At 52.2% G+C, this 57,671-nt stretch carries 56 protein-coding genes; 14 read left to right on the top strand and 42 right to left on the bottom strand.

The annotated features are described in order from the left end of the window. Positions 1-233 precede the first annotated feature (233 nt). The 3 genes from IPG22_13650 to IPG22_13640 all read left to right on the top strand — a co-directional run bounded on the left by IPG22_13650 (position 234) and on the right by IPG22_13640 (position 3,328). Positions 234-1,748: a hypothetical protein gene (locus IPG22_13650; GenBank protein MBK6589331.1), complete on the top strand. Its 1,515-nt coding sequence runs from the start codon at positions 234-236 to the stop codon at positions 1,746-1,748. Between the two features lie 171 nt (positions 1,749-1,919). Continuing rightward, positions 1,920-2,867, top strand: coding sequence for a hypothetical protein (locus tag IPG22_13645; GenBank protein MBK6589330.1), 948 nt, complete (start codon positions 1,920-1,922; stop codon positions 2,865-2,867). Positions 2,868-3,043: 176 nt separating this feature from the next. Further along, on the top strand, positions 3,044-3,328 hold the full coding sequence (locus IPG22_13640) for a hypothetical protein (GenBank protein ID MBK6589329.1): 285 nt from the start codon (positions 3,044-3,046) through the stop codon (positions 3,326-3,328). Between the two features lie 65 nt (positions 3,329-3,393). On the opposite strand, the gene IPG22_13635 is transcribed toward IPG22_13640, so the two are convergent. Beyond that, positions 3,394-3,987 (bottom strand): cytochrome c3 family protein, encoded by a 594-nt coding sequence (locus tag IPG22_13635; protein MBK6589328.1) that lies wholly within the window; start codon positions 3,985-3,987, stop codon positions 3,394-3,396. Positions 3,988-4,127: 140 nt separating this feature from the next. Then, the gene (locus tag IPG22_13630; GenBank protein MBK6589327.1) at positions 4,128-4,940 is read right to left on the bottom strand and encodes a transglycosylase domain-containing protein; all 813 of its coding nucleotides are present in this window, start codon (positions 4,938-4,940) and stop codon (positions 4,128-4,130) included. A 167-nt stretch (positions 4,941-5,107) separates the two neighbouring features. On the opposite strand from IPG22_13630, the gene IPG22_13625 reads away from it, so the two are divergent. After that, positions 5,108-6,406 (top strand): glucose-1-phosphate adenylyltransferase, encoded by a 1,299-nt coding sequence (locus tag IPG22_13625; protein ID MBK6589326.1) that lies wholly within the window; start codon positions 5,108-5,110, stop codon positions 6,404-6,406. 26 nt (positions 6,407-6,432) lie between these two features. Here IPG22_13625 and IPG22_13620 read toward each other — a convergent pair whose 3' ends face one another. From IPG22_13620 to IPG22_13600, 5 genes are all read right to left on the bottom strand, one after another. Beyond that, the gene (locus tag IPG22_13620) at positions 6,433-7,587 is read right to left on the bottom strand and encodes a VWA domain-containing protein (GenBank protein ID MBK6589325.1); all 1,155 of its coding nucleotides are present in this window, start codon (positions 7,585-7,587) and stop codon (positions 6,433-6,435) included. Between the two features lie 119 nt (positions 7,588-7,706). Further along, positions 7,707-8,906 carry a VWA domain-containing protein gene (locus IPG22_13615; protein ID MBK6589324.1) on the bottom strand — a complete coding sequence of 400 codons (1,200 nt, stop codon included), beginning with the start codon at positions 8,904-8,906 and terminating at the stop codon, positions 7,707-7,709. Between the two features lie 75 nt (positions 8,907-8,981). Continuing rightward, the gene (locus IPG22_13610; GenBank protein MBK6589323.1) at positions 8,982-9,377 is read right to left on the bottom strand and encodes a serine hydrolase; all 396 of its coding nucleotides are present in this window, start codon (positions 9,375-9,377) and stop codon (positions 8,982-8,984) included. After that, entirely contained in the window at positions 9,302-9,862 is a 561-nt protein-coding gene (locus tag IPG22_13605; GenBank protein ID MBK6589322.1) for a beta-lactamase family protein, read from the bottom strand. Before IPG22_13605 ends, IPG22_13610 begins: the two co-directional genes overlap by 76 nt. Next, positions 9,840-10,061, bottom strand: a complete 222-nt coding sequence (locus IPG22_13600; protein MBK6589321.1) for a hypothetical protein — start codon at positions 10,059-10,061, stop codon at positions 9,840-9,842. The genes IPG22_13605 and IPG22_13600 overlap by 23 nt, the downstream gene beginning before the upstream one ends. Before the next feature lie 96 nt (positions 10,062-10,157). On the opposite strand from IPG22_13600, the gene IPG22_13595 reads away from it, so the two are divergent. After that, positions 10,158-10,592 (top strand): hypothetical protein, encoded by a 435-nt coding sequence (locus IPG22_13595; GenBank protein ID MBK6589320.1) that lies wholly within the window; start codon positions 10,158-10,160, stop codon positions 10,590-10,592. 163 nt (positions 10,593-10,755) lie between these two features. Here the strand turns inward: IPG22_13595 and IPG22_13590 are convergent, their stop codons facing one another. Further along, the gene (locus tag IPG22_13590; GenBank protein MBK6589319.1) at positions 10,756-11,739 is read right to left on the bottom strand and encodes a Gfo/Idh/MocA family oxidoreductase; all 984 of its coding nucleotides are present in this window, start codon (positions 11,737-11,739) and stop codon (positions 10,756-10,758) included. 46 nt (positions 11,740-11,785) lie between these two features. On the opposite strand from IPG22_13590, the gene IPG22_13585 reads away from it, so the two are divergent. Then, on the top strand, positions 11,786-13,363 hold the full coding sequence (locus IPG22_13585; GenBank protein MBK6589318.1) for a glycosyltransferase family 39 protein: 1,578 nt from the start codon (positions 11,786-11,788) through the stop codon (positions 13,361-13,363). Positions 13,364-13,379: 16 nt separating this feature from the next. Here the strand turns inward: IPG22_13585 and IPG22_13580 are convergent, their stop codons facing one another. Together IPG22_13580 and IPG22_13575 are read right to left on the bottom strand one after the other, a co-directional pair. After that, positions 13,380-14,348, bottom strand: a complete 969-nt coding sequence (locus IPG22_13580) for a threonylcarbamoyl-AMP synthase (GenBank protein MBK6589317.1) — start codon at positions 14,346-14,348, stop codon at positions 13,380-13,382. Between the two features lie 43 nt (positions 14,349-14,391). Beyond that, positions 14,392-14,865, bottom strand: a complete 474-nt coding sequence (locus IPG22_13575; GenBank protein ID MBK6589316.1) for a hypothetical protein — start codon at positions 14,863-14,865, stop codon at positions 14,392-14,394. 122 nt (positions 14,866-14,987) lie between these two features. Here IPG22_13575 and uvrC point away from each other — a divergent pair, with 122 nt between their 5' ends. Then, positions 14,988-16,832: an excinuclease ABC subunit UvrC gene (gene uvrC, locus IPG22_13570; protein ID MBK6589315.1), complete on the top strand. Its 1,845-nt coding sequence runs from the start codon at positions 14,988-14,990 to the stop codon at positions 16,830-16,832. 106 nt (positions 16,833-16,938) lie between these two features. Here uvrC and IPG22_13565 read toward each other — a convergent pair whose 3' ends face one another. Then, positions 16,939-17,952, bottom strand: coding sequence for a hypothetical protein (locus IPG22_13565; GenBank protein MBK6589314.1), 1,014 nt, complete (start codon positions 17,950-17,952; stop codon positions 16,939-16,941). A gap of 226 nt (positions 17,953-18,178) precedes the next feature. Between IPG22_13565 and bla the strand changes: the two genes are divergently transcribed. After that, on the top strand, positions 18,179-19,045 hold the full coding sequence (gene bla, locus IPG22_13560) for a subclass B3 metallo-beta-lactamase (protein MBK6589313.1): 867 nt from the start codon (positions 18,179-18,181) through the stop codon (positions 19,043-19,045). 75 nt (positions 19,046-19,120) lie between these two features. Beyond that, positions 19,121-19,774, top strand: coding sequence for a hypothetical protein (locus IPG22_13555; GenBank protein ID MBK6589312.1), 654 nt, complete (start codon positions 19,121-19,123; stop codon positions 19,772-19,774). Between the two features lie 299 nt (positions 19,775-20,073). Here IPG22_13555 and IPG22_13550 read toward each other — a convergent pair whose 3' ends face one another. From IPG22_13550 to IPG22_13505, 10 genes are all read right to left on the bottom strand, one after another. After that, positions 20,074-20,694: a thymidine kinase gene (locus IPG22_13550; GenBank protein MBK6589311.1), complete on the bottom strand. Its 621-nt coding sequence runs from the start codon at positions 20,692-20,694 to the stop codon at positions 20,074-20,076. Between the two features lie 126 nt (positions 20,695-20,820). Beyond that, positions 20,821-22,365 (bottom strand): 2,3-bisphosphoglycerate-independent phosphoglycerate mutase, encoded by a 1,545-nt coding sequence (locus IPG22_13545; protein MBK6589310.1) that lies wholly within the window; start codon positions 22,363-22,365, stop codon positions 20,821-20,823. A gap of 138 nt (positions 22,366-22,503) precedes the next feature. After that, a complete protein-coding gene (locus IPG22_13540; protein MBK6589309.1) occupies positions 22,504-22,935 on the bottom strand; it encodes a GNAT family N-acetyltransferase in 432 nt (143 codons plus the stop codon). Further along, on the bottom strand, positions 22,916-23,446 hold the full coding sequence (locus IPG22_13535; GenBank protein ID MBK6589308.1) for a DNA topology modulation protein: 531 nt from the start codon (positions 23,444-23,446) through the stop codon (positions 22,916-22,918). The genes IPG22_13540 and IPG22_13535 overlap by 20 nt, the downstream gene beginning before the upstream one ends. A 113-nt stretch (positions 23,447-23,559) precedes the next feature. Further along, positions 23,560-24,846 carry a phosphopyruvate hydratase gene (eno, locus tag IPG22_13530; protein MBK6589307.1) on the bottom strand — a complete coding sequence of 429 codons (1,287 nt, stop codon included), beginning with the start codon at positions 24,844-24,846 and terminating at the stop codon, positions 23,560-23,562. Positions 24,847-24,883: 37 nt separating this feature from the next. After that, the gene (locus tag IPG22_13525; GenBank protein ID MBK6589306.1) at positions 24,884-25,312 is read right to left on the bottom strand and encodes a hypothetical protein; all 429 of its coding nucleotides are present in this window, start codon (positions 25,310-25,312) and stop codon (positions 24,884-24,886) included. Further along, positions 25,312-27,066 (bottom strand): hypothetical protein, encoded by a 1,755-nt coding sequence (locus tag IPG22_13520; GenBank protein ID MBK6589305.1) that lies wholly within the window; start codon positions 27,064-27,066, stop codon positions 25,312-25,314. Before IPG22_13520 ends, IPG22_13525 begins: the two co-directional genes overlap by 1 nt. A 12-nt stretch (positions 27,067-27,078) precedes the next feature. Next, positions 27,079-28,086: a hypothetical protein gene (locus tag IPG22_13515; protein ID MBK6589304.1), complete on the bottom strand. Its 1,008-nt coding sequence runs from the start codon at positions 28,084-28,086 to the stop codon at positions 27,079-27,081. A gap of 26 nt (positions 28,087-28,112) precedes the next feature. Beyond that, complete coding sequence (locus tag IPG22_13510; GenBank protein MBK6589303.1) at positions 28,113-29,525, bottom strand: HlyC/CorC family transporter; 1,413 nt, start codon at positions 29,523-29,525, stop codon at positions 28,113-28,115. Positions 29,526-29,645: 120 nt separating this feature from the next. Then, positions 29,646-30,182, bottom strand: a complete 537-nt coding sequence (locus tag IPG22_13505) for a (2Fe-2S)-binding protein (protein MBK6589302.1) — start codon at positions 30,180-30,182, stop codon at positions 29,646-29,648. Between the two features lie 128 nt (positions 30,183-30,310). On the opposite strand from IPG22_13505, the gene IPG22_13500 reads away from it, so the two are divergent. The 3 genes from IPG22_13500 to pyk all read left to right on the top strand — a co-directional run bounded on the left by IPG22_13500 (position 30,311) and on the right by pyk (position 34,358). Next, positions 30,311-30,883: a TlpA family protein disulfide reductase gene (locus tag IPG22_13500; GenBank protein MBK6589301.1), complete on the top strand. Its 573-nt coding sequence runs from the start codon at positions 30,311-30,313 to the stop codon at positions 30,881-30,883. 10 nt (positions 30,884-30,893) lie between these two features. Then, positions 30,894-32,846: a glycoside hydrolase family 15 protein gene (locus IPG22_13495; GenBank protein MBK6589300.1), complete on the top strand. Its 1,953-nt coding sequence runs from the start codon at positions 30,894-30,896 to the stop codon at positions 32,844-32,846. 63 nt (positions 32,847-32,909) lie between these two features. Continuing rightward, the gene (gene pyk, locus IPG22_13490; GenBank protein ID MBK6589299.1) at positions 32,910-34,358 is read left to right on the top strand and encodes a pyruvate kinase; all 1,449 of its coding nucleotides are present in this window, start codon (positions 32,910-32,912) and stop codon (positions 34,356-34,358) included. Between the two features lie 5 nt (positions 34,359-34,363). On the opposite strand, the gene IPG22_13485 is transcribed toward pyk, so the two are convergent. The 21 genes from IPG22_13485 to IPG22_13385 all read right to left on the bottom strand — a co-directional run bounded on the left by IPG22_13485 (position 34,364) and on the right by IPG22_13385 (position 55,180). Further along, positions 34,364-35,053: a VIT family protein gene (locus tag IPG22_13485; GenBank protein ID MBK6589298.1), complete on the bottom strand. Its 690-nt coding sequence runs from the start codon at positions 35,051-35,053 to the stop codon at positions 34,364-34,366. A gap of 29 nt (positions 35,054-35,082) precedes the next feature. Beyond that, on the bottom strand, positions 35,083-35,664 hold the full coding sequence (locus IPG22_13480; GenBank protein ID MBK6589297.1) for an NAD(P)H-dependent oxidoreductase: 582 nt from the start codon (positions 35,662-35,664) through the stop codon (positions 35,083-35,085). A 24-nt stretch (positions 35,665-35,688) separates the two neighbouring features. Further along, positions 35,689-36,057, bottom strand: coding sequence for a nuclear transport factor 2 family protein (locus IPG22_13475; GenBank protein MBK6589296.1), 369 nt, complete (start codon positions 36,055-36,057; stop codon positions 35,689-35,691). Positions 36,058-36,398: 341 nt separating this feature from the next. Continuing rightward, the gene (locus tag IPG22_13470) at positions 36,399-37,424 is read right to left on the bottom strand and encodes a radical SAM protein (GenBank protein ID MBK6589295.1); all 1,026 of its coding nucleotides are present in this window, start codon (positions 37,422-37,424) and stop codon (positions 36,399-36,401) included. 34 nt (positions 37,425-37,458) lie between these two features. After that, positions 37,459-38,001, bottom strand: a complete 543-nt coding sequence (locus IPG22_13465; GenBank protein ID MBK6589294.1) for an outer-membrane lipoprotein carrier protein LolA — start codon at positions 37,999-38,001, stop codon at positions 37,459-37,461. Positions 38,002-38,184: 183 nt separating this feature from the next. Continuing rightward, the gene (locus IPG22_13460) at positions 38,185-38,361 is read right to left on the bottom strand and encodes a hypothetical protein (GenBank protein MBK6589293.1); all 177 of its coding nucleotides are present in this window, start codon (positions 38,359-38,361) and stop codon (positions 38,185-38,187) included. Between the two features lie 113 nt (positions 38,362-38,474). Further along, positions 38,475-39,146: an ABC transporter ATP-binding protein gene (locus IPG22_13455; GenBank protein ID MBK6589292.1), complete on the bottom strand. Its 672-nt coding sequence runs from the start codon at positions 39,144-39,146 to the stop codon at positions 38,475-38,477. Between the two features lie 10 nt (positions 39,147-39,156). Continuing rightward, on the bottom strand, positions 39,157-40,155 hold the full coding sequence (locus IPG22_13450; GenBank protein ID MBK6589291.1) for a hypothetical protein: 999 nt from the start codon (positions 40,153-40,155) through the stop codon (positions 39,157-39,159). A gap of 263 nt (positions 40,156-40,418) precedes the next feature. Then, the gene (locus IPG22_13445; protein MBK6589290.1) at positions 40,419-40,745 is read right to left on the bottom strand and encodes a cytochrome C oxidase subunit IV family protein; all 327 of its coding nucleotides are present in this window, start codon (positions 40,743-40,745) and stop codon (positions 40,419-40,421) included. 21 nt (positions 40,746-40,766) lie between these two features. Then, entirely contained in the window at positions 40,767-41,477 is a 711-nt protein-coding gene (locus IPG22_13440; protein ID MBK6589289.1) for a cytochrome c oxidase subunit 3, read from the bottom strand. A gap of 250 nt (positions 41,478-41,727) precedes the next feature. Beyond that, a complete protein-coding gene (locus IPG22_13435; protein ID MBK6589288.1) occupies positions 41,728-43,401 on the bottom strand; it encodes a cbb3-type cytochrome c oxidase subunit I in 1,674 nt (557 codons plus the stop codon). Between the two features lie 13 nt (positions 43,402-43,414). Further along, positions 43,415-44,473 (bottom strand): cytochrome c oxidase subunit II, encoded by a 1,059-nt coding sequence (gene coxB, locus IPG22_13430; protein MBK6589287.1) that lies wholly within the window; start codon positions 44,471-44,473, stop codon positions 43,415-43,417. 66 nt (positions 44,474-44,539) lie between these two features. Continuing rightward, positions 44,540-45,439 (bottom strand): SCO family protein, encoded by a 900-nt coding sequence (locus IPG22_13425; protein MBK6589286.1) that lies wholly within the window; start codon positions 45,437-45,439, stop codon positions 44,540-44,542. Positions 45,440-45,455: 16 nt separating this feature from the next. After that, positions 45,456-45,992, bottom strand: coding sequence for a hypothetical protein (locus IPG22_13420; GenBank protein MBK6589285.1), 537 nt, complete (start codon positions 45,990-45,992; stop codon positions 45,456-45,458). A gap of 9 nt (positions 45,993-46,001) precedes the next feature. Beyond that, positions 46,002-47,222 (bottom strand): hypothetical protein, encoded by a 1,221-nt coding sequence (locus IPG22_13415; protein ID MBK6589284.1) that lies wholly within the window; start codon positions 47,220-47,222, stop codon positions 46,002-46,004. Beyond that, the gene (locus IPG22_13410) at positions 47,223-47,921 is read right to left on the bottom strand and encodes a cytochrome c (protein MBK6589283.1); all 699 of its coding nucleotides are present in this window, start codon (positions 47,919-47,921) and stop codon (positions 47,223-47,225) included. It lies immediately after the preceding gene. Next, positions 47,908-48,441, bottom strand: coding sequence for a DUF3341 domain-containing protein (locus IPG22_13405; protein ID MBK6589282.1), 534 nt, complete (start codon positions 48,439-48,441; stop codon positions 47,908-47,910). The genes IPG22_13410 and IPG22_13405 overlap by 14 nt, the downstream gene beginning before the upstream one ends. 23 nt (positions 48,442-48,464) lie before the next feature. Continuing rightward, positions 48,465-49,913, bottom strand: a complete 1,449-nt coding sequence (nrfD, locus tag IPG22_13400; protein MBK6589281.1) for a polysulfide reductase NrfD — start codon at positions 49,911-49,913, stop codon at positions 48,465-48,467. A 72-nt stretch (positions 49,914-49,985) separates the two neighbouring features. Continuing rightward, entirely contained in the window at positions 49,986-53,297 is a 3,312-nt protein-coding gene (locus IPG22_13395) for a TAT-variant-translocated molybdopterin oxidoreductase (GenBank protein ID MBK6589280.1), read from the bottom strand. A gap of 30 nt (positions 53,298-53,327) precedes the next feature. Continuing rightward, on the bottom strand, positions 53,328-53,987 hold the full coding sequence (locus IPG22_13390; GenBank protein MBK6589279.1) for a cytochrome c3 family protein: 660 nt from the start codon (positions 53,985-53,987) through the stop codon (positions 53,328-53,330). Positions 53,988-54,250: 263 nt separating this feature from the next. Continuing rightward, positions 54,251-55,180, bottom strand: a complete 930-nt coding sequence (locus tag IPG22_13385) for an ROK family protein (GenBank protein MBK6589278.1) — start codon at positions 55,178-55,180, stop codon at positions 54,251-54,253. Positions 55,181-55,368: 188 nt separating this feature from the next. Here IPG22_13385 and IPG22_13380 point away from each other — a divergent pair, with 188 nt between their 5' ends. Beyond that, positions 55,369-56,154, top strand: a complete 786-nt coding sequence (locus IPG22_13380; protein ID MBK6589277.1) for a DedA family protein — start codon at positions 55,369-55,371, stop codon at positions 56,152-56,154. Positions 56,155-56,253: 99 nt separating this feature from the next. Then, the gene (locus IPG22_13375; GenBank protein ID MBK6589276.1) at positions 56,254-57,261 is read left to right on the top strand and encodes a hypothetical protein; all 1,008 of its coding nucleotides are present in this window, start codon (positions 56,254-56,256) and stop codon (positions 57,259-57,261) included. Positions 57,262-57,671: the final 410 nt, after the last annotated feature.

The following is a 57,671-nucleotide window of genomic DNA, read 5'->3' as shown; positions in this document are numbered from 1 at the left end:
GGTTGATCTCGAGACTAAAAAATAGTTTCCAACCACGGTCGCGCAATTTGATCTTAAGCCGTGAGTAATTACACACCTATTTTTCCCCCTGAGTATACGTACGCGTGAATAGCCCGTATTTGCGGGCTTTCTTTGTGGTTTGTGAACGGACTGTTTGGCACGGCGTTCGCGTGGTTAAGTGCGGAAAGCGTTATTTGACAACCTATACCCGAATAGCGTGGGAGGTTACTATTATGAAGAACTTGCTACTGATCTCTGGAATCCTTATTTCCATGATCTTATTACCAAATCCGACCCGCGGAGATGTATCGCTCCTAGTCTTAGAGGCCGTCGGCGTTGCCGGCGAATACACAGGCTCTGGTCATACCGCGATCTATCTTTCTAACATCTGTGCAGAGACCCCAGTCAAACTCAGGCCCTGTCGGCAAGGCGAAGCTGGCGTAGTGATCAGCAGCTATCCATCATTTAGCGATGGCAAGTCGTACGAATGGATAGCTATACCGCTCAACCCGTTTCTCTATGGAGTTGAGGACGAGGCCGATATTCCGCTTTACGCTAACGGCGAGATCCGGAATTTCATGCGTGAGAATTACCGGCAAAATCATCTTCGTGATCTAGTGCCCGATAGTCCGGACGGCTCGATGCCAAAGGGTGATTGGAAGATAATGCTGACAGCTGTCTTCAACCGCGACGTATACAGTCTGACTGTCCAAACAACCCCTGAAGAGGATGCGAAATTCCTCGAGAAATTTAACAGCCGGCCGAACGATGGAAACTTCAACACCCTCACAAATAACTGTGCCGACTTTGCTCGAAGCACACTAAACACATATTTTCCGGGTGCAACACGCCGAGACTGGATCAACGATATTGGCATCACGACCCCAAAAGCCGTAGCGAGATCGTTCACCCGGTACGCAAAAAAACGGCCAGAGCGGCTTTTCTACATTACCCGATACCCGCAGACCCAAGGCACGATCTGGAGAAGTTTCGATAACCGCAACTTCACGGAAATGGCCTTTAAGTCAAAGAAATACCTGATCCCGTCGCTGATCTTTGAACCCTCGCTGGTGCCGATCTTTTCGATCGTCTACTATGTGACGGGCAGATTCGATCTGCATAAGGCATATCTTGAATCCCCAAGTCCCGCGATCGCCAAGCTCAACCGCTCCAAAAAGGTCTTGAACGATCCTCGCATCATGTATTTCAACGCCAGCACCCGAACTGAAGATGTTGCGAAGGCGCTAGAACGCGAACGATTTACGGTCTTTGGCAGTAAAGAATCCTGGAAGGCTCACAAGACCGAATTTGTAGCAATGCTGAACAAGGCGATCCAGCAAAAGGTTTTTCAGGACATCGGCGAAGTCAATTCGTTTTTCAGGGATCTCGAATTTATGGGCGAACCAGCACTCGACCCGAATGGCCATCTCATTCTCAAGGTAAATTACTACGGCCAGATGCGCCAGGTCGGCCTGACGAGGGAGAATCTGCTCGATCCGAATTCGGACCGCGAACTTGCCCTGAAATTGGTAATGGCGAAAATAAACGTCGACCTGAACGCCAGTGAAAAGAATCGACGATTGTACCCTGATTTCTGGTTTGATTGGCAGTTAATGAATCAAATAATGGGCGAGCAGACGCCTGTTTTCGCAGGAATCGATAAGAATCGTGGGCGTTTCGTTAAGAATCCGCCGAAGATAAACGTCAAACGTGAGATCGAGAAGCTGATGATCGCTATAACGCATTAATGCTGTGAGTTTTCACGGCCGGCCGCGAGTAAATTCACATTACTCGCGGCCGTCTTTGGATTCCCTCGTGTAATCGAACCCATATTAGGCCCTTTTACGGGTCCGGTCTTGGCACGACACTCGCGTATAGATTAAGCGGGAAGCGATATTTGAAAACCCGGGAGGTCCATCATGAGAGTAGTAATATTCACATTGGCCGTCTTATTAAATTGCAATTTGGCACTGACGCAGGAAAGAGAATTTAAGATCAATCTTCCCGTCCGCGACCCGATCAACCAGAATCTGAATACTAACCAGGCTGAAAAGCTTACATCCGTTGCATTCGTTCCCAAACGGCGGATCGATACAGAAAAAGCCGCTACGTTTCGCCCAGTGGATCTCCGATCCACCTTCGTTGCAAACCAACCTGCTCAGCGAAACGCAAAGACCTCCGACTTCGACAAAGCGCTTGAGAACACTGCAAAAGATCCAATAGCCGTTCAGGAAAATGTCGATTTCGAGTTCCACTGGCGGTCCGCGATGATCCAATCCGGATTGTTCCTCGGTATGCAGCATGCGTTTCGCATGACCGAAAAAAAGACCCGCGACGAACTCGACGGACCTTTCTTTCGAGATTGGAAAGAGTCTGTCCAGAACCTTCACGGCTGGGATGACGGCGGTAAAACGTTTACCAGCTACGTTGCCCACCCGATGCAGGGAGCGTTGACGGCTCGCATTTTCGTTAACAACAGCGGCCGCGCAAAACGAGCGGAATTTGGGTTGACAAAGGAGTACTGGCAGAGCCGTGCGAAAGCGGTTGTCTGGGCGGCTGTCTGGAGCACCCAATTTGAGATAGGCCCACTCAGCGAGGCATCTCTCGGCAATGTCGGGCAGAAACTATACAAGGGTCATCACAGCAAGATGACATACGGTGATCTCGTCGTCACCCCAGTTGTCGGCGTCATGTGGAGCGTCGGCGAAGATGTTATCGACAAATACATCCTGACAAAATGGATCGAGAAGAAAGTCGAGAATCGTCTGCTGATGAAGATCTTTCGAAGCGTTCTTACGCCGACAACGAGCTTTGCGAATATTATTCGCGGCCGCGCCCCCTGGCGACGAGATTTTAGACGAAATTAACACCCCGCCAACTTTCCGCAATGCACACAACCACCCACCAAAGGCCTCGCACCCAGCGAGGCCTTGTTCTGGTTCAAAAAGGTCAATACTACGACTCGCAAGAAACGGACATTAACCTCGTTCAATAACTACAAGCACGGCCGTTCTTGCAAATTAAACAATACACGGAGAAAACTATGAGGAAAATAATCTTTGCCCTTGGGCTTGTCTCGCTTTTTGGCATTAACGGCCTCGCGTCGGTCTATATCAAGTATTACAACAAAGACTCGCAGGTTTGGACGTTCAAGGTAAGAATGGACGGACAGAACAAAGAAGTCACGTTTAACGGCTCAACCACGAGCGCAACAACCATACAGGGCAGCGGCATAAAAGCCATCGTCGAAACCAAATGCGGGAATGTCGAAGTCGCCAACGATTCCAAGATCGAGATCAAAGACGGCTGCATCAAGTTTGTAAATTAAACTACATCCTAAAATAAAAAAGGCTTTGCCGCCCAGCAAAGCCTTTTGTTTCGTCTATCTAGAAGCTACGCAGTTTTTTTATGACACGTCGTGCACTGCATATTCGTTGGGCCCTTGGTCAGTTTGTTTGTTTTCGCGATCTCGGTGTGGCAGCCGGCGCAATTCCTGTGAAGTGCCTGCTGATTCGTCAGCGAGATGATCGCCGTGCTTGACTCGTGCTTTATTTCAGGGATGGTGGCGAGGAGTTTTGGCTTCTCGCCGGCACGTGCATGACAGTCGCGGCAGGCCGCAACGCCCGTAAGGGCAGCACCTTTTGCAAACAGATCGGCAGTAAGTGTTGTCGTCCGGTCGGTCGGCCAAGCTGTTTTCAGCGGTGGATGCTTAAGAAGTTCCGCCGCTGGTTGGGCGGTGTGGTGACATTCCACGCAGCCGATCGGCCCGGTTCCGTCAATGCTGTAAGCTCCGCCGTTATGCTTAACATGATTGAAAGTGACCTGGCCAAGCTTTGAATCCTTGCCAAGAACTATCACCTCGGGCATCTTGACGTCATCGGGTGGTTTAACCTGAGCGAGTCCATGATTCGTGGAAAAAGTGACCATAAACGCTACTGCACCAAAGACCACAAGCGCCGCTATACCGAATAGAATTTTCTTTTTCATCGATAGATTCCTCCTCTGTTATGTTGTTGACACTAAAAAATCATCTTAACACTGTTCGGGAGGAAAGGATGTGATGCAACGCACAAAGAAAGCCCGGCAGATCTTGCTCTCCGCCGGGCCGCACATTGTCATCTGTCGCGTTATTTGTCGGAGTAATCGAGTTTGATCGAGTTCATCCCACGCAGGATGACCTTTTGCCGGCGCACCACACGCTTCCGATTCTTTGCCGGGTTAAAGACATTTAGCGGTGACGGGATCATCGCGGAAAGGAACGCGGCTTCTTCTCGCGTCAGGTCCGAGGCGGATTTTTTGAAATAGGTGCGGGCGGCGGCTTCGGCGCCGTAAACGCCGTCGCCCCATTCGATCACATTGAGATAGATCTCGAGAATGCGTTTTTTGGTCAATTCGCGTTCGAGGAAATAGGTGTAAACGGCCTCGCGGCCCTTCCTGAGGAAATTACGATCCTCGGAAAGAAACAGATTTTTTGATAACTGCTGGGTGACAGTGGACGCACCACGTTTGAAACTAGGCATCGGCGGTATCCAGTCGTCATCACTCGGCTTGCAGTCTTTCTTGGGGTTCCCGGCCGCTTTCGCTTCTTCCTCACACTCTTCGCGGGCTTCCTTTTCGCCTTCCTTGACCGCTTCATCCCAAGCAGCCTGGATCGCGTCCCAGTCGAAGCCGTTGTGTTGAAAAAAGCGCGAATCCTCTCCCGCCAACACAGCCCGCTGCAGGTGTGGAGAGATCTGCTCCATCGGCATCCAGATCATGAATTTCTTCGGTTCCCGGCCTTCTGCCCTTGCCTCAGAAAGACGAAATTCGATCATAGAAGATGTCGTGGGATTCTCAGTCCGCAGCCGTGAAATAGCCGGAAATGTGATAAGTTCGTATGCCAGCCATACAGCTATAGCTCCGATAAAAATTAAGGTTAGAACTTTGATCCAGTACCACATTTGTTACCTAGGAATTATCAAATAGGAATAACGTTTTGTAAATCGGAACTGTTCGGTATTTGTTTGGTTTACGGAATCGCAGAGAAAGCTTCCAATGCTTGAAATGTCGTCACAGTTACGGCTATCCTGTTATCTAAGTATAAACCTGACTAATATTGCGAGGGAACATGATGGGACAGCACGATAACGTTGTGGCGGTAATACTCGGTGGCGGTGCAGGTTCGCGGCTCTTTCCGCTGACCGGCGAACGTTCAAAACCTGCGGTTCCACTTGGCGGAACCTATCGTCTCATCGACGTTCCAGTCTCGAATTGCATCAATTCCGAGATCACACAGATCTTTGTTCTAACGCAGTACAACTCGGCTTCACTCAATCGGCACATCTCACGGACATACCGATTCTCTAATTTCTCATCGGGCTTTGTCGAAGTTTTGGCCGCGGAACAGACGAAAGATAACCCTCAATGGTTCCAGGGAACGGCCGACGCGGTCCGCCAAATGCTGCCGCACCTTCGCGATTGGCGTGTCGATACGCTTTTGATCCTGTCGGGTGACCATCTCTACCGGATGGATTACCGCAAGTTCCTCGACCGCCATTTCTCAACGGGCGCGGATCTGACCGTTTCCGTTGTTCCCTGCCGCCCTGACGAAGCTCCGGAATTTGGCCTGCTTAAAGCAGATCCGGATGGCCGTATCGTTGAATTCAAGGAAAAACCGAAGGGTGCAGATCTCGAATCGATGCGTGTTGACACGACGAGTTTTGGGCTGACGGCGGATGAGTCAGCGGGCCGGCCCTTTCTGGCATCGATGGGTATTTACGTTTTTAATTACAACAAGCTCGTTGAGCTCTTAAAAACAGACAACTCCTGGGTCGATTTCGGCCGCGAGATCATCCCTGCCGCGATCGAGAAATATACCGTCCAGGCTCATCTATTCAAGGATTATTGGGAGGATATCGGAACGATTCGAGCATTCTATGAAGCGAATCTGGACCTCGCGGCTCCGCTGCCGAAATTTAACTTCTTCGATGCTTCAGCACCCATCTACACCCGCAGCCGGTATCTGCCGCCGTCAAAGCTGATCGGCTGTGATATCGATAATTCAATGGTCTCCGAGGGCTGCATCCTAAACGGCGTCCGCATTCGAAAATCGATCATAGGCCTTCGAAGCCGTATCGACAGCGGTGCGAACATCGAAGAATCGATCATCATGGGCTCGGACATTTTTGAATCTATCAGTGAGATCCGTTCCAACATTGACAGCAATAAGCCGCACATCGGCATCGGCGAAAACACGGTTATTCGCCGCTGCATCGTCGATAAGAATGTCCGTATCGGAAACAACGTAAAACTGTTGAATCTAAATAATATTGAGTTCTACGATGCTCCGGACAAGTCTGTATATATCCGCGAGGGTATTATCATCGTTCCCAAGAATGCGACGATCCCTGATGGAACGGAGTTATAGCTGGAGGCTGGGCGTTTTGTCTTTCGTCAGTGAATTTGTGGTTTTTTTCTGCTGGTGTAGGTTTCGCGGGCTCGGACGACGACGCCATCCTTATCGACCTTGACCTTGACGCTGCTCGATTTCCCGGGCATGCGATCCTCGCTCGGATAATAGGCAACACTATAGAATTCACGCAGCTCGCTGGCGATCTTCGAATAGGCATCCGCGAGATTGCCGAGTGATGTCGCATCATATCGGCGGCCGCCCGTGCGAATGGCCAACTGATCCAGGTACTCGGCGGCCTTTTCATATTCTGCTGCGGTGGTTCCCTGCGAACTCGGTGTCATTATCGTTGGAAGCATATTCGGCAGCGGGTTGCCGCCCTGGGTTGGGATCGATATCTTCGGCTGCTGAACGATCGGCCCGTTCTTCATGTTCTGAACATCAGCGAACGTATCGTATCTGATGGTATAGATCAGCGAATCAAGCTCCATCGCATCATGAAGGTTATTGAGGTCATTGGAACGCCGGCTCGTCGTATCCACGCCATCCGTGAACAGAATTATTGCCTTGCGGCCGTCTATCTGCCGAAGCCTGTTGTTCATGACCAGGTCAACAGCCTCGTACAAGCTGGTTCCCGTAGCGATGGCCGTCGATTTGATCGCCCGATAGATCTCCTTTCGTTCATTGGTGGCTTCACAGAGCATATGAACTTCACCGTCAAATGAAACGACCATCACCCTATCATTTGGCCTGAGCTGATCGATGAATGCGATCGCGGCAGATTGGATCTCCGCCAACTTGAACTTGGTCGAGTAACTCATATCAAGCACCAAAGCGACCGTGAACGGCTCATTCTCGTTTGAAAAAAGGGCGATCTCCTGCTCCTTGCCGTTCTCAAAAACCTTGAAGTCTTCCTTCCCGAGCCCACCTATAAATCGCCCCTTGCGGTCCATCACCCGAACAGGGATCGAAACTAGTTGCGTGTTCACCTTGATGATCTCGCCATCATCCGCCGTCAGGTCGCTTGCGGGCACAAGCGTTTTGGGCGTCGCTAGTGGTGTCGGACTCGGTGTTGGTTCCGTGGAACGTTGATTCTTCTTTCCATCAGTCTTCGTATCAGTCCGTCCCGATTGAGCGAAGGCCATCGAGGCAAACGCCGCAAAGCACACTAACAGGATCGCTGAGTATCTGAGTTTCATTCGGTCACCAAGTTCCAGCATCTACGATGCTTGTTAGCTCTATTAAAGATGCAAAACAGAAAAAAAGGAAGTCATTATTTCTGACCTCCTTTATTTTATTTATATCCTTGACGACGGTCTTAGCGGCCGGCGACATTCCGGTCGGACTTGCCAACGACATAACTATTTTTTGCCCTGACGACAACATTCGGCCGCATGACACGTATCTTGATCTGCTTCCGGTCGCCGACTTTACCTACAGCTTCGGGATAGTAGCCGAGAGAATACTGACGGCGAAGCTCTTCTGCGATCCCGGCAAAAGCTGCATCGACATTGTAAATTGACTGTGCCTCGAACTGCCGGCCGCCGCTGTTGAGCGCGAGCGTTTCCAGATACTTGCGTCCTTTTTCGTATTCGGCAGAATTGGCGCCGCCGCGGCCGCGGCCGCCCGAGCCAACGCTGACGTTTCCGCCGGTCAAGATCGCACCGAGAATGTCAGCCATAGTAACGCGTCCGCCCCGGCCTGTACGCGGCGTTGGATTATTGTTTCCGCCATACATATCTGTCGAGGTATCGTACCGAATGGTATAAAACAGGGCGTCAACTTCCTCGGTATCCTTTAATGTGCTGTCATAGCTTGCCCGGCGCGAGGTCGTATCGACCCCGTCCGAGAAAAGCACAACCGCTTTTCTCCCCTGGATCGTACGCAGCTGCTGCTGAATGACGTAATCCACTGCCTCATAAAGACTCGTGCCGTCACCGAACTGTGCCTGCTGAATAGCTCCGCGAAGAACGCGCCGGTCATTGGTTGCCGGACACATCACCTGAACGTGCTGATCGAATGCTACGACCATGACTTTGTCAGCCGGACGGAGCTGGTCGACAAATGTGATCGCCGCATTCTGGATCTCATCGATCCGGAATTGTGTCGAAGGGCTGACGTCGATGAGCAGAATAACCGTGAATGGCTGCTCGACCGATTGAAAATAATCCAGCTTTTGCTCGACGCCGTCCTCAAATATCTTAAAATCCTTTTGCTGCAGGCCCGATATGAATCGTCCGTCACGATCGAGCACCGAAACCGGCATCGTTACCAAATTTGTTTCGACCCGAATTACCTCATCATCCTCAGGCGGCGTCGCGGTGGGGTTGGCAGTTGGTTTGTTGCCGTTGATAAGAACCGGCGGGCCCGCATCCTCAGTCGTAACCGGTGGCGCATTAAGGATACGCGGCGGGGCCGCTGTCGGAGCGACACGCGGACGCGTCGAGGTATTCCCCTGCCCAAACGCTCCAAACACAAGCGTCCCCATCGTGATCAAAAGAACTGCTAGCTTTTTCATCGAATCATATACTCCGCACCGATCAGTTACTTTGGGGAAAGCGACGTTTTGATTAGGTTTGGCACCTTTTCGTTGCTATGAAATTTTATCAAGATATTCGTTTCCCAGATCATGAAATCGACGCCGGACCGCATTTATATTTTCGAATGGCAACTCCCGGTTGTGCGTGCGGTTCGTCAGCAAAATAAAAACCCGATCCTTGACCGGATCGATCCATAAACTCGTCCCCGTAAACCCAAGATGCCCAAAGCTCGTCCTAGACATTTTCGTTCCCGCAGTCGATTCCGGCGTCGTTGCAAGCTGGAACGCGAACGAGCGATGTTCGTTCATTCCCGACGTAAAATTATGAGAAAATCTACCGCAATCCTCTCGGTATAAAAGCGACGTGTGGTTTTCTAAGAACTGAAGTGCGATCGCAAGCACCTCAGTCGCAGTCGAAAACAGTCCGGCGTGGCCCGCAACTCCGCCCATAAAATGAGCATTTCCATCGTGGACCTCGCCCCAGATCGTCTCTGTTCGAAAACGATTTTCCGAAGTTCGACCGCAAATCCAAGGTCTTCGCAAGTCTGTCGCTCAAATCCGTTCCCATGTTCGCAAGCCGCGATCCGAGGCCGCAGTTCCGCCGCGGGGTGAAAGCCCGTATCCCATAAACCGAGTTGGTCGGCGATCTCGTCTTCCACGACGCGATCGAGCGGCAGCGAATACAATTTCTCGATGATCCGGCCAAGCAGGATGAAGTTCGCATCGCTGTAAACCACGCGGCTGCCGGTCCGGTAATCGAGCGGCGTCGCCGCAATGTTCGCCACGATCTCGTTTGGCTGATCTACAAGCAAATAGAACGGCTTCCACGCCGCTAAACCCGAAGTGTGTGACAGCAAATGCTTCACCGTGACGCCATCTTTACCCGCTCCGTCGAATTCCGGCAGGTATTTCTTAATCGGCTGCTCGATATCCAGTTCGCCTGAACCCGCCGGTCAGGCTTGCCAGATCGTATATCGTTTCCTTTGTCGCGGGGATCAGTTCAGGTTCGACCACAGCGTTCCCGAGAGCCTCGTGCATCACGATCTGACCGCCTTCGGCGACGAGATAGACCGCCGACGGAAAATCACCAGCGTCGATGCGTGTCGATAGAAATCGTGAGATCTGATCTGGCATTATGTAAGTATGAACTCTGCTTTCGACGCGATTGACAACCGCTACGCCTAAAAAATAGACTTAAGCTCTAAATTTTACAACGAGGTAAACAAATACATGAGCAAAGTAGAATCTGCTGACCTAATTCTAAAACTTTATGATCTGAGACGCGAAGAGATGATGAGAAAGGCGAGAAACTGGTTTTTCACTTTTAACCCGACGAGCGCCGAAGACTACATTAAAACCATGATGGACCCGGAAGTCGGCGGCTACCTGAGAATGGTTGTATCGTATTGGGACATGGCGGCGGCCCTCGTCAATCACGGTGCGATCGACGCCGATATGTTCAACGAAACCGCTGGCGAGCACGTGATCGTCTTCGCCAAGGTCCAACCGCTCCTCGCGGAACTGAGAGAAATGTGGCAAAACCCGACCGCATTGCAGCACCTCGAAAAGGTCGTGACCGGGACGCCCGAAGGTGCCGAGAGACTCGCAAAAACTCAGGAATGGCTCATATCAATGGCCGAAAGAGCCGGTGGAGCAGCAGCATAGGTCATTTGGTCCGCATGAATTGCCTCCAGCTTCAGCTGGAGGTGTGATTCTCTTTAATAAAAGGGCTTTAGCCGAAAGATTTATTCGGCTAAAGCCTCTTCATTTTGGCCGCCCACCTCCAGCTAAAGCTGGAGGCAATACATAAGAAAAGTACATTGGGGCTCTAATTTTGCTGCCTTAACCGATTGATATGCTCCTCGATCTTCTCTAAAACCCCGACCGCCAAAGCCAACGCCCGACGCCCGTCCTCCCCGGTGACCGGAGGTTGGGCATCATGCTCGACCGAATCCAAAAACGCCGTGATCTCAGCCCGTAAAGGTTCGACATCATTGATCTCAAGCCTATTGATCGAGATACCAAGCAGCGGATGTGCGGCCTCGGGGTTGAGCGAGGTGACCGATGCAAACTTTGTACCGTAATCAAGAACCACATACGACCCTGTCTGATAAAACCGTGTCTTTCGGATCTTGTCAGTACCGATCCGCGAAGCGGTGATGTTAGCAACGGCTCCGTTTTCAAATTCGATGCGGGCATTCGCGGCATCAACCTTGTCGGAAATGACCGGAATCCCAACCGCGCGGATCTCCGAAACTTTCACATTCTCGCCAACGAGCCATTGGATGGCATCGAGGTCGTGGATCATCACGTCGAGCACCACATCGACGTCTAGCGAGCGGTTAGGGAACGGCGACACGCGGTGGATCTCAAAATACAGCGGTTTCGTGATATGGGGCCGCAGAGCGACCATCGCGGGGTTGAACCGCTCGAGTTGCCCGACCATCAGCTTCGCACCCGACTTTTCAGCCGCCGCGATCATTTTATCGGCCTCGTCGAGCGTCAGAGCGATCGGCTTTTCGACAAGGACGTGAACACCAGATTCGAGAAACGCACATGCGATCTCACAATGCGTTTCCGTCGGCGTCGCGACCGAAACTACATCGACTTTGCCGAGCAGATCGCGCCAATTCGTAAAGCTGTCACATTTATTATCCGCAGCTATCGTCGCAGCGGTTTCGGCGTTAACATCACAAACGCCGAACATCTCGACGCGGCCTTCGGCGGCCAATTCGGCATAGTTTCGCCCATGATGCCGCCCGAGGCTGCCGACACCGATCGCGGCAACGCGTAATTTACGATTTTCGCCCATAATTTGATAACAAACCGCTTTTCAGCAATACTTTACATTCTCGATTATGACACCGGAAATTACAAAGACCGAGTCTACCGCCGTGCCGACATATATGTGGGTGCTGCTGGCCGTTTTGATCGTCTTTGTTTACATGTTCGGCCTCAACCTTCCGCTGCTCGGCCCGGACGAACCGCGTTACGCCCAGGTCGCCCACGAGATGTTCGAGCGCGGCGATTGGGTCACGCCAACCCTTGGCGGTTTTCACTGGTTCGAAAAACCGGCGTTGCTCTATTGGCTGCAGATCACGTTCTACCACTTTTTTGGCGTTAGTGAATTTGCTGCTCGTTTTGGATCGGCGTTGTTCGGTTTGGGCATGATCGCGGCTCTTTGGGTTCTTGGCAGGAAGATGGCCACAGAGGCCACAGAGAAAAATCAAAAATCGCGTACGAGTGAAAAAACTGTCACCCCGACCTCTGTGTCCTCTGTGTCCTCTGTGGCAAATTTCCCAAATTACCTCGCCCTGGTCGCCGCTACGTCGTTAGGGATTCTCGTCTTTTCGCGCGGGGCGAGCTTCGACATTATCGTCACATTTCCAATGACCGCCGCGATGGTCAGCTTTTTTATTTTCGACCGGGCGTCCGACAATACCTGGCGAAAAAAATATTTACCTCTTTTTCTTTTTTACGTTTTTATCGGCGTTTCGCTGATAGCCAAAGGGCTGATCGGCATTCTGTTCCCGTTTGCAATCGTCGCGTTTTATAACGTGCTCGAGTGGCGTCTACCGAGCCGTGCATTCCTAGCGAGCCTGCTCTGGGGAACACTAGTGGCAACGGCGGTTGCCGCTATCTGGTATCTGCCAATGTATCAGCGAAACGGCTGGGAATTCATCGATGAATTCATTATCCAGCACCATTTTCAGCGTTACAGCTCGAATAAATATCAGCACCCGCAGCCTTTCATCTTTTTCTTTTGGGTGCTGCCGTTGATGACTTTCCCGTGGGTCCCGTTTTTCTTCCGTGGTTTTTGGAATTCGGTCAAAGCAGTCTTTGATTGGCGGGCGGATCAGATTCAGCCCACTTCGTCGCTGCTTCGCTTCTCCTTCGCCTGGCTGCTGGTTCCGGTTGTCTTCTTTTCAATGTCAGGTTCGAAACTGCCGGGCTATATCCTGCCTGCGGTTCCGGCGGCGATAATATTAACAGCACTGTTTATTTTCGGGTTGGTCCAGAAAAGCGTGAAATGGCAAAAGATAGTGATGACCACCGCCATGACCACACTTATCAGCATCGTCGCATTATTGATCTTCGTCGTACCGAAATTTGCTGAGGCCGATTCCGTCAGGTCACTGATTGCGGATGCAAATACTCGCGGATTCTCTGAGCAGCGGGTTTTCATGGTGTACACGCTTTCGCACAATGCCGAATTCTATGCACCCGGCCGCCTTCTACGTGACGAAACCGGCAAACAACGAACGTTCTACCACGTCGACGACCTGCTGCCATATCTCGCCCGGGAAAACGGTAAATCGGCGTTAGTTCTTGTTCCCATCGAACACCTTGCGGTTCTCACAAAAGACAGCCGCATCACAACTCGAGTGCTAAAAGACAACACCGAACTCGCCATTGTCGAGATCGCGGTCAATTGATCTTTGTCTTAAGACTTTAGTCTTTGGACTCATGACGCTCACCCTCCGCCGCCCGTCGCAACCGATCCATCAGAGCCGCTCCGATGCCGGACTCAGGGACGATCTCACAATAGATCGTATCGACCGATTCCCGATCGCATTCGCGAAAGAATTCGAAAACAACATGAGCGTAGATCTCCACTGAGGAGCACAGCAAAGCCTTTTTGAATTCGCATTTGGGCCGTCTGAGTCCGAGGTATGCAGAATTTTCAGATCTCAAATTTGGGGACTCAGATCCATGATCGATAAGCACGACCTTTGCCCGCGGAGAATAATGCCTGTGCATTAACCCCGGGCTCCGAACTGCGCGGCCATTGACGACCTTATTCTCAACAGTCTCAGCAACGACTGCTTGTAATTCTGCGAGCGAAACCGCACCTTGCCGCAGCAAAACCGGAACTCCTAATGAGCAATCGACAACCGTCGATTCCAGCCCGATCTCGGTCGCCTCGCCCTGCAAAATGCAGTTGATGCGGCCATCGAGATCTTCGAGAACAGCCTGCCACGTTGTCGGGCTTGGTCGTCCTGATAGGTTTGCTGAAGGAGCAACGACCGGAACGCCACAGGCTTCGAGAAATCGTTGCGCGAGTTCGTGACGCGGCATCCGCACGCCGATAGTATCAAGCCCGGCGGTCGCGATGAGCGGGACTCGGTCGGATTTTGGCAGAACTAACGTAAGTGGGCCGGGAAACAGAGCATCGATAAAATTCCGGGCGTTTTCCTTAACTTCGGACGCAAGTTCACGGATTTGAGCAAGGTTCGCAACGTGCGCGATCAGCGGGTTGTCAGCCGGGCGGCGTTTCGCTTCAAAAATCTTCGCGACCGCTTCAGCGTCAAAGACGTTCGCACCGAGGCCATAGACCGTCTCCGTCGGAAATGCGACAGTGCCGACGTTTTTGATGAATGCCGCGGCTTCGAGCGGGGAATTTGTTACGATGGTCTTCACGTACTGAAAGTTTTACGCGAAAGGCCGTGAGAACGCAAAGCCGCTATTTCGCTTCGTAAATTAAGGTGCGTTTCTTTCTGGGGATCAATGCCCCGGCGAGAGCTCCTAAACCGGCACCAACGGCGATGAAGGGAGCGATCACGCCGCCCGTGTCGTCGCTACCGCCGGTTGCGGCCAGCACTCCGCCGCCGATCGCTGCACCAACTCCTGCCCCGGCGGCCGCTCCTATGGCAATTCCCGGCCCCCGCGAACCGTTTTTGACCTGATGGACCTTTTTGACGTCCGTGAAAGCAACTTCTTCAGTTTTGCCTTTTGAGGAAACACCGATCGTGCTATCCGAAACGGCTTCGATAGTGCCGTCGATCTTCTTACCCGCCTTGGTCTCGACACGAACTTCCGTGCCCCCGGCGAGGGCCTTCACGCTGCGCCAATCATTCGAAGCCTGGGCCAAAAGCACAAATGGCTGAGTAAGGAACGCAAAAATAGTGATGCTAACGACGATCCAACGCATGGTCATAGTGATTAAACCTCTCTTTTGGTTAAGCAACGATAGCGAGTTTTATAACACTGCTTCTCTCCAAACACCAACCCAGGTTCTCCCAGTGGTGAAATCTCGTTGCATCAAGCTAAAATATGAGTGTGACGATCGCCGAAAAACTCAAAACCTTACCAACGGATGCCGGCATTTACATTCATAAGAATGCGGCCGGAAAGATCATCTACGTCGGCAAGGCAAAGAATCTGAAGAACCGCGTGCGGTCTTACTTTCAATCGAGCCGCAATCACGACCCGAAAACTCGCCAGCTCGTAAAAAACATCACGGATTTTGAGTTTATCGTCGTCGATAATGAGGTCGAGGCATTGGTCCTGGAATCGAACCTGATCAAAAAGCACAAGCCGCGATTCAACGTTTTTCTAAAGGACGATAAATCATATCCACATCTCAAGCTCACGAACGAACCATTCCCAAAGGTCGTCGTCACGCGAAAGATCGTGCGTGACGGCTCCAGCTATTACGGCCCTTTTTTGCCTGCGACGATGGCTCGCAACACGCTGAACCTGGTCAATCGTGCCTTTCAGCTCCGAACCTGCGAGATCGAGATCGACGGCAAACTCGCCCGCCCGTGTCTCGAATACCACCTAAAACGCTGCCTCGGCCCGTGTGTCAAAGGGCTTTGTACAAAAAAGGAATATGAGGAAGCCGCCGCCGATGTAAAGATCCTGCTCGAGGGCAAAAACAAGGAACTCGCCAAAACCCTCGAGGCCCGCATGTGGCACTATTCCGAGAACGGCCAATACGAACTCGCCGCCAAATACCGCGACCTCAGCAAGACGGTCTTGGCCCTCAGCGAGCAGCAAAAGATGGCGACGACGGCCGATCTCGACATCGATATCATAGGATTTTATCGCGAAAATCAACGCCTCGCCCTGCAGCTCTTCACCATGCGCGAAGGCCGCATCGTCGGGCGGCGTGAGTTCTTTTGGGAAGATCTCGTTGAGGACGATACGTTCAACCCGGCGGAATTTCTAAGCGTGGTTTTGGCTCAGTATTACTCGACCGATTACGTGCCTTTAGAAATTCACGTTCCGCAGGATTTCGACGACCGCGAGGTGCTGGAGAAAGCCCTGACCGAACGCCGCGGCCGCCGTGTGAAGATCCTCGACCCCAAACGCGGCACCAAACGGAGCCTCGTCGAGCTCGTCGAAACCAACGCCAAGATCGCCTTCGAACAGCGTTTCCGAGTGCTCAAACCCGATTCGCAAAAGGTACTCGAAGAACTTCAGGAACTGCTCGAACTCTCATATTTTCCTGAACGGATCGAGTCGTTCGACATCTCGAATATCTCGGGAGCGGAGAACGTCGCAGGAATCGTCGTCTTTGAGAACGGCAAACCGGCGAAAGGACATTATCGCCGATTCATCATCAAATCGGTCGAGGGTGCGAACGATTTCGCGTCGATGCACGAAGCGGTTTTTCGCCGCTACAAACGCCTGCTGGCCGAGGAAAAGCCTTTGCCCGAGCTGATCTTCATCGACGGCGGCAAAGGCCAGCTTTCGGCCGCTGCTGCCGCGATGCAAGCTCTCGATCTCGAACAAATAATGCTCGTCGGCCTCGTCAAGCCGCAAAAACAGCACAACCAGATCTCGCACCTGCTGATCTACGGCCGCGAGGACCAACCGATCCCATTCGACCGCCACTCGCTCGCCTTCCGCCTGATCCTCCAGATCCGCGAAGAAACGCATAAAACGGCCATCGAATTCCACCGCAAGCGGCGTGAGAAACGAGATTTCTCGTCCGAACTGTCCGAAATTCCTGGCATCGGCGAGAAACGTAAACTGAAACTGTTGAAGAATCTCGGATCGATCGAGCGAATTGCAAAAGCGTCGATCGAGGAACTTCGGCCGTTTATCGGTCAAAAAGCCGCAGGCGAGATCGTCGAACATTTCGCTAATCAAAGAAGCCTCGGCGCGCGCGAACAGTAGGATCGAACCCCAACAGATCAGGCCCGAATTTCCTGTCTGCAAAACAGCGACGTAAATTGCAGACAGGAATTTCGGGCCTGATATTTAGGCCTGAATGACCTAAATTCTAATTACCTTTTCGAACGTATGTCTTGTGAACGACGACCTTCGACTTCTCGTCGACGGCTTCGACCATGACGTTGTATTTGTCTTCGCGGGTGATGACGCGGCCAGTTGGGCCGGCGGAGCGTTCTTTTGAACGGGCTTTTTCGGAATCGTCCATAAAACCCTTGATCGCGTCGGCCTTGACCGGCTCGGCGAGGCGGATGCCACGGGCTTCTGAGACAGCTTCGGTCGCGGTGGCCTTGAGGTTCTTGAGCCAGAGCTTTTTGAACAGTGCGTTTGAGACGTAAATGTCCGCACTGTTGATCTGGCCATTGATGGCAAATGCGTAGCCGATCACATCCGATCTGCCGTCGGCTATCGAGCTGAGATTTCTTATATATTCGTCTATATTCGCGACCACCTTCTTATTCTCGAGGCTGAGCTGCAGGCTTGAACGCGACACGTCGTCCGTCACCGCTCCGCCGACGTTTTTGCTGAGCTTTTCCTGAGCCTTACTGACCTGATTCCAGACCTCCTGCTGCGAACGCGTGGCGTTTGCCGCGATCTTCAGGTCCTTTGAAACAATACGGTCGTTCGAACTTGTAAATTTCGTTGATTCTTCACCGCCGCGTTTTTCCCAGCGGCCTGATTCGACGCAAAAAGCGTCTATCTTCACCCGGCCCGAACGTGCGGGAATTATGATGCTCACCGCCAGCACACGGTCCTGTTTTCCGCCCTTCACAATATCGCCCGACTGGATGAAAACGTCCTGTGTCTTCGACAGATTTTCGACCTCAAGCTCGTTCACCTCAGATGTTTCGTACACGACCAACAGCTTTCGCTCCATGGCTTCCTGCAGTGTCATGACGTTGCCCTTGGTGTTCTGGTCTTTGCCGTGAATCAGGAAGATAGTGAGATTTTTGTGCGTGTAGGGCGACGATATGCGGTATCCATCAGTCTGTGCAAGGGCCGAAAAGGCGGCGGTCAACGTAAATACAGCGACGGCGATCAGCCCTGTGATTCTCTGGTTTTTCATAATTACAAACTCCTTTTGATCTTTTCCATAATGTGGAGAGCGTCGCTGTATATTTTCGGAACGCAGTCTCGCTCGTTTTCTTGCAGAAAAAATGCTGAAAGCCCGCGCGTGAGCAAGGGCGGATCACACAATTGGACATTTTGGGTTGGGCATAAAACTCATTCAAATAGCTTGCGCTGACTGATCCGCCCTTGCTTACGCGTGGGCTTGTGCATATTCTTTCGATATGAAATTCCTTGTATCGCTTTTCTTCCTCGCTCTTTCATTTGTGAGCATCTTCGCCCAAAAGTCCGAAGACGACCGCCGGTCTAATATGCCGGTCGAGCCGTTTCGGATCATTGGGAACGTATATTATGTTGGAGCGTCTGAGGTCACTTCGTTTTTGATCGTAACGCCAAAGGGCCACATTCTGGTTGACGCCGGTTTTCCACAAACTGCTCCGCAGATCATCAAAAATATCCGCACGCTCGGTTTCAAACCCGAGGAGATCAGGCTGATGGTCAACACGCAGGCACATTTTGACCACGCCGGTGGATTTGCCGAGCTTAAGCGCCTGAGCGGTGCAAAAATGATAGCGAGCCCGCTCGACAAGGTTATGATCGAGGACGGCGGGAAAAACGATTTCACCTGGGGCGATGAACTTTCTTATGAACCGATTAAGGTCGATCGCGTCATTCAGAACCGCGAAAAGATCTCGCTCGGTGGAGCCACGCTGACCGCGATCTTCACACCCGGCCACACGAAAGGCTGCACGGCGTGGGAATACACCGTGACCGAAAAAGGCCGTAAGTACAAGGTTCTGTTCTGGGGCAGTGCCTCAAGCCCCGGCTATAAATTCTTCGGCAATAAAAACTATCCGGACATCGTCGCCGATTACGAAAAAACCTTCGCCGTGATGAAAACGCTCAAGCCGGATGTTTTCCTCGCGTCACACGGATCATTTTTCGACCTGTTTGAAAAGGCAGAAAAGATAAGGGCCAGGCGTGAGCCAAATCCATTTATCGATTCAGATGAATTCGGAAAATACGCCGCGGACGCAGAGAAAGCTCATCGGGCCAAACTTGCAGAACAAAAGAAAGCCGTCAGCCCATAATAGTAACGTCGATTGCATTTTTTGCGATTTCCGATAACAATAGGGCAACTTAAACCACTTCGAGGAGAAATTAATATGATGAAATCATTGCTCGCATTCGGCGTCTTATCGTTTGCCCTCACATTCTGCGGCCTGCAGGATAAGCTCAAGGGTTTGTCCGGCGGCCCGGCAAGTAACTCCAACGTCTCCAGCAATAATTCGAACGGCACCGCTCCGCCGAATACAAATGCAGCTCCAACCGCTGAAAAAGCGAAACCGTCAGTGACGCAGCAAGCGGTCATCGACGGCGGTACCGAGACAAAATGGGACGATCAAGGCCTCTCGTGGAAACTGCCTGCCGGCTGGAAGAAGATGTCGGTCACCAAGGACGGCTTTAACTACAGCTCGCCCGATAACGCATTTTTGCTCGTGAATATCTCAACGCTCGGCGACAGCTTCCCGATGGACATCAGCCTCAAGGCATACTATGACCAGGCCATGCAGCAGCTTAAAAACGGCAAGTACGAATCGGTTAAAATGGTCGATATCGATGGGATAGTCGGCGTTGAGTTTGTCGAAGCACCGCCCGAGGGTAAGGACGATCCGAGGCGGCACCAGTGGATCGCCTACCGCAAATACCTCGGCCAGACGCAGCAGCTAAACGTCATGACCTCGACCAAAGGCTCGAACTTCGGAAAGCACACCGACGATTTCCCGGCGATCCTTTATTCGATGAAGGCGGTGAAGTAATCAGCCGGCAAACAAACTTTTGGCTGCCCGAAATTCAATTATTTCGGGCAGCCGATTTTCATTCGCAGGACGAAAAAAATTGGTAGAGTACTTTTTCACGAAAGACCTTCGACCAATCTTCGCTTTACCTCTACCAATCAGGCCATTTCGAGCCGACAAAGCCTGAAACCACCTCGACCAATCGTAGCTTTTACCCGCTAAAACGCACTGTTTGTCGGGTTTTCACGCAAAGTGTGAATCGATTCACACTTTTGTCGCGGCTTTTTCGATCTGCACAAAATTCTTCCCCCAAAAAACGCTTATTCGTGCAGCGTCGGAGCATCAGCATGCGGAACGAAACACTGCCGGCAGCGTGCCTCGTATTTGTCGGCGGCACCGACCTCAACGCGGGCGTCCGATTCGACGGTTCGCTGCGAGTAGTTGGCGGTCGAGCCGCACTTTACACAAATGGCGTGGGTTTTAGTGATAAACTCGGCGATCGAAAGCAGCTGCGGCATCGGCTCGAACGGCCGGCCCGTGTAGTCCTGGTCCAGCCCGGCGATGATCACGCGGATCCCGCTTTCTGCCAAGCCGTTTACAGCTTCAAGGATCGCCATGTCGAAAAACTGGCCTTCGTCGATCCCGATCACCTCGGTGTCTTCTTTTACGTGCGACATCATCTCGGCAGTATTCGCAACCGGGATCGAATCGTGTTTGTGCCCGGAGTGGGAAGCTATCTCCTCGACCGAATAGCGGGCGTCGATCGCCGGCTTGAAAACCTGCACCTTCTGCCGCGCGATCCTCGCCCGCTTCAGACGGCGGATAAGTTCCTCAGACTTGCCTGAGAACATTGAGCCCGCGATCACCTCGATCCAACCGGTCCCGTTTTGACGCACTTTTCGGCGTTCGTCAGCATTGTCGAACGCAAATTCTTCTACCATAATTGCTCGTTTTAGTTAACGTGGAGACACAATTATAGGTAAAAATCCCCGCAACAGAAAAGCGCGAATAGCTGATTCTTTTTTTATCCAGGAACTAAGTTGAGGGGGATCAAAGATCGGCGAATTTTAGGTACATCTGAGGTCTTTGCCCGTCATCTCGGCAGGCTTCTCGATATCGAGAACCCCAAGTATCGTTGGCGCAATATCTGCAAGAGAACCGCCTTCAAAAAGCCGCATATTTCCTGCCTTATCATCGACAAGGTGGAATGGGACCGAATTGGCGGTCGGCAACGGGTTTGGCTCTCCGCTTTCCGCGTGGATCATCTCCTCGCAATTGCCGTGCGTTGAGGTGATCATGACGATGCCACCCGCCTCACGAACCGTATCGCAAATGCCCCCGAGGCACGTATCAATGTATTGGATCGCCGAAACCGTTTTATTGAGATCTCCCGTTTCAGCCATCATATCTGCTGCCGGGATGTTGACCACAAAAAATCCATTCGGCGCAGCCTCAACACCCTCGCGAAATTTGTCGGTTATCTTAAAGCTCTGTGATTCCGGATAAACCTCGGCAGACGGCAGCCTGCTGCTGACGATCAGCTCCTGTTCAGACGCCTGTGCCGCCTCGTTGCCGCCGTCGAAGAAATATGTCAGATGCGGAGCTCTTGAGACCTCGGTGATCTTAATATTCGGTATCTGCGAAGCGGATAGAACGTCGGTCAGCGTATTGACCTCCGGCTCCTGTCTGAACGCCGCCGGAAGGTTGAAACCGCGATCGTATTCGGTCAAGCAAACGGTATCGACGACTGGTTTTGCTCCGCTCGCCCCCTCCGGGATGCAAAGCGAACGCACGAGCTGCCGCATCGTGTCAGGCCGGTGATTGAAAAATACAACGAGATCGCCATTCTTGACGGTCGCCATCGGAACATCCGGAGCGGTTTCGATAACGATCGGCGAGATGAATTCATCAGAGATGCCGCGCAGGAACGAGTTGCGGATAGCGGTTACGGCATCGTGCGAACGCTCGCCTTCGGCGTGGACGAGCATAGTGAAGGCTCGAGCGGTGCGCTCCCATTTCTCGTTCGCGTCCATCGCAAAAAAGCGGCCGCAAAGTGTCGCGATCCGCCCGAGGCCGATGTCAGCAAGTTTAATTTCGAGGGCCTCAACGTAAATGTCGGCGGTACGTTCGGGAACATCGACGCCGTCGAGGATACAATGGATAAAAACGTCTTTCAGCCCGTGTTTCTTGGCTAAGCGTACGCACGCAAAAAGATTCTCAGTCGATGAATGAACTCCGCCGTCGCTTAGAAGGCCGATCAGATGGACCGCACAGCCGTTTTCCTTGGCTCTTGCGTAAGCCCGATTCAGGACCGGATTCTCCATGAACTCGCCCGACGTTATAGCCTTCTGAATTCTCGCGATCTCGGTTTGAGCGGCCCGGCCGGTTCCGATGTTGAGATGTCCGACCTCGGCATTGCCAGGTTGGTCGCCAGTTTGGCCGACCTTCTCGCCCGCCGCCGCGAGCGTCGTCATCGGGTAGCTGCTGCAGATCTGGTCGTAATATGGCGTGTGAGCGATCGCGATCGCATTGCCCTCGGTACGCGGAGCGTAGCCCCAGCCATCCAGAATGACGAGTGCGACCGGCCGCCTAATATTCGACTTAGTTGACATGAACTATGCTAGAAAACCCCATGACGCGAAGATAAAATGGGCGAGAATACGAAGCGTGAAACCCTATTCCGCTATAGAAGCGTCAACAACAATTATAACTTGAACGGGTCAGGTAAAAGCAAGACTTTCTTTCGAGGTTCAGTATGCGTCCGGAGCCGTTCGCTCCATCCAGCGGTCGGGGTGAACCAGCGGGTTAAAATCGTACTGAGCATACAGCCCATGAGCATCACGAGTAGCCAAAACCCAGCGCCGCAAACCTTGCAGGTCGGGATGAGAAACAATGACCTCCATCAGCCATTTGCTAAGCCCGCGACCGCGATATTCGTTGATCACAAACACATCGCCGATATATGCAAAAGTCGCGCAGTCGCTAACCACACGGGCAAATCCTATCTGCCTCTCGCCGTCAAAAAGGCCGAAGCAGATGGAGTTGTCGATCGCAGTCCTGGTCTGTTCGATCGTGCGAGTTTGCGCCCAGTAGGAGTCGTTCTGAAGAAAAGACTGGATAACATCGATATTGAGCCGACCTTTTGCGGTTGTGATCAGAAATTCATCTTTGGTCCATTCCATATGACTGATTTTTTATCCGTTCGAAGAAAAGGTCAATTTCAGAGGATGAACGAAGCGTCACAAAACGCTTGTCCGGAAATTCCTTCATCTCGTCAATGATCCTTTTTCGCGCCCGCCCTGGATAGTTCCAAACCCAGCCGATGAACTCGAGGTCGAGCTTTTCGTTACAGCCCTCGGCCATATCAGGACGGTTCGTTCCCCGATATTTTAGTGCCCGCTTGATCGCTCTATACAGACAGATGCGTCTTGGTACATCAAGAAAAATAATTGTATCGGCCGCCCGCATACGCATTTCCCGGGTTCCGCCGAAGTTACCATCCATTATCCACGAATGGCCTTTTACGAGTTCGGCAACAGTCGCTTCCCAATCGGGCTTTGGCATTTTGTCCCAATTCGGCCGCCAATAGAGCTGATCGAGATGTATGACGGGAATGCCGAGAGCATCGCCCAGCCGCCGGGAGAACGTCGATTTTCCTGCCCCGCCAGAGCCGATGACGATGATCTTTTTCATACGCCGATTTCTTAAACGTGGAACAGGGATGAAGAGGATAAAAAGGATCAACTTTTCGTTATCCCATTTATCTATTTCATCCCTGCAAATCCATAAGCGGGGCAAATAGGGCATTACCTCAGCTGATAAAACGCTTTCCGTCCCGGATACCTGGCCGACGAATCGAGGTCTTCTTCGATCCTCAGCAGCTGGTTGTATTTCGCGATACGGTCCGAGCGGCAAAGGCTTCCTGTCTTGATCTGCCCGGCGTTGGTTGCGACCGCAAGGTCGGCGATGAAATTGTCTTCAGTTTCGCCCGAGCGATGCGAGATGACGGCGGTCATGTTGTTTGTGCGGGCAAGCTCGATCGCATCAAGCGTTTCCGTGAGCGTGCCGATCTGATTGACCTTTATCAGGATCGAGTTTGCCGCACCGACTTCGATTCCCTTTTGCAGAAACTTTGTATTGGTCACGAACAGGTCATCGCCCACGATCTGCACGGTTTTGCCGATGCGGCCGCTGAGATTTACCCAACCGTCCCAATCGTTCTCGGCCATTCCGTCTTCGATCGAGATGATCGGGTATTTTATGCACCAATCTTCCCAATACGCGGCCATTTCGTCGGAGGAAAGCTCGCGTTTATCGCTCTTTTTGAAAACGTATTTGCCTTCCTTATAAAACTCGCTCGATGCGGGATCGAGCGCGAGCTTGACGTTTTCGCCCGCTTTGTAACCGGCTTTCTCGATCGCCTCGAGAATGGTCTCGACGGCTTCTTCGTTCGATTTCAGGTTCGGTGCAAAACCGCCTTCGTCGCCCACGCTTGTGGAATAACCGCGTGCTTTAAGAACCGCCTTTAGATTATGAAAGATCTCGGCACCCGTCCGCAAAGCCTCAGAAAAGCTCTCCGCACCGACCGGCATCACCATGAATTCCTGAAAATCTACGTTATTATCCGCATGAGCACCGCCGTTGAGGATGTTCATCATCGGGACGGGCAGCGTTTTGGCGTTCGTGCCGCCGATGTAGCGATAGAGCGGCATTTCCTGGAACGCGGCCGCCGCGCGGGCGTTAGCGAGTGAGACAGCGAGGATCGCGTTCGCACCAAGCTTCGACTTCGTCTCAGTGCCGTCAAAGTCGATCATCGTTTGATCGATAAGCGTTTGATCAAGGCAATCGAGCCCTTCGACCTCGCGGCTGATCTTGTCGTTGACGTTGGCAACCGCGTTGAGAACGCCTTTGCCCATATAACGGTGCATATCGCCGTCACGCAGCTCGACAGCTTCGTTCTCACCGGTCGAAGCGCCGCTCGGAACCGCCGCACGGCCCGTCGTCCCGTCTTCCAAAATAACTTCCGCCTCGATAGTCGGATTACCGCGCGAATCCATTATTTCCCGCGCCCATACCTGTTCAATGATGCTCATTAGTTAAAGACTCCTGTAGATGTATAAAAGCAAATAGTTATCGTACCTTATCGCGGCTGGAGAGGGCTAAAGCAACAACGCCGAAAACCACCAAAACACCGCCGATCGGAGCAAAAAATATCCCGATTCCCGGATCGCTCTCAAAATGCCAGATGCCGCCAAGCAGAAACCCTATCGGCATTACGAGGACTCCGATCCGCAGAAGCAAAACGCCAAGATTCGGCGGTGCGGCCAGGCCTTTCTGTATGTACAGATTAACAACAAGCAGCAAAATGCTCAGCAGGGTTCCATGTGCGTGAGCAAGCCGAAAAACCTCGCGGCGAACCGGATCCTGCAAGTATGCCGGCGAACGAAAGCCGATCAGCCCTTCGACAAGCAACCCAAACGCCATCCAAAACGCCAAGCCGAACCACGCCTGCTTCGCGATCCCGAATGATGCTGCCGGTTTTTCCTCGTTTTCAGCCACTATTCACCGACCTCCAGATCGACATCTTTTCGTTTTTTTCGCAGATCGAGAGCAGTATGTTTAATTTCGGCCATTCGGGCCGCGTCGATCGAATCTATCCACGGTCTGATCTGGCTGGTTCTCGCACTTTCGGTTGCCAGATAGTCGGGCTTTGTGATCGAGCTGTTGCCTGCCGCGATGCCGTTAGCAGCAAAATATCTAACTACTGGATAATTATCACCTGCAAACGCCTCGATCAAAAATCCAGCCGCCCATTTCGGGTCTGCGTGTTTTGTCAACGCATCCGCCATCAAAGCCCGAGTCAAAGCATCGCCTCCGAAAAGCCCCCGAACACCTTCCGGCGTGTCGAACTGGCTGTCCTTCGAAGCCGTTGTCGTATCATATCTAGACGGCCACAGTGCTTTCGCCTGATCGACCGCCCAATTGGCCGAGCGGTCCACGTGGCATTGATTACACGCGTTTGGAACGCTTTTTTCGATGGTCAAGCTCGGGTTCGGCACCGTGATCAAATGCGTTTTGTGGATCGCCTGAACGCCGTAAATAACCTCGGGCATGTGGCAAGAGTAGCAGCTGCTTCCTGCCGAATTGATCTCATGCTTCGTGTGCGTTTTCAGAGCGGTTTCGTCACGCAGCTGCGTGTGACATTGCGTGCAGGCTACGTTCGTGCGTTTTTCTTCGGTGATCTGGCCTTTGATGTCGCCCTCGTGCATCGTGTGGCAGCTGGTGCATGTGATCCGTTTCCCTTTTTCACCCTTGAGAAAACAGGCTGAGCCGGTGACACCTTGATATTCGTATGCGGTGAGCCGCGGAGAGCCATCCGACCAGAAACGATTGGCAAACGACAGCTCTCCGATCGAGGTATCTGCGTGAACGGGACGATAGTATTTCGAGAGATCACCGCCCGCATCGAATGGGTCGCCCTTGCCCAGGATCTCACGAATTCGATCAAATGGCTCAGGAACACGCTGTCCATGGCAATGTCCGCAGACCATCATCGAACGGTCGGAATCGAGCTCGAGCGGATCGACGATCTTCGTGTCAGAATTTGCATTCGCTCGCCACAAAGCCCGTGTCAGTGGCGATCGTGCCGCCTCCGCGTGTTCGGCACCCTGCGCATGACAGGCTCCGCAGGCGATGCCGAGTTCGCTGACCTCGGTTCTGGAAAGTTTCGTATCGAAATTGTAATTCGGCTGGGCCTTTACGTTGTGGCAGAAAACGCAGTTCGTGTCCCATTGCGTGAAATGCTGTTTGTAATTATCGCCGTCCGGATAAAAGAAGGAGCCGTTGAGGCTCATCCAGCGCTTGTTCATCAGGTCGTACGCTACAGGTAGGCGAAAATACTGGCCATTCTGCTTCGCCACGTACTGCTCTATCCGCCGCGAACCGACCGTCCGCTCGATCTTGAACGATTCCGTTTTCCCGTCAGCATATGCAAAATTCATGAAAAAGCCCGTCGGACGCTTTTCCATTTTTGCTTTGACGCCAAGGTAATCGAGCGTGTTCTGCTTTTCGAAATCGCCCTGAACAGTGCCGACGGTGATATCCTGCGTCATTCGGCTGTGATGCGTTTTTCGCCAGGATGCGAAATGGTCTTCGTGACAAGTGCGGCAATCAGTGGACCTAATGTAATTCGCATCGGCCTTACCTTCCCGGATACCGACGTATCGACCGCGAAGAGCATAGACACTCACCGCCACGACAAACAAAATGAATCCCGTGACCACGATCGATTTTGTCAGCAGGTTGTGTTTCACCGTCGTTTTTACTTATTTTGAGATACTAAAGATATCGTCGAGGCTCGCGAAATATACATTCGCTCCGCCAAGGGCGATGGCTCCACTGGTGTAACCTGAATCCAGTATCGCGACTTCGCCTCCGGTTTTTGCGACCTTGCAGAGCGAGTTGTTCGTCAACGAGCCTTCATCAAAAAAATAGACAGCTTTGTCATCTACGGCCAGCGGATAGAGTGAGAATCTTTTCACGAAAGTAGTTGGTTCGCCGCCTTGCTTAGAAACCTTCATCAGTGCCCACCGCGAGTCGCCTTTGGCTCTAAAGCCAAAATACAGATTTTCGGCATCCTGTGACAGTTCATCGAGGCCTGCTCCGTCGGGCGGCGTGTAGACTGCCTGTGGCGTTCCGCCTGATTTCGGCTGTTTCATCAGAGCGGTCGAGGTGTGCCAGTAGATGAATTTTTCGTCGACGACCAGACTGTGCGGGATATTTTGATTGTCGGTAAATATCTCAACCTTTCCGCCCGTTTTCGGGGCAACAAAAACCGGCTTCGGAACTGATTGCTGGCCTGCCGAATAGTATCCGTGATTCATCCAGTAAATTTTCTCATTATCGACCGCCATGTCGATGCCGATCCCGACGTTTTCGCTGACTATCGCCTCGGGCGTTCCGCCGGATTTTGATGCACGCCAGATCTTTCCGGCGGCGTTCCAGTAAATGAACTTATCATCCTGGGCGATTCCGCCATTCTCCGATTGGGGAATGCTCTTGCCATCATCGATCGACGAAACCTCGCCCGTTTGCAGATCCACACGCCGAAGTCCGCTGTGGCCTTCGTTCTGATCGGCGACGGTTCCGCCAATGACGACATAGGCAAATTTTTCGTCAACGACGAGCCCGGACACATGCGACAGGCCTTTGTCCTTGCCTGCGATCCGCTTGCTTTTCGTCCAATCAGGCTCACTCTTCATTCCGCCGCAGCCGAGGGTTGCGGCGATCAAAACCGTACCCGTGATCAAAAAGGTCAGTGCGTGATTTTTCATGGTCTTGAAACGAGATTTTGACGGGATCAGCCGTCGATGTCACTTTCCGAGCCGTTTTTTTGCATCCTGATCTGGATTACGCGATGCTTTTCAACCTTTTCGATCGTAAAAACGTGCCCATTATATGGAACCGTCTGCCCCTCCGATAAGATCTGCCCTGCTTCAGACATTAGAAATCCCGCTATCGTCGTATAGCCTTCCGAGATCGGAATGTTCATATCGAGCCGCCGGTTCAGGTCGCGAACGGCGAGCCCGCCATCGAGCAGGCAGCTGCCGTCGGGCTGTGGATCGATCTGTTCGTTGACCTCTTCGTCATGCTCGTCCGAGATGTCGCCAACGATCTCTTCGAGCAGATCTTCAAGCGTGATTATCCCCTCGATACCGCCGTGCTCATCAACGACGAAGCCAAAATGGAACTTTTCACGCTGCATCTGCCGCAGGACGTCTTCGAGGCGTGCAGTGTCGACTACATAACTAGGCTTGATAATGATCTCTTCGATCTTGAAGGATTTTGGACGATTGACGTAACTGACCAGGTCCTTGCTGTGTATGACGCCCGCTATGTCGTCGAGCGAGCCTCGATATACCGGTAATCGCGAAAAACCGCTCTCGCCAAAAAGCCTGGCTATCTCGGTCAGCGAACTCGATTCCGGAACAGCGATAACCTCGGTTCGCGGTATCATCGCCTCTTTGACGGTCGTTTCTGAAAATTCAAAGACCTTATTGATCAATCGCTGCTCTTCTTCGTTGAGATGGCCGCTTTCCTGGGATAGCTTGATCAGTCCGCGGATCTCGTCCTCGGTATAACTTGAGCCGTGTTCACCCGATGCATTCAGCCCAAAGAGCCGAACTGTTTTGGTGCCGGTCCAGTCGAGAGCTCGTATCGGATAACTGAAGATCACGTAAAACAATCTCAGCGGAGCAGCAACAACAAACGAGACCTTTTCGGATAACTCTAATGCCGCTGTTTTTGGAGCTAACTCGCCAAAAACGATATGCAGAAAAGTGATGATCGAAAATGAGATCGCAAACGAGATCGTATGTAGTACCGCTCCGGAGGTGAGGAACGCAGCTCCGGTCATATTCCCTACGCTGACGAGAACCGGGTCCAGCAAGGCCGCGATCGCCGGTTCACCAACCCAACCTAACCCAAGCGACGAGAGCGTAATGCCCAACTGCGTTGCCGAGATATACGCACTTAAGTTGTTGAGCATCGCCAGCAGCCGAACCGCGGCCGGCTCACCTTCGCTCGCCATTGCCTCGATACGCGATTTACGGACCGCGACAAGCGCAAATTCGCTCGCAACAAAAAAGCCGTTCGCGAGGACCAGAAAGATGACGAGTAGGATCTTAAGAATTGAGGAGAGAAGCGTTGGCATTTCCGCCGCGCTCTCAATATCGGCAGCAAAAAGCAAAAGCAAACTAGCAGGGTCGTCCATTGCGGATCAAAAATTAATACATCTGTCGGTATTGTCCGACAGCAAAACACTCCTTTTCAGGCTGATAATTTCCGGCCTAAGAACGCCGGATCGAATTTGAGAAGTATAGCATAAATTGATCTATGCTCCATCCGTATTGTCGAGCATTTCCTGTATAAGCATTCGGCACGAACCACAGCCGCTGCCGGCATTTGTTGTGTTCGCCACCTGGTCGACCGTTCCGAGTCGACCGGTTTGGATCGCCTCGACGATCGACTCTTCGGTCACGCCGAAGCACGTGCACATAAGAACCTGTTCCCCGCGAAATTCCTCGATCTGCCGCGAACGGAAGTCCGCGAAGGCATTTGCCAGGGCCGCTGTCGCTGCCACAACACAATTGCCTCGCTCGGGGGCGATCTCACCGATCATAGAAACGGTCAGGTCCGTCAGTACGTGACGATCCAAACCGTGGAGGTCGGCCAGTTTTTTGCCGGACACTTCGCGAGCGAGGATCTCGGAAGCTGCGAGCATATATCCGCATCCGTTCGACGAAAAGCTCGCATGAGAGACCGTTTTTTGTGTCTCGTCTATTTGTAAATGAAATCTGACAAAGGATCCGCAGCCGAAATTCGCGTCCGAGCCCACGGCATTTCCCGAAACCGGCTTAGTATAATGCAAATTGCCCAAAATAAAGGATATGCGGGATGGATAGGCCACGAATTGATGGTAATCTCAATATGTCGAAAGGTAAATCGAACAGCTATCGCTTTTACAATTTGAAGCTAACGATTTAGGATTGATTTGCTATGAAGATGGCTGCATTTTGCTCACTTACTATCGCTCTTTTTGCCTTTTCCGGCTGCCGCCCTGCCGCGGCCCCCGTAGCGGTTTCCGACAGGCCTGTTTCGATAAACGACCGCCGGACGACCAACGCTCCGCTGCCGCCCTCGAAACCGTTCTCGGAAATGAGCTGGACGAACTCGGATGAGAAGGTTCAGAAGATGTCTGACCTGACCGGCAAGGCCGTTATCCTCGATTTCTGGGCAACCTATTGCGAACCATGCAAACGCGAGATCCCGCACCTTAATTCCCTGATCGCGAAATACGGCAAGGAAAACCTCCACATTGTCGGCCTTAACGTCGGCGGTGAAGAGGACCGCCCGAAGATCCCTGCATTTATCGCCAACACGAAGGTCGATTACGAGATTGCTTATCCTGAGGATGCTCTTTCCAATTTTATTTTTTCCGAACGCAGCGACATCCCGCAAACCGCGATCTTCGACCGAAAAGGACGGATGGTCACAAAGATCGTGGGCTTCAACGACCAGATCCAAAGAGAACTTGACGCCGCCGTCGATCAAGCCGTAAATTCGAAATAACGCCAGTTAAATGAGAGATATTCCGGTCGGAAACGGCAGTTTGCTGGTGAATTTCGACGATAAATACCAGATCCGCGACATCTACTACCCACACGTCGGCCAGGAGAATCATTCCGAAGGGTTTCCGTTTCGTTTTGGAGTTTGGGCAGACGGTGAATTCTCATGGGTTTACTCGGATGACTGGGACCGAAGCCTGAAATACGTCCCCGACACGCTCGTTACTGACGTGACCCTGGTAAATGAGAAACTCGGCATCAAGATAAGATGTAACGATACAGTCGCCGGCCGCGAAAACATCTACCTAAGACGTGTTCACGTATCTGATACCAGAGGTAGCGGCCGCGATATCCGGATCTTTCTACATCATGATTTTCGCATCTACGAAAACAAGGTCGGCGACACCGCATTTTATGACCCCGACACGCTCGCTCTAGTTCACTACAAAAAACACCGGTATTTTCTGATAAATACTTCTCCGCATTTCGACGAATTTGCCACCGGCCGCAAAGCGTTTCGCAACAACGAAGGCACCTGGCGAGATGCCGAAGACGGGCATTTGTATGGCGGCACTATCACGGAAGGCTCGGTCGATTCCACGGTCGGCGTGCATCATCGGTTGGAGGCGAACGGAACGTTTCAGTTCTACTACTGGATAGCGGCCGGAACTTCACGGCTTGAGGTTGCAGGGCTTAACAATCATGTACTGACCCTTGGAGCGTCGAACTATTTCCTCGAATCCGAAGGATTTTGGCGGCATTGGGTCCGGGATCCACAGATCGACGATCCGGAACTGCCGGAAAGTGTTCTGGACCTTTATAAACGAAGCTTACTGATCATTCGGACCCAAACTGACAACGGTGGAGCTATCATTGCTGCGAACGATCATGACGTAACAGATCGTGCGACCGACCATTACAGCTACCTCTGGCCGCGGGACGGAGCCTATGTCGCGAACGCCTTGGACCTCGCAGGTTACCCTGATCTTTCGGAGAAGTTCTTTGAGTTGTGCGGAAATATTGTCGAAGATCGAGGATATTTCCTCCAAAAATATAATCCTGACGGTAGCGTTGGTTCGGGCTGGCATTCGCACTGGGACCGATATAGGAAACAGCGGCTCGTGCCGATTCAGGAAGATGAAACCGCTCTGATATTATGGGCACTTCGCGAACACCACGAGATATATCCCGACAAGATACTCGTTCGCGATCTCTATGAGAAGTTGGTCGTACGGTGTGCAGATTTCATTGAAGGCTACCGCGATCCGGTAACCAAGCTTCCCAAGCCAAGCTGGAATCTTTGGGAGGACCGCTTCGGCATCCATACCTTCACATGTGCAACGGTCGTTGCGGGATTAAGAGCTGCGGCCAAGTTTGCTAGAGATTTCGGTGATCCTACCCGGACAGCCTCATACGAGCAAGCCTCAAATGAGATCGTAGATGCGATGAGGGAACGCCTGTACAGCACTGACCTTGGACATTTTCTACGGGCTATATCGGCAAACGATGATGGATCGTTCACTCCGGATCCAACACTGGACGCCTCAGTTTACGCGATCTTTTATCTCGGGTGTTTTGAGGCTGATGATCCCATAGTCGTCAGTACAATGGATGCGATTCGAGAAAAACTGCTGAATGACACAGCAATAAGCGGCATCATTCGCTTCGAAAACGACGGCTACATGCGCGGGGCCGAACCGTCTCCGCCAAATTCATGGATCATCACCACGCTGTGGCTGGCTGATTATTACATTGCGGCGGCAAAAGAAATGGGCGACCTTGCCAAAGCTCTAAATATTTTGAAATGGACCGTCGATCGGGCATTGCCGTCCGGTGTTCTGGCGGAACAGATCGACCCTCTAACGGGTGAGCCGCGTTCGGTATCCCCGCTAACCTGGTCACACTCGACGTTCATTGCGACAGTCAATTCATATTTGAGTAAGAAAAAAAGTTTCGAGGCGAAATGACATTTGGTGTTATCCGCTTAACTCCACCTTGCAGGATCGGGACTTTACGATAAAATCAAAGTAATGCGAAAAGCAAAGATACTCGCCACGCTCGGCCCGTCTTCAAATCAGAGAATCACTATCGAGACAATGCTGAACGCCGGCCTTAACGCTGTGCGTATCAATATGTCTCACGGCACGCAGGAGCAGCACGCCGAGACCATCGCCCTGGCCAGAGAAGCAGCGACGGCACTTGGAAAGCCTCTTTCGATCCTCGTAGATCTATCAGGGCCGAAGATCCGCACCCGTACATTAGAGAATGGCGAATCGATCGAATTGATCGAGGGGCAAGCGTTCGTGCTCACTACCCGCGAGGTCATCGGAAACACCCGCGAAGTGGGGACCAACTTTATTGACCTACCCCAGGCGGTTGAGCCAGGCTCCCGAATTCTGCTTGATGACGGGGCAATTGACCTGACGGTGGAATCCAAGACAGATACTGATGTGGTCTGCCGTGTCGTCACGGGAGGAATTCTCGCCGAACGCAAAGGCATAAATTTGCCCAACACGCCTCTGTCTATCCCGTCCATGACCGAAAAGGATCATGCGGATCTCATATGGGCAATGGGACAGAAAGTTGATTACATTGCTCTTTCGTTCGTTCGGACAGCCGATGATTGTATCGAGGTCAAGAAGCTTATCAAGGATCTCAACCAGCGAGAACTCGGCCGGGCTTTGCTTGTCGCAAAGATCGAGAAGGCCGAGGCGATCGAGAATCTGGATGCGATAATTGAGGCGACCGATGGCGTTATGGTCGCTCGCGGTGACCTGGGTGTTGAGACGAGCGTCGAACTTGTTCCCGTTTATCAGAAGCTCATTATTGAAAAAGCGGTTGCCAATGACAGGTTCGTTATAACGGCGACCCAGATGCTGCAATCGATGATCGAGAATCCATTTCCGACCCGCGCCGAAGCTTCGGACGTCGCCAATGCGGTATGGGATGGAACGGACGCAGTCATGCTTTCCGCAGAAACTGCGTCCGGCCGTTACCCGGTCGAAGCCGTGCGAACCATGGTCCGCATAATCGACTCTGCCGAAACCATCAAGGCTGAGCAGCTCGGCCGGCCAGTCAAGTTCTCCCAGGCTCCCTCGGGCCGTACGAGTCAGGCACTTTGTAAAGCTGCGGCATACGCCGCGAAAGAGATGCTAACCGAAAAGGTAGCCGTGTTTACCGAATCAGGCCTGATGGCACGCCGTCTATCGACCGTGCGATCCGGACTGCAAACCTACGCACTTACTCAGTCGGTCGACGCATGGAATCAGCTTTCGCTTATTTGGGGCGTAAAGCCTTTTGTGCATGAAAAAAGTGATTCGACCCACGGAATGCTTGAGACCGGTGAAAAAACCCTGCTGGATGCTGAGGTTGTAGAAGCCGGCGAGACGCTGATCATGATGGCAGGCAGACTTTCCGGGCTGGGACTTTCTAGTTCCGTGATCGTGTTGACCATCGGCGAAAGAGTTCCGCGACGTTAAGCTCGCTAAACTACCGCTCCAAAAAGCTTGCCTACGCCGGCTGTGACAGCCATGGCGATAGCTCCCCAAAACAGTACTCGAAGCGACCCCTTCACCATTCCGGCTCCGCCTGCTTTAGCTGCGACTGCTCCAAGCAATGCCAGAAAGATCAGTGAGCTGACTGCAACCAGCGTGATCATCAAGTTGAACGGCGAAAACCACGTAACAGCCAGCGGCAATGCCGCTCCGACGGAAAACGCCACTGCGGAAAAAATCGCCGCCTGAAGCGGACGAGCCGTTGTGATCTCCGAGATCCCGAGCTCATCTCTCGTATGAGCGCCGAGTGCATCATGTGCCATCAACTGATTGGCGACTTCAGCGGCAAGTTCGGACGTCAACCCACGGCCTTCATAAATTGCTGCAAGTTCGCGAAGCTCAAATTCCGGTTCCGCTTCCAAATGCTTCTTCTCAAGCTCGATATCAGCTTTTTCGGTATCTGCCTGCGAATAGACCGACACATATTCGCCCGCCGCCATCGACAACGCTCCGGCAAAGAGCCCGGCAACGCCGGCCAGCATCACCGCTTCGTGGCCTGAGGCCGCCGCTGCAACACCAATGACGAGCGACGACGTCGAAACAATACCATCATTCGCACCCAAAACAGCCGCCCGGAGCCATCCGACGCGGTGTGAGCGGTGCATTTCGTTATGAACCATACAAGTTGCCTGCCAGGCTCTAGAATAACCTATTGATGGTGCTTTGAGGAAAGGTTCTCGCGGCCCCAGCGCAGCGACGCGGCCATCCAGACGAGTTCGTCGAGAAAACCTTTAACGCGATTATCATAAGCCGGATCCAGAAGGTTGCCGTCGGCGTCGAACTTACTTCTGACTGACGGGAAATTGAGATCCGAGAACGTTACGACGAGCCCCAATTCACGGACCATCGGAACCATTGATTCGATCACGCGGGTTCCTCCCCACGGACCGGCAGAGACTCCTACGATCGCCACGGCTTTGTGAATGTACTCTTTCAACAACAGATCCAGGACGCTCTTTAACGCTCCGGGATAGCCGTGATTGTATTCGGGAGTAACGATCACAAGCCCATCAGCTCGTGCCATCGAATCACGCCATTCGGGGAAATCGCAGCCGATCTCCGTGCCGTAATTGTCTCGGGGCAGATCGAAATCGCGTACGTCAAAAAACTTCGACTCAATTTCGTCGCGATCCTGCATTTTCGAGTAAACCCACTTCGCAACGTTTTCGCTTTCACGATCTTTACGCGGCGTTCCGAGGATGGTCGGAATGAATAGTTTGCTTTCGCTCATGGCGTGTTAATTCCTCGAACAGTTCTATTTATTCCGTTGGGCGTGGGCAGCTAACATCTCCCCCATCTTTTCATGAATGATGTTCACCGCTTTTAATGGACGGATCATTACCTTAAATTCGCTGATCAATCCGGCTTCATCGAAGTTCAGCATATCTACACCATTTACCTGAATGCCGTCGATCTCCACCACAAATTCAAGCACAGCATCGCTCTCGCTTACGATCTCACGAACATACTTAAAGGTTGGATTCAGGAAAACGTGGAATGCGGCGGTCAGATATGGCTGAACACGAGCTTTGCCGACCTGCGGCGTGTGGACTATTGGAGAATGAAATACGGCGTCATCGGCCAAGATCGATCCGAGACCAGATAAGTCGTGGTCTTCAACCATTTTATGCCATTTCTCGAGAGTGTTCGCGATAGTCGTTTCTCCTACCGATCATTTGAACTTTTTTGCTCCACGGATCGCACCGATTATGCCCGTCGGACACGCCGAACCCCCCCCCCCCCCTCCCCGGCCCCCCCCCGCCCCCCCTCCCCCCCCCCCCCCCCCCCCCCGGGGGGGGGGGGGGGCGGGCCCTCCCCCCCCCCGGAACCAACCCCCCCCCCACACCCCCCCCCCCCCCCCCCGCTTCTTTCCCCCGTTTTCCCCCCCGGTTTCCCCCGCCCCCCGCGTGGGTGGTTTTTTTTTCCGCCCCCCCGCAACCCCCCCAAACCATACAGGACCATTAACTAGTCAGAGCCAATAACCTGTGCAACCGTTTCGCTCTTCAAACCGCCGCCTTTCCGTTTGTTGTAGTCGGAAAGCGAGATCTGTTTGTCGCGCCATGCGTCGAGGTGACCAACCTGGTGGACGCATTGGATCGTGCAGGTCGGGGCACACCATTTTTCGGTGATATATTCGCGGTCCATGTCGGCCTGAGTGTATTCGAGAAGCGGAATTCCCGGCGTGCCGCGTTGCTGCGAACACCAATTTACGATGCCGAATTCATCGACATACAGATAACGAGCACCGGCACGGCAACGCCATTCGTACTCTTTGCCTTCGACGAGATCGTCCTGGAACCAGTTCCATCGGGCGTACGAGCTTTGGCCTTTGCTCTTGATCTCTTTGTAAACTTCCTTCTCGCGAACGGTCAACCCTTTGTTCAGGCCATCCCCGTCGTGGATAACCCCGACCGTCGATGAGAACCCAAGCTCGCGGGCACGGTTGGCGATGATAAGAGCTTCCTCAGGATTTGCCACACCGCCGCCGACTACCGAATTGATGTTTACCTTAAATTTCGCGTGCTGCTGCAGATTGACGAGCTTAGCGTCGAGCACCTTCAAACTCTTTTTCGAAACTTCATCCGGCGTTACATTGTCGATCGATATCTGTAGGTAATCGAGCCCCGCTTCGTTCAATTTTTTGACCTTTTCGGGCTGAAAATAATAGCCGTTCGAGATCAGCCCGGCTATCATTCCGTGATGGCGAATTCGATCAATGATCTCGTAGATCTCAGGATGCATCATCGGTTCGCCGCCAGAGATCGTGATCACCGACGAGCCGAACTCCGCCAGTTTATCGATCCTCTGCAACATCACGTCGATCGGCACCGGATCGCTCGTCTTGTCGAATTCGTTACAGTATGTGCAGGCAAGGTTACACCGACGCATCGGCACAATGTGAACCAATACGGGATGCTTCGTGGAAGCAAACGCTTTGATGGTGTGCTTAACACCGCGTGTAAATCTGCTGAAACTACTTGCCTTTGGCATTACTTAAATCGTTCCGTTCAACTTGTTGAACCTCTTAGGCTTTAACAACAGTCGCTCCTTTAACGTTTATATCAAAGATCTTAGGATCGATCTTCTGATTCTTGCGAACATTTGAGAGTGTGACAGTTGTCGTATCGTTGTTCCGTTCAACCACCTTCGCTTGAAGCGGCATTCCGTTGCCGTCCACCCATAGCTCTGCGGTCTTATAGTTACCAGCAGCTTTTGGCGTCAACAAAAGATGCCATGTTGGTATTCCGCCCTCAATATTCTCCTGCGCAATATACTGGACATCGTAATTAGCCTTTAACTGCTCTTTCGACATACTCATGAAAGCAAGTGCGTTGCCGGCTCCGGCTGATGTTTTCGCCTTTTCGACCTTGCCTACGTAGAGCTGGTTAATGCTCTTTTTATAGAGTTTGTATTGGTCGCCAATGATCGCGACCTGTTCCACCGCCGGCTGCTCCCAATCCAGTCGCATATACCGTTTGCCCTTGGCAACCTTCGCTGATTCAGGGATATAGCTGGTCGATCCGATGTATGTGTCGGTCGCGTCCAGCTGCGGATTGTACTTTTTCATCGTTACATTCGCCTGGACGGTGTCAATTGTTTTGTTGTGGCTCTCCATCCGATTGAGGATTTGACCCAAGATCCCTTGGGCAGATGCCTCTCTCGCGGACAGAAAAACCCCAAAAACTAACACCGTCAAAACAAACAGACTATATCGAAAGAGTCTTCTCATAACATTAACCTTGACCACCGACTATCTAGCATTCCCCGTCTCAACTTGGACGGCTTGAGCCTTCGGTCGGGTTGCTCCCGGTTCTTTACTGTTGAACCATTCTTTAGGCGTAAGGAAGATGAAACACATGATGAGCACGCACAACAGATCCCATTGCCACGAGGCACGTTCATAGCTCCAGTTGATCACGTTTTTCATACTTGTGTCAGAATCCCCTGCGTAAGCGGAGGGTACGCCCTCGTTCACGAAACCACTAAAGCCTATCCAAAAATGCTGCTCGAGCCCTATCCGCCCGCTTACGCAGGCGGTTCCTACACAATATGCCCGTCCCGCATTTGTATCGTTCGCGAACAAGCCTCGGCCGCCTCGGGGTTGTGAGTGATCATGATGATGGTCTGGTTGAATTTTTCGTTCAACTCGCGAAACATCTCAAGCACGATCTGCGAATTCTCGGTATCGAGATTTCCGGTTGGTTCGTCCGCCAAAATTATCGCCGGGCCGTTGACGATAGCTCTTGCGAGTGCGACCCGCTGCTGCTCACCGCCGGAAAGCTCAAGCGGCTTATGGTGCATTTTATCCTCTAGCTTGAGCAGCCGCAAAACCTCACGGCGGCGGTCGGAATTCTTACTGCCGCTTCCTGTATGGATCTTTTCCGCCAGCTTCAGATTCCCTTCTGCCGAAAGGGTCGGGAAAAGGTTGAACCGCTGAAAAACAAATCCTATTTTACGCCGCCGAATATCCGTACGCTGAGCGTCCGAGACCTTCGCAAGGTCTTCGCCGTCGATCAGAATGCTGCCGCTCGTCGGGCTTAGCAATCCGCCCAGCAGATGGAGCAGCGTTGATTTGCCGCAGCCGGACGGCCCCATGATCGCGACGAATTCGCCCTCATTCACCTCCATCGACAGGCCCCGAAGTACCGGAACTTCCAGCTTTCCAACCTTATAGGATTTTTTTAGATCGACGGTCTGTAGGATCGGTTTCATCGGGCAGTTTTTATTGATATCGTGTCACGCCCGTTCTGGCGTTGCTGGTCGGCTGATCGACCTTTATCTCACTAAGTTTCTTATCGAGGTCAACCTCCTCGAGATTCCATGAATTCTGAAGCACAAACGCCGTTTCCGGATATTTCTTCCCGATCGTCACCGCTTCCGGCGTCTGATAGGTCAGTTTCATTGAATACTTTTCCTTGGGGCGCGTGACCTGTATCTCAAGCGGCAAATTCAGGTAATCTGATGTTTCGGTCAACTTCCCTTCTTTTCCGTATACAATATCCGAATCGATCTCGCCCTGCCTGTCAAAGATCTGCTGCCTCGCAAGGCGGATGCCGCCGACGCGGTCAAACCAAAAGCGACGCAGGATCATTAAACTACCGTTTTCCTGCTTCGAATATTCGTCCAGAAGATAATATCCGCGCATAACCTTACGGATCGGAGACTTACTATTCACAGTATAGTCATCCTCGATCTCGAATATGCTGCTTTGAGTATATACATTTGCCGCATCGGTCGGGCGAACCAGCATTGCATCAGTAAAGTGCTGCGGCCGAAGATTAGCGAAGGCGTTAACGCTTTCCTTGGCAGCCTTTGCATCTCCATTGCCATTCCCGTCCGCACTCAGATTCTTTTGCAGCTTGGAATAGTCGGCCTCATTTGTTCCTTTGACGAACTTCTTATATTTCCCCGAGCCGCCGTCATTCAGGATCGCGACGCGAAAATTAACACCATCTGAGGTCATCTGAGCAATGTCGGTTCGGATAAACGGAGCTTGAACCTTCAGCAGGATCATACCGGGCCGCTGAACGACAACTTCACCGTCCGCACTTCTATATGCCTCTTTCGATCCGAACTCTGCGAATGAATTATCCTCAAATTTCAGATCCATCTTCGCTCGCATGGAAGCTACACGTGCAAAGCGATTGATCTCTTTAATCAGCTCCGACTGCTGGGCCGTTTCAGTTCGAAGCAGAGTTGGCGTCTTGCTCTCCTTCTTCACGATGTTGCAGCCTGCAATTAAAAAGAGGGCTGCAACTGCAATAGTCCCTCTGAGCCGCAATAAATTACCCGGAAAATACTTCATTCGTGTCTGATGTGCCGACTCCTTTACTACGTTGCCACGTAACGGCACGCCGTAAGGCCAGAACAGGCTTAAACGAAAAATAATAGCATTTCAAAACTGCTTACGCTAGCTAACAAAAGACGCGGAACGAAGTGAAAAACCACTTCATTCCGCGTCTTATTAACCTTAAAACTAACCTATCAACCTGTAAAGACTCCAGAATTACGCGTCAGATAGTCCTGCATCGTATACGCAAACATGATCGCTAGCCAAAAGAAGCTGGCTACGGCGGCGAGCCATATCATCTTCTTACTCCAATATACGTGCATGAAAAACAACATAACAAATGTCATCTTCGTGAACGCGATCAGCAGCGCAACGAGCGTGTTCGCACCCGGAAATATGTGGTCCATATCCACCGTTGCGGCGTAATATGTCAGAACCGTTCCGACAATAAGTATCCCAAAAATACCGAAGTATTTCGGTATATTCATGTGGTCATGATCTTCGTGGTGTTCCGTTGACATAACTTCTCCCTAATGCCCTCCTTAATGCATGAAGTGCCTGCCGAGCAAATAAAGCAGCGGAAACAGGAAAATCCAAACAATATCGACAAAGTGCCAATACAAACCAGACATTTCGACGGGCATGTAGTATTCACGGCTATAAGTGCCGCGAAAAGCCTTGTATCCCAACCACGCCATCAGCCCGAGCCCGATGATCATGTGAAGAGCATGGAGCCCCGTCATTACAAAATAGATCCAGAAAAATATCCGAACCCGGTCGCGAAACTTATTGGCGTCTATCTCGCCGTTCGAGAAATAACCGATCTTTTCTGCGTCGGTAAGGAACTTACCATCCTGGGCCAGCTTTACGAGTGAACAATCTGTCCACTGAAACTCACCGTGCGGATTCACGTAAGTATGTTCCGCGGCCGCAGCACCATGTTCCACTTCCCAACACGGCTTCTCCGCTGTAGCAGCGTGCTCTCCGGCGTGCTCGGCTTTCGCTTTCCGATTCAAACCAGTAACCGGCACAAAACCGTGGTTAAACTTATCAGTGTATTCGATCGCCTTTACGCCCAGGAACGTTGCACCGAACAACATGGTGAGCACGATCATGATCACCTGCATGTTGCGGTTGCCTCTTTGAGCGTAATAAACGGTCAGAGCCATCGTCAGACTGCTGACGATGAGAACGATCGTGTTAAGGCCGCCCCAGAAAGCGTCGAGGTGATTACTGCCGGCGGCAAAGGCCATCGGGTATTTCGAACGGAATACGAGATAAGCCGTGAATAGCCCGCCGAAGAACATGATCTCCTGCACGAGGAACATCCACATCGCAATGGTGACGCTCTCTTCCTGCTGGGCCATGTCCTCGAACTGATGCTGAAGACCCGGCTGGTGATGATGTTCGCTATGTTCTGAGTGTGTCGACATTATTAGTTAATCGTTAGTTCAAACGAGATTCTCGAGAGAGCGGAACGCAGTCCCGCCCTTTTCGACATCCCTAGACTGTTACAGCAGCGTCGCGCCGTCTTGCCTCATCGAGATCTAACCCGCTCTCCTCGCCAAATTCGTAAGCTTCCCACGTGACAACCGGCATCTGCTCAAAATTCTCAGTAGGCGGCGGCGAACTCGTACGCCACTCGAGGCCCGGATGCATCCATGGATTATCTCCTGCCTTCTTTCCGGCGATCAAGGAATGGGTCAGATAGATGACCGGCATTACGAGGCCGATACCAAGAACCGATGCTCCCGCCGTCGAGAAAATATTGAGAACCTGCAATTCCTCCGGATACGAAGCATAGCGACGAGGCATGCCCTGATATCCAAGAATGAACTGCGGAAAGAATGTGAGGTTGAAACCGACGAAAACAAGCATCGCAGAGATCTTGCCCCAAAACTCGGAGTACATTCGGCCTGTCATTTTAGGCCACCAGTAATGGATACCGCCAAGATAAGCAATGACCTGTCCGCCGACCATGACGTAATGGAAATGGGCAACGACAAAATAAGTGTCCGTCAAATGCACCGTCAAACCGACCGATCCGAGAAACAATCCCGTCAAACCGCCGATCAGGAAAAGGCCCATAAAACCCAACGCGTAAAGCATTGGAGTGTCGTACGAGATCGAACCTTTATAAAGCGTCGCGGTCCAGTTAAACATCTTGATCGCCGAAGGAACGGCTACCACCATCGTCAGGAACGAGAACACCAAACCGGCATACATTGACTGGCCACTGACAAAGAGATGATGGCCCCAAACAAGGAAGCCAAAAACTGCGATCGCGATCGATGAAAAGGCAATAAATTCGTAACCGAAAACCTTTTTACGCGAGAAATTAGAGATCAATTCCGATATGACTCCCATGCCCGGCAAGATCATGATGTAAACGGCCGGGTGAGAATAGAACCAGAAAAGATGCTGGAACAGGATCGGGTCGCCCCCGATCGTCGGATCGAAAATTCCGATGCGGCCGAGGCGTTCGAGTGCGAGCATCAGAACGGTGATCGCGACCACAGGAGTTCCAAGGATCATCACCAAACTAGTCGCGTAATGGGCCCAGACGAATAACGGCATGCGGAACCATGTCATTCCCGGAGCACGCATGGTGTGGATCGTTACGATAAAATTCAGCCCTGTGAGGATCGACGAAAAGCCATTGATAAAGATACCGAGTCCGACGAGCATGACGTACGAGTTAGAAAACGTCGTGCTGTACGGTGCGTAAAAGGTCCAGCCAGTATCAACGCCGCCCTGCATCAGAGCAAAAAGCACCAATCCACCGGCGACCCAATAAATATAGAGGCTCAGCAAATTCACTCGCGGCAATGCAAGATCCTTTGCCCCGATCATCAGAGGCAATAGGAAGTTACCCAGAATTGCGGGGATTGACGGTATCAGGAAGAAAAAGATCATCAGGATACCATGCTGAGTGAAGACCTTGTTGTAAGTCGCTGATTCGACGAGATCACTGGCAGGTGTCAGAAGTTCCAGCCGGATCGTGGCGGCGTAAAGTCCACCCGCCAAAAAGAACGCTGAAACTGAGATCAAGTACATGATCGCAATGCGTTTATGATCCTTGGTCAACAGCCACGACTTCAGTGTCGAGCCATTGGTCAAATAGTTCGGCTTCGCTTCTGCTCCGTACCCTGCTGATATTGCTTCTTGCGTTTGCATAGTCTTGTAAAACCTATTTATTACTGTTGCCGGCCGGCTTATTAGCCGCGGGCTTGTTCGCCGCTGGTGCAGAATTTACCGGAGCGGCCGTGTTCGCAGCAGGGCTCGCGTTCATTGACGTCGCAGCCGCCGCGTTCGGTGTCAGAGATTTAATGTAGGCCACGAGCGAATTAAGCTGTTCTTCCGTCACCTGCCCCTTGAATGTCGGCATTATCGGCTGAAATCCTTCTACAACCTGTGCCGACGGATTTAAGATCGAGTTGCGGATATACTGATCGTCGACCTTGACTGTCGAGCCGCCTACCAGTTTCACGTCATGCCCATAGATGCCTTCGAGCTTGGCTCCGCGTTGAGCAGGCCCGCCTGCATGACACGAGGCACAACCGAGCTTGTTTTCAAACAGATCCTTGCCTGCCTCGACCGGGGTCTGGCCTGAAACGTTCCCGCTTAGCCAATTGTCGAAATCACGCTGCTCCATTACATACACCCAGCCCCCCATACCTGAGTGATTGAGTCCGCAGTATTCGGCACAAAAAAGACGGTACTTGCCAGGCTTCGTCGCCTCGAACCACATGTAGGTGTAACGCCCCGGCACCACATCCGCCTTTGTTCGGAAAGCCGGGATGTCAAAATCGTGAATAACGTCTTCGGTCGTCATGGTCAGCTTTACCTTTCTGCCAACCGGAACGTGAAGTTCGTTTATCTCACGCTGGCCAGTTTGGTGCTGTACCTTCCACATCCACTGCTTACCGACAACGTAAACCTCCATCGCATCATCCGGCGGAGTGTACTGCTGAAAAAACACGATCGCGCCGCCGAGGAATATTGTCATCGAAATGACAAACGGAATGATCGACCAAACCGTCTCGAGCACCATCGACCCGTGCATTTCTTCGGGTGTTGCGTACTTTTCGGTTTCGCGGTACTTGACCGCGAAAAAGAATATCGCCACCACGATCGGGATCGTAAAAGCTACGCTCACGGCGATCAGGTAGAAATACAACGCATCAACCTGCCACGCAAAGGTCGAGGCCTGATCCGGAAATAATGGTACCCACGATGTAGTCTGCATAATTCTTTAGTGGTAAGTGGTGATCGGTGAGTGAAACGCAGTTAGACTGCTATCACTCATCACTGATCACTCATCACTATTCACTGTCTTTCGTTTATTCCTTCGCCAAAACACCAAGCCCATCGCTCCCATTCCAAGGAGTGTCGCAATACCGCCCAATCGTACAAGATTGAGGATCGCCAATCCGTATTTGCCGCTTGCGGGGTCGTAGTGAAAACAGTACAAAAGCAATTGATCGGCTGGATTCCCTACCCGACTTTCGGCCGATTCCATGATGCCGAACTTAAGATCCTTCGGCGAATAATCGATCCCGTATAAATATCTGGACAATTTGCCATCGGGCGTTGCGATCATCACGCCCGCCGCATGGGCGAACTGCTGGCTCTTTTCATCCCATTCGAACGTAAAACCCGCAGCGGAGGTAACCTTTTGGATAGAGGCTTCCGTCCCCGTCAAAAAGTGCCACCCGTTCGCCGTTTCCGGCCTGCCGTAGCGTTCGATGTAGCTAGCTTTCTTATTCTTAGCAAGATCCGCTTTATCAAACTCTTTAGCGTCAAAGCTGATCGCTACTACGTCAAATTCCTTACCGGCGTTAAAACTGATGCCTTTGAGCGATCCGGTCAGTCCATTAAGAACCTGGTTGCAGAGCATCGGGCATTCATAATAGACGAACGCAACGATCACCGGCCGGCCTTTCCCGAAATAGCTGCCGAGCGTAACTATATTTCCGGCTTCGTCTTTCAGTTCCGTATCCAGCGGCAGCTGGTCACCTAGCTTCTGCTCGATACCGACCTTTTTCAGGGTGTCCGGCAGTCCGTTAGCGGACGTAACATTCGGGTCATAAGTTCGAGGTGAATATAGAGGTGAGTTGTAATGCTCGGCCTTTTGCGCACCGACGAAAGCAGCAGAGGCCAGCATCACCGCAGCGATACCGAAACTCAGGGATAATAATTTTGCTTTCTGCACTAGACTCACTTTCTATTTACCTTCTTTTTTCCGAAGCCACTCGTCCGGCGCTGGAATCCGAAATGTACATCTTCGAACGATCAAGCATAACTTCTGCGTCCGGGCCCGATTTCGCCTTTACGTTCATAGCCAGGAATTTCTCTTTAGCTTCCTTGATCGGCATCATTGTCACCATGCCGGTCTTAGGATCCTTGTGCCCTTCTTCCCAGGCTTTCGCCCATTGCTTCTGAAGTTCGCGATATTCAGCCTGCGGAGCTCCAAGCTCCAGGTTGACCCAACCTTTTTCAGACTCGACACCGAATCCCGGAGCCGCCTGAAGCCGTGGTTCCGGCGGAAGGCGTTCCTTCTCGCTCATTGCCATCGGATTGGCGACCACGCCTTCTTTTGAGTAGTCTTTGAGAACATTCAAAAATGCCCACATCAGCCCGAAGGTGATCACGATCAACAGGAATAGCCCCACAGCAAAGCCGATGATCCCTTTGAGCTGGATCTCATTTTCTTCGTACGGCTTGTTTAGATCCACCGCCGTATCTGTATGTTTCTTTGACGACATATCTTAAATCTAGTGTCCTTTGCCGTGTTCGATCGCTTCTTCGAAATACGGATCTTTTGCCGGAACGATGGGCCGCTTCATGAGTTCTCCAAAGAACCACCACAGCCAAATACCACCAACCGCTATCGGTGCAACGAAATCCATCCAACTAACGTAAAATGCTCCCTGCTCAATGCCTCCCGGCGAGACGCGATATGTAGGTCCGATCTGGTAGAACATATCGATCAGCCGCATTACCAGAATGAAAATTCCGATCGTCGCGAGCAGGTTTGCCTGACGCTTGAAATCTCGCTTCAAAAGCAGCAGATAAGGAAAGGCAAAATGGAACAGGATCAATCCAACTCCGACATACGCCCATCCGCCTTTCATGCGGGTCAGGAACCATCCCGTTTCCTCAGGCAGGTTGCCTGACCAGATGATCAGGAACTGCGAGAAGTTGAAATATGCCCAAACCATGACAAGGGCGAGCATTAACTTACCGATGTCATGAAAATGCCGCTTGCCGAGCACACCGTTCATCGGCGACTTATCAACCAGGAACGCCAGAACCGCAACCGTGAAGCAGAAACAACTCAGTCCCCACCCGGCGACAAAAAGAAGTCCCCAGATCGTCGAAAACCAGTGCGGATCGAGCGTCATGACCCAGTCGACGACCGCAAAGGTCACGACCAGAGCATAGATCACCATCGTCGGGCCCGAGAAACGCGATGCCTTCTCAAGGACGAGCCTCGATTCCTCGACCGTGTTGGTCTTATCCTGGTCTGCTCCCCACTTGTTCAGCAGGTAAACCATGATGCCCCACAGGAGAAAATAAATGCCCGAACGCAGGATCCAGAACCACGCGGTCATATAGATGCCGCGATGCTCCATTACATGATCGGTCGGCGGCAGATGGGTCCACTCGTAAAACTTGCCAAAATATACTCCAACGGCAAGCGGAATGAACATTAATACAATGACCGGCAGCGTTCTCGAGCCGGCTTCAACGATTCGTCGAATAACGACGCCCCATGCTCCGCCGGTGAGGTACTGCAGCATCAGCACACCAAGTGAACCGATGCCAATACCACCCCAGAATATATATCCCAGGAGCCACGAACGCAGTGCCTGCTCAGTATTGAAATATGCCCCGACCGCCCAGATGATGAGCGCGATGCCGCCAATTCCAAGTGCGAGCGTGCGCAAACGGTTGATTTCGGCCGGTGCTTGATAGTTTTCAGGATTCGCCATTTAAGGTTTTCCTCCGGCAGTTGTCTCACCTGATTTCGGAGGTGCTGAGCCGGGCTCAGTTTTTGAATTCATTTTGAGTGCCTCGTCCGGGTTCTGACTGACCTGCAGCGCCCGAATGTACGCGACGATCGCCCACCGATCTGCGGGTGTAACCTGAGCCGCATAGCTGTTCATCCTGCCCCAGCCATTAGTCATCACGTCAAAGAAGTGACCGACCGGAGCATTCCTCAAACGATCATCATGATAGGTGGGCGGCTTTACAAATCCGCGGCGGACGATCATACCATCGCCATTTCCCATCGGGCCGTGACAAACGATGCAGTAGATGTTGTATCTTTCCTGCCCGCGGTCAACCAGTTCTTTAGTTACCGGGACCGGAAATTCATCGATATCATTCGGAAAGCTCGAAACCAGAGTGTTTCCGGTTGGGCCGATCGTAGATACAACCGGTGCATTCAGATCAGGGTTATCGATCTTCCCGGTGTAAAATGCTTTATTATCGTGCAGCTGGCCGCGTGGGATCGTTCCGTCAACGCGGTCACGGGAAGCCCTCTTGTCGCTAAAGAACTCACTCTTCTTATAGGCCTTGTAACGCGGCTGATCTTGCATATCAGACCGAACGCCGCAGGCTGAAGCAACCAGCCCGAGCACGATCAATAAAAGGAAACGCGGAGACACGGAGAATTTATTCTTCAACATCGAATACCTCCTGAGCCTCCAGGCTTTCCATAAAACTCTTTGTTTCCTCGTAATCATATTTCGGGTCTTTTGACTCGATGATGAGGAAAAACTTTTCCCTCGTGGCGAGTGCAAATCTTGGCACATTAAAGACCGGATGATACGGTGCCGGCAATCCATTCAAAAAGAGCATTCCGAAAACCGCCACGAACGCCGCAAACAGGATCGTCAATTCGTACGCCGGCGGAATAAATGCCGGTAGGCTGAAATGCGGACGTCCGCCAACGATGATCGGCCATTCGATGACGTGAACAAAGACCTGCAGTCCGATACCCGCACAAAGTCCGGTAATGCCGCCGGCAAAGATCAGATACGGCAGAATGCTGCGCTTTATCCCCAGAGCCTCGTCGATCTCGTGCAGCGGGAATGGCGAAAATGCATCGGTTTTGGTGTAACCGGCGTCGCGCACTTTACGTGCGGCGTCGACCAATTCCGTCGCCGTGTCAAATTCAGCTAGTATGCCGTGAAGCTTGTTTCCCATAGCTCTAACTTACAACTCCAAATCTACTGATTGGGTGGATCCGTCCGATCGTATGTGTCCTCGATCTCGTTAACGTTTTCCTCAAAATCCTGATGGTGTCCGTGGACGTTCGCTTCCGGAAGAAGCGTCCTTACCTCGAATATCGAGATGATCGGCACGAATCGAACAAACAGGTACAAAAGTGTAAAGAACAAACCGATCGTTCCGGTGAACATCGAGATGTCGAACATCGTCGGACTGTACATTGCCCACGACGACGGCAGGAAGTCGCGGTGCAGACTCGTTACGATAATAACGAAACGCTCGAGCCACATACCGACGCTGACGATGATCGAGATCGTAAAGAGCCAGAATTCGCTCTCCCTGAACCGCTTGAACCACAAAAGCTGGATCGATAGGCCGTTGCAGAATATCAGCATCCAGTACGACCACCAGTACGGGCCTTCCCAGATACGATTCTTAACCATGAAGATCTCGTACTGCGACGCACTGTACCAGCCGAAGAATGCTTCCATTCCGTAACCGTAGCAAACGATCAGACCGGTCGCGAGCATGACCTTTGCCATATAGACAAGGTGCTGGTGCGTTATAAAATCCTGCATCCTGTACCAGCGCCTGAGCGGAATACAGAGAATAAGAACCATCGCAAATCCGGCGAACACGGCTCCGGCCACAAAGTATGGCGGAAAGATCGTAGCGTGCCAGCCCGGAACCTGTGAAACCGAGAAGTCGAACGAAACGATCGAGTGTACCGAAAGTACGAGCGGTGTCGAAAGGCCGGCGAGGATCAAATATGTGATCTCATAGCGATGCCAGTGCCGAGCCGATCCGCGCCAGCCCCACGAAAGAGCGGCGTAAACGAACTTAAAATATTTATTCTTAGCCCGGTCGCGAAGCGTCGCGAAATCGGGGATCAGGCCGACATACCAGAACAAAGCCGAAACGGTCGCGTACGTAGAAACCGCGAAAACGTCCCAGATAAGCGGGCTGCGGAAATTCGGCCAGATACCCATCGTATTCGGATAGGGGAATAGCCAGTAGGCAGCCAGCCACGGACGGCCTGTATGCAAGAGCGGGAACATCGCGGCGCAGGCCACCGCAAAAAGCGTCATTGCCTCAGCAAAACGGTTGATCGAGGTTCTCCACTTCTGATTCATCAGAAGGAGAATGGCCGAGATCAGCGTTCCGGCGTGACCGATACCGATCCACCAAACAAAGTTGATAATGTCGAAAGCCCAGCCAACCGGCTGGTTATTGCCCCAAACGCCGATACCATTGGCAAGCAGCCAAATGACCGAGAAAAGAAGCAGTTGGGCAACCATAAAGGCTATCCCAAAACCGATGAACCAATGAAACGGCGTGCGCTTCTTCAGCGTAATGTCACTGATCTTGTCAGTAACACTCGCATAGTTATGGTCACCATCGAGCATCGACGGGTGAAGTTTCTCTTTGAGATCTTTTGCTTCCTGCATAAATCTATTGAGTCTTAGGTTGGAACGCCAGCATCTTGCTGGCCGGGGCCGGCAAGATGCCGGCATTCCAAATTAATGCCCTTCGCCCCCCGTTTTGGTTTCAGCCTTAGGTCCCTCTACGTGCTTCTTTGGATCCGGAGCCTTGTAATCAGGCATTTCCTTATTCTGATTCTTGAGGCCGGCAAGATAGGTCGTACGCGGCTGAGTGTTCAGTTCGTTCAACAAAATGTAATCGCGATGATCTTTCTTAGCCTTGGAAACCTTGCTTTCCGGATCATGCAGATCGCCGAAAATGATCGCACCGGTCGGGCAGGCTGACTGACATGCCGTCACAACCTCACCGTCGCGAACCTTTCGTCCATCCTTTTCAGCCTCGATACGAGCGGCGGAGATTCGCTGTGTGCAGTACGTACATTTTTCCATGACACCGCGGCTTCTGATCGAAACCTCCGGATTACGCATGAGTTTGTACTGCGGCGTGTTCCAATCCTGATAAAGCAGGAAGTTGAAACGCCTGACCTTGTAAGGACAGTTGTTAGAACAGTAACGCGTTCCCACGCAGCGGTTATAGACCATGTCGTTCAGGCCCTCGGCACTGTGAACGGTTGCGTGAACCGGGCAAACCACCTCGCAAGGAGCCTGCTCGCACTGCTGGCAAAGTACCGGTTGGAAATGCGGACCATCGATGTCATTGATATCGCCGCTATAGTAAGCATCGACACGCATCCAGTTCATTTCACGGCTGCGGCTCACCTGCTCTTTACCGACAACCGGAATGTTGTTCTCCGATTGACATGCAAGAACGCAGGCGTTGCATCCGACGCACGAATTTAGATCGATCGACATTCCCCACTTGTGGTTTTTGTCGTAAACCGCCTGATGCTGTTCGTACGGGTACATCGACTTCGGATATTCGTCGTGCTGATGCCCCATCATCGGATCTTTTTCGAATTCTTCGACATCCCAAATGCGAAGCAGATCGCGGCCTTCCATGTTGAAGTGGATCTGGGTCGAGGCGACATTCGCCTGCTCATTCCTCTTCTTGATGTCGCCGAAACCGAAATTCATCGCGTCCGAACGCCTCACGTCGAAAGCGTTATAGCCAAGCCCCGTACCGATCTTGCCGGCACGAGTACGGCCATAGCCCATATAGATCGTGATCACATCATCTGGCTGCCCGGGAGCGACCCACATTGGCACACCGTCTTTGATCTCAGCACCTTGATAGGTGATCGTGACGACATCGGAGAATGAGTTACCGCCCTTCGTGTTAATAAAGCTTGTTCCCTGAGCACCGCCGGCGAACTCTCGCGGATCATTCTTGGTATTAACACCAAGCTTGGCCGCTGTTCGCGGGCTAACCAGGGCAACGTTCTCCCAAGTCACCTTGTTAAGCGGGTTTGCAAGTTCCTGCAGCCATCCGTTGTTCGCGAAACGGCCGTCATAAACGCTCGGATCCGGAAGGATCGTGATCTCAACAGTTCCGCTGCCGGCCGGCTTTGATTCCGCCTGCGAAAGGAACGAGGTCGTTGCGGTAACTGACTTCGGAGCGGCCGCAGTGTTCGGAATAACTCCGTCATGCACAGCTTTACGCCAGTTGTCTTCAAAATTCTTCGGAGCACCGGCCGCCGGTACTGCTGCAGGTGTGGCTGCCGCTTTCGGGGCCTCTTTTTTAGCAGGTTCGGCAGGCTTAGTGGTTTCCGAAGCCTTTGCATCGGCCTTTGGTTCCTCTTTGCCTTCGGCCTTCGGCTCGGCTTTTGCTTCCGTCTTTGCAGCGACTGCTGCTGCGGGCTTAATGTCCGTTTTCTGCCAGTATTCTTTTACGATGTCGTGGTCTTTTTTATCGAAATTCTCCTTAAAAAAGAGTTGTACGACCTCGTGAACGTTCTTACCGTCATAGAGCGGAGCGATCAGCGGCTGAACGATCGAAGCAGTACCGTCGTAGGCTCGAGCGTCGCTCCATCCTTCGAGGAAATGCTTTTCGCCGACATGCCAGTAGCATTGCTCGGCGGTTTCATCGAAGTGCTGGCCGAGATGCACAGTCGTTCCGGCCTTTTTCATCCGCTCCGGACTGAGCTTGAGGTCGGAAGGCGTGTTGTAAACCGGATTTCCGCCCAAAATGACGAGCATCTTGACCTTTCCGGCGTCGATGTCGGCGATCAGTTCGCGAAGTTGGTCGAGCTGCGACTTGTCCGAGCCTGGAGCGAGCGGCTCGATGTAAGTCACTGTCTCACCAGCATTTCCGAGTGCCGCGTTCATTGCGTGAGCAAGAGCGTGTACGACCGGCGGCTGATTATCACCGGCAACGACCAGCGATTTGCCCTTGTGAGCAAGCAGGTCTTTCGCCATCGCGGCGATCCACGCGGCATTTTCCGTGTAGGTCGAATTCGCTCCGGCAACACCGAGGGCTTTGGCGATCGCTTTGGCGATCTCGCCGAATTGGCTCGGCTTTACCGCGAGGCGGTGATCTGCCTTAGCTCCGGTGATCGTTATCGTTGTTTCGACCGAATAAAGTCGATTGATCTCCTTTTTCTCCTCAGAAAAAGCACGCCCGGCGGCAAAATCCTTGATGTAGGCGACGTTAAAGCCAGAGAAAATGTCAGCATCCAGCGACAGAATTCTCTCAGCTTTTTCAAACTTGTAAACCGTCTGAACCGGCGAGCCAAAGGCCAGTTTCGCACCCGCAAGGGCGTTATCCTGATTAACCGGCTCGTACTGAACCCACTTTGAATTGGGCAGTTCGGTTTTGACCTTTGCGAACTGATCGATCAGCGTCGGCGAGGTGACCGTTTCGGTCAGGAATCGCACCCCCGAACCACCGTCAGCTCGATTTTGCTCGATCGAAGTACGAAACTCCACCATAAAGGATTCCCAAGTTTTCGGGTTTCCTCTATAGGTGATCTCCTGCGACCGGTCCGGATCGTACATTCCGAGAATAGAAGCCTGAGCGAGAATGTCCGTCGCACCGCGGCTGCCCGGATGATCCGGATTTCCCTCGATCTTTACCGGCCGCCCTTCGTACGATTTTGCCAGAAGGCCCGTTGCAACGCCGCCCAAAGACATGGCAGTTGCGAAGAAATTTGCCTTGCCAGGCAGTTGGCCCTCGACCGGACGAACGTACGGCACGATCTTCTCCGGCGGTTGGATAACGCATCCGCTCAGGCCCGCGAGGGCGAGCGATGCTCCCATCACCTTAACGAAGTTACGCCGGCTCAGGCTGTTGTCCCATTCCTCGATCTCGTGCGGGTACTCTTCAGAAATGAATTTTCTGAATTCAGGCGTATCGGCGTGCTCCTCGAGACTGCGCCAATATTCTTTCCCGTTTTGCGACAGGATCCTGTCGCGTAATGAGGCAAAGTTTGTGTTGCTTGCTGGGCTCGACATTTTCGTTTGCGTTCCTCTACTAACGTCGCTCTACCTGTGACAGGTCGAGCAACTGGTCATCATTTCTTTACTACGGATCTTATATTCGGCTTTCAGGTCGGCTCGCTGTTTTTCATCGAGATCGCCGTCCTGCCACTGCATATTAAAGATCTCTGACTTCGGCCTGATAAATTTCTCAGGCTGGCGGTGGCATGCGAGACACCACTCCATCTGGAGCGTGTTTTGCTGGAAAACCGCCGGCATGTTGTCGATCTGTCCGTGACAGGTCGAGCAGCCTACGCCCTTCGCGACGTGGATACTGTGGTTGAAATAGGTGTATTCCGGCAGGTCGTGAACCTTTTCCCACTCAATAGGCGTGTTGTTCTTGTAGCTGTCACGCACAGGTGCCAGATACGGGCTGTCTGACCAGATCTGGCTGTGACAGTTCATACACGTCTGGGTCGGAGGCATTCCGGCCGAAGCAGTCGTCTCAACCGTCGAGTGGCAATAGCGGCAATCGATGCCGTCGTCCCCGACGTGGTGCTTATGGCTGAACTGCACCGGTTGCTGCTTCTCGACATACTGACCGGTCAGATACGACGAGCGGGCGAACTGCGTAAACGCAAAGCCTCCCAAGGCTGCCAGCACTACGCCTGCAACAATGCTTATTCGGGCGATATTATTCGCGCTTTTATTAAAAAATTGAGCCATCTTCCGATCTCTCGCGATACCTCGTTGAGAAAAACCTGCAACAATGCGGCCTAGACGCACACCTTACAACCTTGGAGGGGAAGTGTTCTCGCCGAAAAGCCGACTCTAATACTTAAGTTTCTAACAGTAAAACTGATTACGATTCTACTAAGATTTAGTAAATCCGCAAATTGCACAAACTAAATTTAGTTCAGAAAGGATTCTGAGTAAATCTGAATGATATTAGTTCTAATAATAAGTCTGATTATTCTTTTCAATTTCGGTTAATCAGTACCGAATCCGCCGATCGAGGCAGCTCCGATCGCGGCGGCGTTCGTCCCCAGCTCGCCCTCGACGATGCGGGTAGCTGCGAAAGACCGCTCGAATGAAAGCTCTCTCGCTCTCTCGATCACGGCCTTCAGTACCAGATGCCGTGCCTGCATGATCGATCCGCCGAGAACGATCAGCTCGACGTTCAAAAGATTTATCACGCTCGCGACCGCCGTTCCAACATAGCTGCCGGTCCTCTCAAGCATCATCTGCGCAAAATCATCCTTGTTCTGCGCGGCGGAAATAATGTCGCTGAGCGTCAGGTCCTCCTCGGTCAATCTCCCGAGCGACGAGGTGCTGTCCTGATGAAAACGCGCCCGTGTGCGGCGAACGATATTAGCCGCCGACGCCACATCCTCGAGTCTCATGCCTTCAGAATTGATCGGGACATAACCGAATTCACCCGCAAAGCCCGATGCTCCGTGCCAGGTTTTGCCGCCGAAAATAAAAGATCCGCCGACGCCCTCGCCGAGTGTGGCGTAGAACATATTTGAGCTGCCGCGTCCGGAGCCGCAGCAATATTCGCCATACGCGGCCGCGTTCGCATCATTCTCGATGATGACCTTGACGCCCGTCGCAGCCTCGATCTGTTTCCCAAGTTCTACATCCGTCTGAGTCGGAACAATAGCCGAAAAGGCAACCCGTCCCGATTCTCTGTCCACCAGGCCAGGGATCGCAACGCCCAGACGTTGGAATTCGCCGAATTCCTTCCTAAATTCGTCGACGATCGTCTTGATCTGGCCCACGACACCCTCATCATCGCTGAAAACGACGGAATGAGCACGCTTGACCTCGTCGCCTACATCGATAGCTACGGCGTTCAGCGAGGTGCTGGAGATCTCTATACCGACACGTATTGCAGACCCGATTGGGGAATTAACCATAATAAATTAAGCGGCTCTTGCAGAAACTATCGCGATTTTAGACACTGCCACTTTTCCTGTCAAACAATGGGCGGCAATACTTCGTGTCGCCGTAACCACATCACTTCTTTTGACTGAATGAGCCTGTAAAGATACTCTCTCAATGGCAGAGCAATCGCTAAGGCGAAGCTGTGGGCTCGTTTCTTGCTATGGATCATCAGCTTCAGGATATTTTAGCTCAGTACGGTATCTACGCAGTCTTTGCCCTGTGTACCGTTGAGGGCGATATCACTTTGCTTGTTTCCGGAACGATGGCTCATGGCGGTTTCTTTGGCGACTGGGGCTTCTTTAAAGTCCTCATTGCGGGAACATTGGGCGGCATGGTCGGTGATTGTGCGGGCTACGCCGTTGGCCGAATATTTCACGAGAACGCAAAAGATTACAGGTTCTACCAGGTGGCTCAGCCCCGCGTCGAGAAGCTGATCGCGAAATTTGGCGGTTCCGCTATCATCATCTCGAAGTATATTTACGGGATCCGCGTCGCGATGTGCGTCTTTTATGGCGTCGGGAAGATGCCGTTCCTAAGATTTTTGGGCCTCAGTGCCCTGAGCTGCACCCTCTGGGTCGTGTTTCTCGCCGGGCTTGGGTATTTCTTCAGCGGAGCAATAACCTCAATGATCGGCGACTTCAAACAGGTCGGCTTTGCTCTTTTCTTCATCGTGATGTTCGGGATCATTGTTTTCTACGTCATCGAGCGTTACTGGCTTTCGGAACGAGTTGAGGACGCCGATCCCGAGACGATACTAAAGATCGAAGAAAAACTCGTGGCCTTTGAAGAGGTCGGTAAAACGACCCTGCAGGATCTGAGCGAACGCCTTCACCTCACACGCGAACCAAACCGCGAAGAACTGAGGGATAAGGCGAGTAAAGCAGAAGAAGAGAAAGAAATGGCCGCCGAACGGCCGGGGCCAGTAGAAAATAGTAAAGAGGCGTGAGTCAGAAGTTGAGACGCCAGAGCCTACATATCAATGCCGGGTTCTAAGATCAAAGCTCAAAGATCAACATTCTTACAACTGATAACTGAAAACGAACTGATGATAATCGAATCCTCCGCCCCGACGCGGGTTGACCTTGCCGGCGGCACAATTGATATTCCGCCCCTTTTTCTGTTCCACGAGGGAGCCTCGACGGTAAATTTTGCCGTCAGCCTGCTCGCGCATTGCCGCATCGAAACGCGGGACGATGACCGCATCATTCTCGAATCCATCGATCAGAAGTCGAGCGTCGAAACCGATCTTGAGAATATCGATTCACTCCGTGACGAGCCGACGCTCCAATTGCTGTCAAAACTCGTCTATTTCTTCCGCCCGGAACAGGGTTTCAAGATGACAACCGAATCGAAAGCTCCTGCCGGAGCCGGACTCGCCGGTTCGTCAACCTTGAACATCGCCTGTATCGGAGCCCTAAACAAACTCGTCGGCGACCGCTACGACGCCGACCGCTTTATCCCGATCGCCGCGGCAGTCGAATGCCAGGTCATCAAAGTTCCGACCGGTTATCAGGATTACTATTCGGCACAATACGGGGGCGTCTCGAATATTCACTTCGGACCCGCCGGAATGTGGCGTGAAGAACTGGACATCGACATCGCCACTCTCGAACGCCGCGTCGCGGTCTGCTACACCGGCGAACCCCGAAACTCGGGCATCAACAACTGGGAGATCACAAAACGCCACATCGACGGCGACAAACGCATTTTCGAGATATTTGACGGCATCCGCGACACCTCGATCGAACTGCGAGCCGCGCTCGTCGCGGGCGAATGGGACAAAGCCGGCGAAATACTCGCCGCAGCCCACATCCAGCGTCAGGATATGTCGCCAAACATAACAACGCCCCAAATGGATCACCTCATCGCCACCGCCCTCGCAAACGGAGCCATCGCCCCAAAGGTCTGCGGAGCCGGCGGCGGAGGCTGCATCGCCTTCTACTGCGAAGACGGACGACGCCAGGACGTCGAAGCCGCTCTCGCCGAACAGGAAGGCTGCGAAGTTCTCGGCTGGAATGTGAATGCGGCGGGACTTACAATGTGCGTCTTATAGACCCATCTTTTGATTGCAACCCGGATATATTGCCGGATATGACGTAGTAAGGCCACCCGATTAATCAATTTAGCTTATTGTCATGCAAAGTGGCGTTAAGGGTGTCCACGATAATGAGCAAATCCTCTCCGATCTGCTCCCCCATTATCCGTCGGGTAGATCCTATGCCGTTCGTTCCAGGCCAAACCCGAATGATGATGCCATCGCTGTTTAAGAGGATATGAGTTGGTGTTTGAAATCGGGTTAGTTCCATTGGCATTTCGCTCCCACCATTCCAAGTCAAGAAATCGTCAAAGCCAAATTTCTCTGCGTATGAAGTTAAGTTGAAGTTGGGCCCTAGAGGAATAAATGAGCACGGATAATAATGAACGTTAATCTTCTGCGCTGACGCCCTTACGGAATTGTACAAG

Source organism: Acidobacteriota bacterium (assembly GCA_016703965.1).
Taxonomy (GTDB): Bacteria; Acidobacteriota; Blastocatellia; order Pyrinomonadales; family Pyrinomonadaceae; genus OLB17.
The sequence above is the reverse complement of the archived record's forward strand: the minus strand, read 5'-3'. Positions and strand labels throughout refer to the sequence as shown.

Bases quoted from the DNA above. Each gene is read 5' to 3' on its own strand.
- IPG22_13650 (MBK6589331.1), top strand. From the start codon at position 234: ATGAAGAACTTGCTACTGATCTCTGGAATCCTTATTTCCATGATCTTA.
- IPG22_13645 (MBK6589330.1), top strand. From the start codon at position 1,920: ATGAGAGTAGTAATATTCACATTGGCCGTCTTATTAAATTGCAATTTG.
- IPG22_13640 (MBK6589329.1), top strand. From the start codon at position 3,044: ATGAGGAAAATAATCTTTGCCCTTGGGCTTGTCTCGCTTTTTGGCATT.
- IPG22_13635 (MBK6589328.1), bottom strand. From the start codon at position 3,987: ATGAAAAAGAAAATTCTATTCGGTATAGCGGCGCTTGTGGTCTTTGGT.
- IPG22_13630 (MBK6589327.1), bottom strand. From the start codon at position 4,940: ATGTGGTACTGGATCAAAGTTCTAACCTTAATTTTTATCGGAGCTATA.
- IPG22_13625 (MBK6589326.1), top strand. From the start codon at position 5,108: ATGATGGGACAGCACGATAACGTTGTGGCGGTAATACTCGGTGGCGGT.
- IPG22_13620 (MBK6589325.1), bottom strand. From the start codon at position 7,587: ATGAAACTCAGATACTCAGCGATCCTGTTAGTGTGCTTTGCGGCGTTT.
- IPG22_13615 (MBK6589324.1), bottom strand. From the start codon at position 8,906: ATGAAAAAGCTAGCAGTTCTTTTGATCACGATGGGGACGCTTGTGTTT.
- IPG22_13610 (MBK6589323.1), bottom strand. From the start codon at position 9,377: ATGGGCGGAGTTGCGGGCCACGCCGGACTGTTTTCGACTGCGACTGAG.
- IPG22_13600 (MBK6589321.1), bottom strand. From the start codon at position 10,061: ATGCCAGATCAGATCTCACGATTTCTATCGACACGCATCGACGCTGGT.
- IPG22_13595 (MBK6589320.1), top strand. From the start codon at position 10,158: ATGAGCAAAGTAGAATCTGCTGACCTAATTCTAAAACTTTATGATCTG.
- IPG22_13590 (MBK6589319.1), bottom strand. From the start codon at position 11,739: ATGGGCGAAAATCGTAAATTACGCGTTGCCGCGATCGGTGTCGGCAGC.
- IPG22_13585 (MBK6589318.1), top strand. From the start codon at position 11,786: ATGACACCGGAAATTACAAAGACCGAGTCTACCGCCGTGCCGACATAT.
- IPG22_13575 (MBK6589316.1), bottom strand. From the start codon at position 14,865: ATGACCATGCGTTGGATCGTCGTTAGCATCACTATTTTTGCGTTCCTT.
- IPG22_13565 (MBK6589314.1), bottom strand. From the start codon at position 17,952: ATGAAAAACCAGAGAATCACAGGGCTGATCGCCGTCGCTGTATTTACG.
- bla (MBK6589313.1), top strand. From the start codon at position 18,179: ATGAAATTCCTTGTATCGCTTTTCTTCCTCGCTCTTTCATTTGTGAGC.
- IPG22_13555 (MBK6589312.1), top strand. From the start codon at position 19,121: ATGATGAAATCATTGCTCGCATTCGGCGTCTTATCGTTTGCCCTCACA.
- IPG22_13550 (MBK6589311.1), bottom strand. From the start codon at position 20,694: ATGGTAGAAGAATTTGCGTTCGACAATGCTGACGAACGCCGAAAAGTG.
- IPG22_13545 (MBK6589310.1), bottom strand. From the start codon at position 22,365: ATGTCAACTAAGTCGAATATTAGGCGGCCGGTCGCACTCGTCATTCTG.
- IPG22_13540 (MBK6589309.1), bottom strand. From the start codon at position 22,935: ATGGAATGGACCAAAGATGAATTTCTGATCACAACCGCAAAAGGTCGG.
- IPG22_13535 (MBK6589308.1), bottom strand. From the start codon at position 23,446: ATGAAAAAGATCATCGTCATCGGCTCTGGCGGGGCAGGAAAATCGACG.
- eno (MBK6589307.1), bottom strand. From the start codon at position 24,846: ATGAGCATCATTGAACAGGTATGGGCGCGGGAAATAATGGATTCGCGC.
- IPG22_13515 (MBK6589304.1), bottom strand. From the start codon at position 28,086: ATGAAAAATCACGCACTGACCTTTTTGATCACGGGTACGGTTTTGATC.
- IPG22_13510 (MBK6589303.1), bottom strand. From the start codon at position 29,525: ATGGACGACCCTGCTAGTTTGCTTTTGCTTTTTGCTGCCGATATTGAG.
- IPG22_13500 (MBK6589301.1), top strand. From the start codon at position 30,311: ATGAAGATGGCTGCATTTTGCTCACTTACTATCGCTCTTTTTGCCTTT.
- IPG22_13495 (MBK6589300.1), top strand. From the start codon at position 30,894: ATGAGAGATATTCCGGTCGGAAACGGCAGTTTGCTGGTGAATTTCGAC.
- pyk (MBK6589299.1), top strand. From the start codon at position 32,910: ATGCGAAAAGCAAAGATACTCGCCACGCTCGGCCCGTCTTCAAATCAG.
- IPG22_13485 (MBK6589298.1), bottom strand. From the start codon at position 35,053: ATGGTTCATAACGAAATGCACCGCTCACACCGCGTCGGATGGCTCCGG.
- IPG22_13480 (MBK6589297.1), bottom strand. From the start codon at position 35,664: ATGAGCGAAAGCAAACTATTCATTCCGACCATCCTCGGAACGCCGCGT.
- IPG22_13475 (MBK6589296.1), bottom strand. From the start codon at position 36,057: ATGGTTGAAGACCACGACTTATCTGGTCTCGGATCGATCTTGGCCGAT.
- IPG22_13470 (MBK6589295.1), bottom strand. From the start codon at position 37,424: ATGCCAAAGGCAAGTAGTTTCAGCAGATTTACACGCGGTGTTAAGCAC.
- IPG22_13465 (MBK6589294.1), bottom strand. From the start codon at position 38,001: ATGAAAAAGTACAATCCGCAGCTGGACGCGACCGACACATACATCGGA.
- IPG22_13460 (MBK6589293.1), bottom strand. From the start codon at position 38,361: ATGAAAAACGTGATCAACTGGAGCTATGAACGTGCCTCGTGGCAATGG.
- IPG22_13455 (MBK6589292.1), bottom strand. From the start codon at position 39,146: ATGAAACCGATCCTACAGACCGTCGATCTAAAAAAATCCTATAAGGTT.
- IPG22_13445 (MBK6589290.1), bottom strand. From the start codon at position 40,745: ATGTCAACGGAACACCACGAAGATCATGACCACATGAATATACCGAAA.
- IPG22_13440 (MBK6589289.1), bottom strand. From the start codon at position 41,477: ATGGCCTTTGCCGCCGGCAGTAATCACCTCGACGCTTTCTGGGGCGGC.
- IPG22_13435 (MBK6589288.1), bottom strand. From the start codon at position 43,401: ATGCAAACGCAAGAAGCAATATCAGCAGGGTACGGAGCAGAAGCGAAG.
- coxB (MBK6589287.1), bottom strand. From the start codon at position 44,473: ATGCAGACTACATCGTGGGTACCATTATTTCCGGATCAGGCCTCGACC.
- IPG22_13420 (MBK6589285.1), bottom strand. From the start codon at position 45,992: ATGTCGTCAAAGAAACATACAGATACGGCGGTGGATCTAAACAAGCCG.
- IPG22_13415 (MBK6589284.1), bottom strand. From the start codon at position 47,222: ATGGCGAATCCTGAAAACTATCAAGCACCGGCCGAAATCAACCGTTTG.
- IPG22_13410 (MBK6589283.1), bottom strand. From the start codon at position 47,921: ATGTTGAAGAATAAATTCTCCGTGTCTCCGCGTTTCCTTTTATTGATC.
- IPG22_13405 (MBK6589282.1), bottom strand. From the start codon at position 48,441: ATGGGAAACAAGCTTCACGGCATACTAGCTGAATTTGACACGGCGACG.
- nrfD (MBK6589281.1), bottom strand. From the start codon at position 49,913: ATGCAGGAAGCAAAAGATCTCAAAGAGAAACTTCACCCGTCGATGCTC.
- IPG22_13395 (MBK6589280.1), bottom strand. From the start codon at position 53,297: ATGTCGAGCCCAGCAAGCAACACAAACTTTGCCTCATTACGCGACAGG.
- IPG22_13390 (MBK6589279.1), bottom strand. From the start codon at position 53,987: ATGGCTCAATTTTTTAATAAAAGCGCGAATAATATCGCCCGAATAAGC.
- IPG22_13385 (MBK6589278.1), bottom strand. From the start codon at position 55,180: ATGGTTAATTCCCCAATCGGGTCTGCAATACGTGTCGGTATAGAGATC.
- IPG22_13380 (MBK6589277.1), top strand. From the start codon at position 55,369: ATGGATCATCAGCTTCAGGATATTTTAGCTCAGTACGGTATCTACGCA.
- IPG22_13375 (MBK6589276.1), top strand. From the start codon at position 56,254: ATGATAATCGAATCCTCCGCCCCGACGCGGGTTGACCTTGCCGGCGGC.